Here is a 54,597-nt window from a genome sequence, read left to right on the forward strand (position 1 = left end):
TCTGGCTCGACGGCGGACACAACCCCGGCGCGGGCATGGTCGTCGCCGAGGCGCTGGTCGAGCAGGAGGAAAGGCAGCCCCGGCCACTTTTCCTCATCGCAGGCATGATCAACACCAAGGACCAGGCGGGCTATTTCCGCGCCTTCCACGGCATGGCGCGGCACGTCTACACGGTTCCGGTCAGCATGTCCGAGGCCGGCGTTCCCAATACGGAACTCGCGCTTCGTGCACAGGAGGCGGGTCTTTCAGCCGAACCCGTGGCGTCGGTCGCCAATGCGCTGATGCTGCTGCGCGACACGTGGGATAGCAAGGAAATTGCGCCGCGTATCCTTATTGGCGGCTCGCTCTATTTGGCGGGCGCTGTCCTCGCCGAGAACGGAACGCCGCCAACCTGACCTGCTGAAACAGTTCTGGGTATTATTGATCCACTGTAGATATATCAGTGATATACGCCTACGCGGAAAATGATGTGCACGCGCCGGACGCGCGATTGCGCCTCGCGGGAGACAGTTTCAGATTGTCTCAGATGGAGAAACTGGTCCCGCAGCCGCATGACGCGACTGCATTGGGATTCTTGATCTGGAAGGACTGGCCCATAAGGTCGTCGACGAAGTCGATGACAGAGCCGCCCATATAGACCAACGACAGGTCGTCGATCAGGACGGTTGCGCCGTGCTTCTCGATGGCGACGTCGTCTTCGTTCCTGGAATCGACCAGATCGAACTTGTAGGAAAAGCCGGAGCAGCCGCCGCCTTCGACCGACACGCGCAGCGCAATCTTTCCCGGTTCGCCTGCGACGATCTTTGCCACGCGCTTGGCGGCGGCGTCGGTCACGTCGACTTTCATCGTGGTCTTGGCGTCAGCGCCCATGGTATCGCCCTCGGCGTCACCTTGCGTTTCTGTTTGCATCATAGCTATGAACGAGTGCGGGACAAGTCAACGGGCGGAGCCATGACGACGGAGCTTGGCGACATAGGCTTTGGCTATCGCCCCCGAGCGCCCTATGCATGCGACCCCGCCCAGACGCGCGGCCGTCTGCAGCCGGAGCCGGAAAGCCCGACCCGGACGCCTTTCCAGCGTGACCGCGATCGGATCATCCATTCGACCGCTTTCCGGCGTCTCAAGCACAAGACGCAGGTCTTTATCGCACACGAGGGAGACCATTACCGCACACGCCTGACCCATACGATCGAGGTCGCGCAGATAGCCCGTGCGCTCGCCCGGGCATTCCGTTGTGACGAGGATCTCGCCGAGGCGATCGCGCTGGTGCACGACTTCGGCCACACGCCCTTCGGCCACACGGGCGAGGATGCGCTGAACCTGAAGATGGCGACATGGGGCGGTTTCGACCACAACGCCCAGTCGCTGCGCATCGTGACCCGGCTGGAACGCCGCTACGCCGAGTTCGACGGCCTCAACCTCAGCTGGGAGACGCTGGAGGGGCTGGTCAAGCACAACGGCCCGCTAACGGACTCCTCGAGCAAGGGCCTGAAAGGGCCGGTCCCGCAGGCGATCCGGGATTTTTCGGCGTTATTCGACCTGTGGCTCGACAAATATGCGAGTCTGGAAGCCCAATGCGCCGCGATCGCCGACGACATCGCCTACAATACGCACGATATCGATGACGGCCTGCGCGCCGGCCTGCTCTCGCTGGACATGCTGGAGAGCGTTAGCCTCCCTGTCGGCATCCTGAAGAGCGTTCGCGAACGCTACCCACATCTCGACCCTGTTCGTGTCGGCCACGAACTGATGCGTCGCCAGATTACGGTCATGGTCGAGGATGTCATTACAACCACTACAGCCCGTCTGGCTCGCCTGCAGCCGGAAAGCGCCGATGATGTGCGCAACGCCGGCGAGACGATGGTGACCTTTTCCAAAGCGCTCGGCGAGCAGGAGAAGGAGCTCAAGGCGTTCCTCTACAAGCACCTTTACCGGGCGCCGGATGTCATGCGTGTCCGGGCCGACGCCGAGCGCGTGGTGCTTGACCTCTTCGACGCCTATTTCGCCGAGCCACGACGTATGCCCGAGGGCTGGCGCGAGGGCCTGGACCGCGCTGGGGACCGCATCAAGGCGCGCGATGTCGCGGATTTCCTGGCTGGCATGACCGACACCTACGCGCTCAAGGAGCATCGTCGCTTGTTTGACCATACGCCCGATTTAAGCTAGGGCGCCGCAAGAATGCGGCATTCGCGCCGCCGTGCCAATTTCCAGAGATGACAATGAATATCTTCGCCGATTTCAACGAGCGGGTCGTAAGGGTCGTTCAGGAACTGGGGCTAAAGGACAAGGACGGGGCCGGCCTCGACTTGTCGCGCATTGCCGTCGAGCCGCCGCGAGATGCCAGCCATGGCGACCTGGCGACCAACGCTGCGATGGTCCTTGCCAAGCCCACGGGCCAGAATCCGCGCGCGCTGGCTGAAACGATCGCTGCCGTCCTTCGGCAGGACAAGGATGTCGTCAAGGTCGATGTTGCCGGTCCGGGCTTCGTCAACCTCAAACTTTCCGACGCTTTCTGGCAGGTTCACCTCGCATCGATCATCGCGGACGGTAAGAATTACGGCCGCTCCACCGTCGGCGGCGGCAGGAAGACCAACGTCGAATACGTCTCCGCCAACCCGACCGGCCCCATGCATGTCGGCCATTGCCGCGGCGCGGTCGTGGGTGATGCGCTGGCGAACTTGCTTGCCTTTGCGGGCTACGACGTCACCAAGGAATACCTGATCAACGATGCCGGCTCGCAGATCGACGTGCTCGGCCGTTCCGCCTTCCTGCGCTACCGGCAGGCGCTTGGCGACGACATGGGCGAGATTCCGTCCGGCCTATATCCGGGTGACTACCTCGTACCGGTCGGCCAGGACCTTGCCGCCGATTTCGGGCGCAAGCTGCTGCAGATGCCGGAAGACGAGGCTCTGGCCATCGTCAAGGATCGCACTGTTGCGGCCATGATGGTCATGATCCGCGAGGATCTGGCTCTGCTGAACGTCCACCACGAGGTGTTCTTCTCCGAGCGGACTTTGCACGCCGATAATGCCAAGGCCATCCGCGAGGCCATCAGCGACCTCACCCTCAAGGGGCACATCTACAAAGGCACGCTGCCGCCGCCGAAGGGCGAGAAGCCTGACGACTGGGAGGACCGCGAGCAGACGCTGTTCCGCTCCACCGAGGTCGGCGACGACATGGACCGGCCGCTGGTCAAGTCTGATGGTTCCTACACCTATTTCGCCGCCGACGTTGCCTATCTGAAGGACAAAGTGGATCGCGGCTTCGAGAAGCTGATCTTCGTGCTGGGCGCCGATCACGGCGGCTATGTCAAGCGCATGGAAGCACTCGCCAAGGCGGTCACCGAAGGCCGCGTGGAGCTTACGGTGCTTCTCTGCCAGTTGGTGAAGCTCTTCCGCGACGGCGAGCCTGTCCGCATGTCGAAGCGCTCCGGCGATTTCATCACCCTTCGCGATGTGGTGGACGAGGTCGGGCGCGATCCGATTCGCTTCATGATGCTCTACCGCAAGAACGACGCCCCGCTTGACTTCGACTTCGCCAAGGTGACCGAGCAGTCGAAGGACAACCCGGTCTTCTACGTGCAGTACGCCTCGGCGCGCTGCCATTCGGTTTTCCGGCAGGCGAAGGAGCAACTCCCCGGCCAGGAATTCACCCGCAAAACGCTGCAATCGGCAAGCGGCTTGCTGGCAGACGAGGGCGAGCTCGCGCTGATCCGTAAGCTCGCCGAATACCCCCGGATGATCGAATCGGCAGCAATTGCGCTCGAGCCACACCGCATGGCGTTCTACCTCTATGACCTGGCCAGCGCGTTCCACAGTCAGTGGAATCGTGGCACGGACAACGTGGACTTACGTTTTGTTAAGGTTAACGAACCAGAATTGACCAATGCCAGACTCGGGCTGGTGCAGGCTGTTTCGGATGTGTTGACATCAGGCCTGGCGTTGATCGGAGCGGAAGCGCCAACCGAGATGCGCTAGGCCGAAACCGGACAAAAACCTGTCACCATTTGCCCACATTGCGCTGGTAGGGACCAAAACCTGCGCGACGCCAAGGCGTCCGAATGTGTGCGAGTTCGGGAAGACATGGCAGACAACAACCAGCTGAAAATCGCCAATCAGGTCGACCTTTCGGACGACGATCCCTTTGCGGAGCTGACCCGCATCATGGGCTTCGACCCTCGCCAGCCGGCAAAGCGCCCGGAGCCGGCTTCGGTCCAGCCGTTGTCGAGGCTTGCCCCCGTAGAAGCGCCGGTACCGTTTGAGCAGGCGGCGGACGAGGAGGATTTCAGCCTCGACCTCGAGAAGGAACTGCTCGGCGGGTTTGATGTGGATGAGGAGCGATACGCTCAGCCTGCCCACGACTTGTCCATCGACGACGCTTCGGCGCCTGAGTTTGCAGACGTGGATTTCGACTTCGGCGACGCATTTGAGGCGGCCCCCCTGTCGCACGAGCCGGCCGCTATCGCGGAGCCGGATTTTTCCTTTGATGGCGATCTGGACGCGGCTTTTGCAGCAGTTCCGAATGACAACTCTTCTGGGCGTGAGCAGTGGCAGGAGCCTGCTGAAATCGACCTCGATTTCACCATGACGGACGACCATTTCAGGGCGCTCGACGCGGTGGCGGCTTCTCCTTCGCAGCAGCCTGCCTTGCCGGTCACGCCAGAAGCCGTCGCCATCGACGATTTTGACGCGAATTTCGATGCCGCGCTCGCCGAAATCGACATGAGCTTCCTCGATTTGCCGGCTGAGCCCAGCACCACGACCGCGCCGTCGGCTGCGACGTCGACGGTCGAGACAGAGGCGCACCCAGAGACGGCCGCTGCGGAAGCTGCCGACCTCGACTTCAACATGTTCGACGATGCGGATTTCCGGCTCGCAGAAGAGAATTCCGCTGCAGCAGCCCCGGAAACTGCCCCCGAAATGGAAGATGCATTTCCCGAAATCGCTGCGGAAGCATTCGATTTTGGCATGGATGAACTGCGTCTGGACGATACGCACACTACCGAGACCGTGTCTCTACCGGCAGATGACATGTCATTCGACGATGTCGATTTCGGCATCACACAGGACGAGCCGGTGGCAGTCGCTTCCGCTGAGCCGTTCGACGAGCCTGCCATGGTCCAGCCGGAGCCGGTGGCCGAGAAGCCCGCTCCGGTCACGGCCTCGAACGTCGAGCTATCCATCCCCGCCTATGTGCCACGCAAGCTGCCGACATCGCCCATGGATGTCGCTGCTGAAGCGTTCCGCCAGCGCGAGGCGGTTGCCGCGCCCGCCGAACCGGAGTTCAACCTCGAGGACGAACTCAATGCGCTGCTCGGCAACAAGAAGGCTGCGCCGGTCGAGGCTCCGGTCGTTGTCCAGCCGGAGCCGGCTTTTGAGGTTCCTTCCTTCACGCCGTCCTACTCTGCGCCCTCCTACTCGACCGCCGATATCTTTGGAACGTCCGGCGCTACCGTCTACCAGCCGATCGAAGCTCCCAAGCCAGAGCCTGTCGCCTTTGATGCCCCGGCGCACCCGGCCGACATCGACGACAATCTGAAATGGGAGCTGGACGAGGCTTTTGCGTCGGAAACCGAGGGAACGGCGGCCGATCAGGATATAGCCTACGCCCCTGACTATTCCGACGAGTACTCCAGGGCTTATCCGGATGACACCGGTCGTGACCTCGAGTCGGGCTACGACGCGCGCCATGAGGCTCAGGAGCCGGTCGATCTCGATCTGGCGTTTGACGAACTCGTTGAAGAACCCATTCAGCCGGCACCTGCGTCGTCTTATCGCGAAGCCATCGCCGGTGCAGCCATCGGCGCTGCCGCCGCTCGGCTCGGTTCGCCGCAACCGGCACGTCCGCTCGTCGAGGAAGGCCAGTTCAGCCCGCATCGCGATCCGGTCGTGCGCGGCAATCCGCTGACCGAGGATCCGCTCGACATCATCACCCAGCTTGCGGAGAAATATTCGCGCAAGGAGCCGGTCGCTACATACGGCTCGGCGACCGGTTATGGCCACCAGCCAGAGGACGAGGTCGATGGCGACATCGATATCTCCGACCTGTTCGAGGATCAGCCCGAAGTCGAAACGGTGGAGGTTCATGATCAGGCGATCGCCCTAGCCGACGATCTCGATATTCCGGAACTGCCGGAGGAAGAAGAGCTTCCGCCAGCGGCGGCCTATGACGACCTCGATGCCGAATTCTCGAGCCTGCTCAACGAGATCAATACCGAGCAGCCCGCCGCCCAGGCCTTCGCAGGCTATCAGGATCCACTTGCTGGCGGATTCAGCACCCGCGCCTATCAGGCCCGTCCGTTTGAGAACGCCGGCGTGATAGCAACGCCTTCGGGCGCTCGTCAGGCTCCTTCCCGCCCTGTCGAGGACGACTTCGGCCAAGGAGCATTCTCGCTGGATCCGGACGATCTTTATGGCGGTCGTGCGGCCTCCGGCACGCAATATGCCGACGCCTATGACTACGACCCTGAATTCGAACAGGAGATCGCGCCGCAGCAATTCGCGGAGAAGGCCCCCCGCAAATCGCCGTCGCGCGGCCTGCTGATCGCAGGTATCCTTGGCGGCGTGGTACTTGTTGGCGCCATTGGTGCCTTTGCCCTGTCTTTCGGCGGCGGCGCGGGCAGCGATGTTCCGACCATCGTCAAGGCCGATGAAGGCCCCGTGAAGGTCAGGCCCGAAAATCCGGGCGGCACCACGGTGCCCAACCAGGACAGCAAGGTCTATGACACCGTTGCGGGTGAAACCGGCAACGGCGATGCGCCGCAGGAAAAGCTCGTCACCACCGCCGAGGAGCCGATGGACGTCACGCCTCCGCCGGTTGAGGAGGACCCGGTCACGGCGTCCGGCAAGAGCGAGGACCGCATCGAACAGATCGTCCAGGACGCCGAAGGCCAGACGGACGCCGAATTGACGGCCGTTGCCCCGCGCAAAGTCCGCACGATGGTGGTGAAGCCTGACGGAACGCTGGTGCCGCGCGAGGACGAGGTCGAGATGGCCCCGTCCAACGAGCAGACGGATACGATCGCCGCCGCCGCGCCGTCGACGGTCGCGCCCGAATCGACTGGTGCCCTGCCCGAAGCGGCGCCTGCTCTCGCTCCGGTCCCGGAGGAAACGGCAGCCGTTCCAGCTCCCACGCAGACGGCTGCCATCCCTGACTCCGCGCCGATGCCTGAGACTGCGCCTGTCGCACCGCTGCGGCCTGCGGACCAGCCAGTCGATGTTGTCGGAGAAGTCGCACCTACCCAGGTCGCTGCTGCTACGACAAATGCCGCGACGGCAGGCGCAAGCTGGGCCATGCAGATCGCATCGCAGCCGAGCGAGGCTGCAGCGCAGTCATCCTATCAGGACCTGGTACGCCGCTATGGCAGCGTGCTGCAGGGCCGCGAGGTCAACATCGTCAAGGCCGAGATCGCCGGCAAGGGTACGTTCTGGCGCGTCCGTGTGCCGGCCGGAACCCGCAACGAGGCGATCAATCTCTGCGAGACCTACAAGGCCGCCGGCGGCAACTGTTTCGTCTCGCGATAGCGCTGGAAAACCTTTCGAAACCTGAACGGCGCGATCTCTACCGCGCCGTTTGGTTGTCTGGATATGCCCTTATTTCGGGGATGCGGCAGCTCGTGCTTCCGGGTAAAATCGCCAGATGACCGAATCAAAAGCCATGATCCTCGGCTGTCACGGCAAGTCGCTCAGCCGCGAAGAAGTCCGCTTCTACCGAGGCGAAGTCCCTTGGGGCTTCATCCTCTTCGCCCGCAACATCGGCGAACCCGAACAGATCCGCGATCTGGTCGCCGAGATGCGCGATTGCGTGAACCGTCCCGATGCACCTGTCTTCATCGATCAGGAAGGCGGTCGCGTCCAGCGCATCCGCCCGCCGCTTGCTCCGAACTATCCCGCCGGCGCAGCGCTTGGCGCGATCTGGCAGGACGACCACGAGGCCGGTGAACGCGCAACATGGCTGCTTGCCCGGCTCCATGCCTTCGACCTGCTGCGGTACGGCATCACGGCGGATTGCCTGCCGGTTCTCGACGTGCCTATTGAAGGCGCCAGCGACGTCATCGGCGCGCGCGCCTACGGCAAGAAGCCGGAGGCGGTGACCGCTCTCGGCCGCGCCGCCGCTGAGGGGCTGATGTCCGGTGGGGTGTTGCCCGTGATGAAGCATATCCCCGGACATGGGCGCGCCTTCTCCGATACGCATTTCGAGTTGCCGACTGTCGATACGAAGCTTGGCGACCTGCAGCGCCACGACTTCGTGCCGTTCCGAGAACTTGCCTATCTGCCGATGGCAATGACGGCCCATGTCATTTTCAGTGCGATTGATCCCGACAATCCGGCGACCACCTCCGGCAAGGTCATCGAGGAAGTGGTTCGCGGCGAAATCGGCTTCGACGGCCTGTTGATGAGCGACGACACCTCGATGAAGGCGCTTTCTGGGGATTTCCCGTCGAAAGCCGCCGCGATCCTTGCGGCGGGCTGCGATATCGTCCTTCACTGCAATGGGGAAATGGAGGAAATGGCGGGCATCGCGTCCCGCACCAAGGGCCTCCAGGGACTGTCCCTTGAGAGGGCGAAGCGCGCGCTTTCCTTCATCAAGGACCGAGACAACGCCGACGAAGCGGAAATCCGCGCAGAGTTCGCGACCTACTTCCGCGAGACGGCAGTGGCGTAGCAGAAGGATACGACCTTGGCGGAAGCCACGGAGATCAAGGCGGGCAAGGCCGCACCGATGGACCGCCTCTGGGCCGCGGACAACGACGAATCGCGGGCGACCGACGATCCGTCGCTTGTGGTCGATGTCGCCGGCTTCGAGGGTCCGCTCGACCTGTTGCTGCACTTGGCGCGCAGCCAGAAGGTCGATCTGGCCCGGATTTCGGTGCTTGCGCTTGCGGAGCAATATCTAGTATTCATCGAAACCGCTCGCAAGCTGCGGCTCGAACTCGCCGCCGACTATCTCGTCATGGCTGCCTGGCTGGCCTTCCTCAAGTCCAAGCTGCTCATTCCCAAGCAGCCCGGCGAGGAGGGCGAGAGCGGCGAGGAAATGGCTGCCGTCCTGCAGTTCCGCCTCAAGCGTCTGGAAGCGATGCGCGACGCTGCCGCTCGGCTCGTCAACCGCAACAGGCTTGGACGCGACGTCTTTGCGCGCGGCATGCCTGAACTCGTGATCATCGAAAAGCGCAACGAATGGTCCGCGACGCTCTACGACCTGCTCACCGCTTACGCTTCGCAGCGTCAGCGCCAGGCGGTTGATCATGTGCGCATCGCCAAGCGCGGCGTCTGGTCGCTCAAGGACGCGCGCGACATCCTTACCCGCATGGTGGGCGACCTGAAGGAATGGACGGCGCTCGACAAGTTCCTCATCGACTATCTGGCAAGCCCGGAAGATCGCGCCACCGCGATCGCCAGTTCCTTTGCCGCAAGCCTTGAGCTCATCCGGGAAGGCATGCTTGAGGCGCGCCAGGATGAGGCCTTCGCTCCGCTGTATCTTCGCGGGCGGCAGCAAGAGGCCAGAAAAACCATCGAGGTGGTAGCATGACCGAAGGCGGCTCTATCGTCCCGTTTCCGCTCTCCGACACCGCTGTCGAGGCTGATGAGGCGGATGAAACCATGGTTCGCAACCCGGCCGAGCGGCTGCACATGGCCGAGGCCGTGCGCATGGCCGAGGCCATCATCTTTGCCAGCGCGGAACCTGTGAGCGAAAAGCAGATCGGCCAGCGTTTGCCCGACGGCATCGACGTTCCGGCTGTCATGGCCGAGCTTCAGCAGACTTACGAGCGTCGCGGCGTCAACCTCGTGCATGTCGGTGACGGCTGGGCATTTCGCACAGCAGGCGACCTCGCCTTCCTGATGAGCCGTGACAGCGTCCAGCAGAAAAAGCTGTCGCGCGCAGCGCTCGAAGTCTTGGCCATCATCGCCTACCACCAGCCGGTCACCCGAGCCGAGATCGAGGACATTCGCGGCGTCGAGACGTCCAAGGGCACACTCGACACGCTCATGGAAACCGGTTGGATCCGCATGCGCGGCCGCCGCCGCACTCCGGGCCGCCCCGTCACCTATGGCACCACCGACAGCTTCCTCGATCACTTCGCGCTTGAGGAACTTCGCGACCTGCCAGGTATCGACGAGCTGAAGGGGGCCGGCCTGCTCTCGACCCGCATGCCGGCGAACTTCTCTATACCGGTACCGCCAAGTGATCCGGATCTCTTGACCGAGGACGAGGATCCGATGACCGACGTCGACCTCGAGGAACTCGGTCTGTTGACACCCAAGGTCACAGATGATTGACCCACGATCGGGGACGGCTGTGTTGCCTGAGGTCCCCCGGAGCGTGGTTTGAAGGTCCAGCGCAGTGATTTTGAGGTAGCGTCCGCGCCTTCACGAGTGACCGCGGGCGTTACGTTTGCCGCGCGGCTGGCGTTCGAGCACATCAGCCACGCCTTCAGCGCGGGACGCGATACCTTATCGGATGTCTCGTTCTCCGCCGAGCCCGGCGAAGTCCTTTGCCTTCTCGGACCCTCCGGCTCGGGCAAGACGACGCTCCTACGCATTGCTGCGGGCATCGAGCCGCAGACATCCGGCCGCGTGCTGCTCAACGACCGCGAGATCGCCGGCCCCTCGACCTTCCTGCCGCCGGAACAGCGTTCAATCGGCCTTGTCTTCCAGGACTATGCGCTGTTTCCGCACCTCACCATCCTCGACAATGTCCGCTTCGGCCTGACGGCCATGGCGCGCGAGGACGCACGTCGCGAGGCGCTGATCGCGTTGGCGCGCGTTGGACTGGAGCATCGCGCCGGCTCACTTCCGCACCTGCTGTCCGGTGGTGAACAGCAGCGCGTGGCGCTGGCCCGCGCCCTTGCGCCTCGCCCCGCCGTTCTTCTGATGGACGAACCCTTCTCAGGGCTCGATTCACGGCTGAAGGATAGCGTCAGGGCCGAAACGCTTGCGATCCTGCGCGAAAGCCGCGCCACGGCCATCGTCGTCACACATGACGCAGAGGAAGCGATGCGCCTGGGCGACCGGATCGCACTTCTGAAGGCCGGCCGTCTGGTCCAGGCCGGCCGCGCCGAGGATCTGTACCTCAACCCAGCCAACCTGTTTGTCGCGGGCTTCTTCTCCGAACTGAACCTGTTCGATGCCCGGGTTTCCGGAGGTTTTGCAGACACGCCGGTCGGAATGATCGAGGTTCCCGGCATCCCGGACGGCGTAAAAGTGACGGTAGCCGTCAGGCTTTCCGGCTTCGAGATCGGCGACGAAGGCCACGATTTCCAGGCGCGAATCCTGTCCAGGCGCTATCTGGGCGTCGTCGAACTGCTTGAGTTTGCGGTTTCCGGCGCGGAAAAACCGGTCAGGGCGCGCATCCGCTGCGGCGCTTTGTCCTCCGGTGCACGAGATATCTGGCTTTCATTGCGCAAGTCTGACGTACTTGTGTTTGAAACTGGCGACGAAAACGCATAGATCGTAGCCAGGGAAAAACAGGAAGAATGTAACAATGGGTTCCTTTTCAATCTGGCACTGGCTGATCGTGCTGGTCGTCGTGCTCCTGGTCTTCGGCCGTGGCAAGATTCCTGAGCTGATGGGTGACATGGCCAAGGGCATCAAGAGCTTCAAAAAGGGCATGGCCGACGACGATACGGCCGACGAGCCCAAGACGGTCGAACATCGCGTGGACGAATCGGTGACCGCTGGCAAGGAAAAGGCCTCGAAGAGCTGAATTCCGTTCGCGGAATGATCGGCCTGCCTGGAAGCCGGAACGAAAGCCATGTTTGAGATCGGCTGGACCGAGATGCTGGTGATTGCGGTCATCATGATCGTGGTCGTTGGCCCGAAGGATTTGCCGAAAATGCTGCGCACCTTCGGCCGCACTACGGCCAAGCTGCGCTCCATGGCCGGCGACTTCCAGCGTCAGTTCAACGACGCGCTCAAGGAGGCCGAACTTGACGACGTCAAGAAGTCGGTGGATTCGCTCAAGAGCCTCAATCCGGCCAACGAGATCAAGAAGCAGCTGAATCCATTCGAGAAGGCCGCGGCCGACGTGCGGTCCGGGCTCGACACGCTGAAGCCAAAACCTCCCGAGTCAGCCTCGCCGGTTACCCATGCGGCCGAGCCGCTGAAGGCAGGGCCGACAAACGAGGAACCGTCTTCTGCCATTCCGGCAGCGTCGGGGGTGGTTGCAGCGGCTGTCGGCGTGCCCGACCCTTCCGCACCGCCTTCACCCGCTGCGCCGCAGGAAGCCGCGGTCAAGCCCGCTGCCAAAAAGGCAAAACCAAAGGCCGAAAAGGTGGCGAAGGCTCCCGTCGCTGAGACCGTGCCGCTTGAAGAAGCCGTGGCGGAGGCAAAGCCGAAGGCTGCGCCACGCAAGAAAAAAACCGAAAGCAGCGCGCCGTGACCAACACCGATCAGGACGAGGTCGACAAGTCTTCGGCCCCACTCATCGAGCACCTGATCGAGCTGCGCAAACGGCTGATGTGGTCGATCGGTGGCTTCTTTATCGCTTTCCTGGTCTGCTTCTTCTTCGCCAAGCAGCTCTTCAACTTGCTCGTCATTCCCTTCCAGTGGGCGGTTTCCTGGGCTGGTCTGGATGACCAGACGGTCGAACTGATCTACACCGCGCCGCAGGAATTCTTCTTCACCCAGATCAAGCTTGCCATGTTCGGCGGCCTCGTGATCGCCTTTCCGCTGATCGCCACGCAGATCTACAAGTTCATCGCGCCGGGCCTCTACAAGAACGAAAGGAACGCGTTCCTGCCGTTCCTGATCGCCTCGCCCATCCTGTTCCTCATGGGCGCTGCGCTCGTCTACTTCTTCTTCACCCCGATGGTGATGTGGTTCTTCCTCGCCATGCAGCAGAGCGGTGGCGAAGGCGAAGTCCAGATCTCGCTGCTGCCGAAGGTTTCGGAATATCTCAGCCTCATCATGACGCTGATCTTTTCCTTCGGTCTGGTGTTTCAGCTTCCCGTGGTCACGACACTGATGGCGCGCGTCGGGATGCTGTCCTCGCAGGCGCTCGCGGACAAGCGCAAATGGGCGATCGTCATCGCCTTTGTCGTCGCGGCCGTCCTGACCCCGCCCGACCCTGTTAGCCAGATCGGATTGGCAGTGCCGACGATCATTCTTTACGAGGTGTCGATCTGGGCGGCGCGCTGGGTGGAGCGAAAGCGCGAAGCCGAGCGACTCGCACGCGAGCGCAAGGAAGCGGAAGAAGCGGCTGCCGAGAAAGAAGCTCCGGTCACTGCCGAGGCAGGCACGACCTGAATTTTAGCGTTCCGGCCTGCGTTACCAGCGCCGGCGTCGATTCCGGTTCTGTGACTTTCGCCCGGGCCGTCTCCCCCTCAGGGAATGCGAGAAGAGGTTTCGTAGGGCTAGTACCGTTGCCGAAGGCGGTACACTGCGTCTTTCGGCACCCCATTGAAGCCGCGCCTTTACCCTGCCAACCTGCGGACATGAAAAACCGGCTGGCCGCATGACCTCAATCCCCACGCACGGCACAAGCGGCAAAAAGTCCGGCGAGCAGTTGCTGCGTTCGGCACGGCTCATATCGGGCCTGATCCTTATGGTCTTCGTGACCATGCACATCACCAACCTCGCGCTGAACCTTTTCTCCATCGAGACGGCCGATGCCGCGCTCCGGTGGCTGATGAACCCATGGCGCAGCGTTCCCGGAGCCATCCTGCTCTACGGCGCTGCGACGATACATGTCGTGTTGGTCCTGCGCACGCTCTACCTCCGGCGCACGCTGCGCATGCCGTTCAAGGAGGCGGCGCAGACCGTGCTCGGGCTTTTCATCCCGCTGCTGATCGCCGAGCATGTCATCGGAACCCGTGTCTACAGCACGATGACGGGCACCGATATCGACTACGAATTCGTCGTCCGCTCCCTGTGGATCGATGCGCCATTGGTAGGGCTGAAGCAGGTGGTGGCGCTGCTCGTCATCTGGGCGCATGGCTGTCTCGGGCTGCATTTCTGGCTGCGCTACCGCGATTGGTATCCCGCCTTCGCGCCATATCTGCTGATCGGCGCCGTCCTCCTTCCGGTGCTGGGACTTCTGGGTTTCGCCGACGCGGGCAAGGCCTTGGAGGGGCTCGCGCGGCCTCCCTTGCCGGAGGGCCTCACGCTAGAACGGGTTACCGAAGCGTACGCAACGAAAGACGCGCTTCTGCATATGGCCTATGCGATAGCGGCAGCGGCGATCCTGTCGACGCTGTTGCTGCGCGGACTGCGCCAGACGCTGGCTCGCCGCAACAGGATCGAGGTCCGTTACGAAAGCGGGCAGTCCGTCAGGGTCCCCAAGGGCACCAGCGTCCTCGAGGCCAGTCGCATCGGCGGCATCCCGCACTATTCCGTTTGCGGTGGCCGGGGGCGCTGCTCCACCTGCCGTGTCCGGGTCACGGCGGGTAGCGATGAACTTCCCGACGCCGGGCCGGTCGAGAGCGCAACCCTCACGCGAATTCACGCCGGGCCGGACGTGCGGCTGGCCTGCCAGCTGCGGCCCACCGGCAATCTCACCGTGCTTCCCCTTCTCGCGGCAGACCGAGAGCGCGCGCTGCCGGCAGGCGTAAGAACCGCGACCCCAGGCCGCGAACGTGAAATCGCGGTCCTCTTCTGCGACATCAGAAGCTTCACCGCGCTCGCCGACCGGCGGCTGCCCTATGACATCGTGTTCCTGCTTAACCGCTATTTTGCCATCGTCGGCAAGGCGGTCGAGGAAGCGGGCGGGCGGCTAGACAAGTTCATCGGCGATGGGGCGATGGCGTTGTTCGGGCTCGATAGTTCGGCGGCGGACGCCTGTCGTCAGGCTCTCGAGGCCTCCGCTGCTATCATCAACGAACTCGACCGGTTGAGTGAAGAGCTCGCCGGCGAGATTCCCGCGCCGCTCCGGGTCGCGATAGGCATTCATGCCGGGCCTGCGATCGTCGGGGCAATGGGCTATGGCGGCGTCATGAACGTCACGGCGATCGGCGATACCGTCAACGTCGCGAGCCGGCTGGAGACGACGGCCAAGGAATTCAACGCCGCCATCGTAGTATCCGATACGGTAGTCAGGCTTTCCGGCCTCGATCTCTCGCCATACGAGGAGCATGAGGTTGCGATCCGCGGCAGCGCACGACCGCTCCATGTCCGGGTGGTGCCGCAGAGCGAAAGATTGCCGCGGGGTTTCGCAACAGCGCTGGCGGCACAGTCGGCCGCGTGACGCAGGGAAACCACGAACTCCCGGATTTCTGCAGGCAATTGGCACTTCAGCGTCGATTTGCGCCGCGAAATGTGCAGAAGGGGGGGAGGAACAAGGAACGCACGATGACGCCAAAGGCGGTTTACTGGGACATGGACGGCACGCTGATCGACAGCGAGCCGCTTCATGACGAAGCGCTTGTGTCGGCCATGAGGAGCGTTGGCATCGCTCCACCTGCCGATCTGCACGAACGAGTGCTCGGCATTGCCGCATGGCCTGTCTACGAAATGATGCGCGACGAGTTCGGCCTGAAACTCCCTTACGATGATTGGATCAGGCGGAAATACAGCTACTACCTCGAACATGCGCCGAGGCTGAAGCCGCGTCCCGGTGCATTGGAGATTTTCCGCGATCTGCAACGCCTCGGCGTGGCGCAGGCGATCGTGTCGAACTCCGACCGCCTGATCGTCGATGCTAATCTGCGCGCAGTCGGCATCGTCGAGCCGGGCTTCAAGACGGTGTCACGCAACGACGTCGCCGAGGGCAAGCCGCATCCCGAGCCTTTCCTTCGTGCGGCCTGGCTTACCGGTATCGATCCGGCCGATACATTCGTGATGGAAGACAGCTTTACCGGCTCGCGCGCCGGACTTGCCGCCGGCATGCGCACCATCTTCTGGCCGGAACGGCCGATGAAGGGTCCCGAGGGCGCGCTTGTCGCCGCCACAGCCGAAGATGTGAGACGCCTGCTCGGTCTGCTTTAGCCGCTTCTTTCGAGCCAGGATGTCGGAACCGCGCACGGCCATTCGTCCTTGAGGAATAAACCGAAAGGAGAAAGAGCATGGAAAAATCCGTTCTTACGCCCGCCGGCGAACTGGCCCGCCTTCCATATCCCCACTTTCCCGGAGAGAGCGCCGCGTACCAGGAGGCACGTCGCGCACTTCTGGTTGAAGAGATCGAATTCCGCCGTCATATGACCAGACTGGTGGAGCAGCGGCGCTCGCTTCCGCCCGGCCCGGTGATCGAGAAGGACTATCGATTCCGGGATGCCAATGGCGACGAACTGGGTCTGATCGATCTGTTCGGCGACAAGCACACGTTGGTCGCCTATTTCTGGATGTACGGACCGCAGCGCGCGCGTCCATGCTCGATGTGCACCAACTGGCTGGGTGCGGTGAACGGCAACGGCGCGGATATCGCGCAGCGTGTATCGTTGAAGATCCTGGGGCGCAGTCCTGTCGAACGCCAGCTTGCCTTCGCCGCTGAGCGGGGCTGGTCGAACCTCGATTTCGTGCAGACGGTCGGCGACGACTACGCCAACGATCTCGACCTGATCAACGATGACGGCAGCGAAAACCCGGCGCTGGTGGTCTACCGGCGCGACGGCGACAAGGTTAGGCTGTTCTGGGCGTCGGTCATGACCCGGGACATGGCCGATCCCGGACAGGATCCGCGTAACGCGCCCGATATCGCGTCGCTGTGGTCGATTCTCGACCTGACCCCCGAAGGGCGCGACCCGGACTGGTATCCGAAGTTGAGCTACTGAGGTCGCCGCCGCCTATTCCGCAGCGACCTGCGTGACTGGCAGGCCGCCCGTCTCGACGATGAAGTCGATGACCTCGTCCAGCCCCTTGCCGCGCGACAGGTCGGTGAAGCCGAACGGCCGCTTGCCGCGCTGCCGCGCTGCGTCGCTTTCCATGACGTCGAGGTTTACGTTCACATAGGGCGCAAGGTCGCTCTTGTTGATGACGAGGAAGTCGGAGCGCGTGATGCCGGGCCCGCCCTTTCGCGGGATTTCCTCGCCCTGGCAGACCGAGATGACGTAAAGCGTGATGTCGGCGAGATCAGGGGAGAAGGTCGCCGCAAGATTGTCGCCACCCGATTCGATGAAGACGATGTCGAGGTCGGGGAATTTCCTGTTCATCTCGGCGATTGCCTGCAGATTGATCGAGGCATCCTCGCGGATCGCGGTGTGAGGACAGCCGCCGGTCTCCACACCCATGATGCGTTCCTCCGGCAGCGCCTGCAGCCGCGCCAGGATCATCGCGTCTTCCTTGGTGTAGATATCGTTGGTGACGACGGCGATGGAATAGCGGTCGCGCAGCGCCTTGCAGAGCTTTTCCGTCAGCGTCGTCTTGCCGGAACCGACTGGCCCGCCGATACCGATGCGAAGGGGTCCGGTTTTGGAGGTCATGAGCGGAAAAGCCTCGAATGCTGGACTTCATGTTTCATGGCGACGATCTCCGACAGCAGCGCTGCCGAACCGAGGTCGTCGAGCGCCGAGCGTTCGGCGCGGCCGGCTGCCTGTGTGATGGTGGGCTCAAGCGCGGCGAGAGTTGCCATAGCGCCCTGCTGGCCGGTAACACCGAGCCGGATCGCCGCCTGTATGAGGTTCATCGAAAACGCCTGGAGCCATGCGCCGAGCGCTGTCTCCAGCGCGACACCATGCGCCCCGAGGATTGCGCTTGCGGCCACGCAATAGGGACATTCAGCCGGCAAACGATCGATGACCGGATGCGGCCATGCGCGCGCGGCAGCAAGAAAAGCCGCGCCCTGCAACATCGACTCGCGATGACGTTCTTCCGACCCGGCGAGCGCTTCGGCAAGCTCGGCAAGGTCGAACAGGTCGCCGTCCTGTCGCGCCCGGCGATGTGCCTCGGCAAACAGAACGGCATCGTTCCACCCGGAACCGAAGACGAGCAGATCGTGCAGCCATTCCCGCAGCGCCTCGGCATCGGGCAGCAGTTCATCATGCGCCGCTCGCTCCAGCCCGTGGCTGTAGGAGAAGCCGCCGACCGGGAAGGCCGGCGACAGGAATGCCAGCAGCCGAAGCTGCGCGGCAGCGTCAGCCATGGTTGTGGCCATAGTGCGGATCGCCGGGCAGCCGGCCATAGGCGTCGCGCTCGCCATGGTGGTGGTCGTGATGCCCATGACCATGCCCGTGAACATGACCATGGTGATGGTCATGATGGTGTCCGTCATCGTGCGCGTGATGATGGTCATGGTCATCATGGTGGCCATGATCATGGCCATGTGCATGCCCCGAATAGGCCCCGCGCACCGGCGAAAAGGGTTCCACGACATCCGTCACGACGGCGCCCAGCCCCTCCAGCATGTCCTTGATCACATGGTCGCGCAGGATGAGTATGCGTTCTGCCGAAATGGCAGCTGCCAGATGCCTGTTGCCGATATGCCAGGCCAGTTCGGACAGGTGCACCGCGTTACGCGCGCGAATGTCGTACAGCTCTTCCGGCGCGGCGCCGATCTCGATCTGGCGGCCGTCCTCCAGCACCAGCCGATCGCCGTCTGCCAGCGTCACCGGCTCCAGCAGGTCGACCAGCACCTTGCTGCCGTCCGCCAGCTCGATGGCGCGGCGACGCAGATGCCGCTCGTCATGCGCCAGAACCGCCCGCCCGGCGATCTGGCCCGGGACCCCGGCGGACGCCACCGATACGGCGCGCGGAAATTTGGTGAAGTCGGTGTTGAGCGAGAGTTTCATGATGCGATCATTTCGTTGGTTGCTGCCGACATCATGCGCCAGAACGACCAGTTCGGGCAAATGCCTTTGAGGTCGCACCAACGGACTGGGCTGAGAAACCGCGGCTCAGAACAGGAAATACCGCTGCGCCATCGGCAGCACTGTCGCCGGCTGGCATGTTAGCAACTCGCCGTCTGCCCGCACCTCGTAGGTTTCCGGATCGACATCGATGTGCGGCGTCGCCGTGTTGAGCTTCATGGCAGCCTTGCCGATGCCGCCGCGCGTATTCTTCACGGCCACCAGCTTCTTTGCCACGCCGAGGCGCTGCGACAGGCCTGCGTCCAGAGACGCCTGGCTGACGAAGGTGACGGACGAGCTGGTGCGCAGCTTGCCATAGGCGGCGAACATCGGCCGGTAGTGCATTGGTTGGGGCGTCGGGATCGAGGCGTTGGGGTCGCCCATCGGCGCGGCGGCGATCGAGCCGCCCAGCAAAACCATGTCGGGCTTCACGCCGAAGAAGGCAGGATTCCACAACACGAGGTCGGCGCGCTTGCCGACCTCGACTGAGCCGATCTCGTGGCTCAGCCCGTGCGCGATTGCCGGGTTGATCGTGTACTTCGCGATGTAGCGGCGGACGCGGAAATTATCGTTGTCGCCTGTCTCGTCCGCCAGTCGGCCGCGCTGGCGCTTCATCTTGTCAGCGGTCTGCCATGTACGGATCGCAACCTCCCCGACGCGGCCCATAGCCTGGCTGTCGGACGAAATGATCGAGAACGCGCCGATGTCGTGCAGGATGTCCTCAGCTGCGATGGTTTCCTTGCGAATGCGGCTTTCGGCAAAGGCGATGTCCTCGGGGATCGACGGCGAAAGATGGTGGCAGACCATGAGCATATCGAGATGCTCGGCCAGCGTGTTGACCGTGTAGGGCCGCGTCGGATTGGTCGAGGACGGGATAACGTTCGGGAAGGCCGCGACCTTGATGATATCGGGCGCGTGGCCGCCCCCCGCCCCCTCCGTGTGGAAGGCGTGGATCGTTCGGCCCTTGATCGCCGCAACGGTATTCTCGACGAATCCGCTTTCGTTCAGCGTGTCGGTGTGGATCATCACCTGCACGTCGTACCCGTCGGCAACAGTTAGGCAGTTGTCGATGGCGGCGGGCGTTGTGCCCCAGTCTTCGTGCAGCTTGAGCGCGGAAGCGCCCGACAGGATCATCTCCTCCAGCGGCGCGGGCAGCGAAGCGTTGCCCTTGCCGGCCAGCGCGAGGTTCATCGGGAAGGCGTCGAAACTTTCGATCATGCGCTCGATGTGCCATGCGCCGGTGCAGGTGGTGGCCAGCGTACCGTGCGCCGGTCCCGTGCCGCCGCCGAGCATGCAGGTTAGGCCGGACATCAGCGCTTCCTCGATCTGCTGGGGGCAGATGAAGTGGATATGCGCGTCCATGCCGCCGGCCGTCAGGATTTTCCCCTCGCCGGCGATCGCCTCTGTGGAAGGACCGACGATGATTGTCACGCCCGGCTGGGTGTCCGGGTTGCCGGCCTTGCCGATCGCGTGGATGCGACCTTCCTTCAGCCCCACGTCAGCCTTGTAGATGCCGGTGTGGTCGACGATCAGCGCATTGGTGATGACGGTATCGACGGCGCCCTCGGCCCGTGTCGCCTGGCTCTGGCCCATGCCGTCGCGGATCACCTTGCCGCCGCCGAACTTCACCTCCTCGCCATAGACGGTGAAGTCCTTCTCAACCTCGATGAAAAGTTCCGTGTCCGCCAGCCGCACCTTGTCGCCGACGGTCGGGCCGAACATCTGTGCATAGGCGGCGCGGGAGATTTTAGCGGGCATGAGCAGTCAGGCTCCCTGAAGCGTCGGAAGAGGGTGGGGCGAAAATTCCGGAACCGGTCGCGCGGTAACGCCATTGCCACATTCAGCATGCAGTGTGGCTGGACGACGAAACGGAGACCGGACGAAACGATGATGAACGGAAGACGTGCAGTGATCGCGCCGCTCGCGGCGACGATGATTTTTGCGGTTGCCCCGGGATATGCCCAACAGTCGCCTGCGACTCAGGAGGCGCTGGACACGATCATCGGCACCGAAGTGCAGGAAGAGGAAGTCGAAGCCGCGGCGGATCCTGGAAGGGTCATCTCGGCGATCGAGAAGACGGGCGAATCCATTTCCCTCGTCCGCAAGGCTTCCAACCTCGACCGGGTGGACATCGTCTTTCTTGCCGACGCGGTGCAGGCCGAAGGTGGCCCGCCGCCCGAGATCACCGCGAAGCTGAAGGAGCACGAGGCGGAGATCACGGAACTGCGCAAGGAGATCGAAGGCAACGCGATGCTTTACCACGCGGTGGACTCGCGGCAGATCCTGATGCGCGACGTGCTGGCGGTTGAATTCGACGACGCCAACGGCGTTGTCATCTTCGCCGCGGCGAAACCGGCCGGATAGCTCAGGCGCTGCCGCGAGCTTTGCCGCCATCGATCAGAGCTTCCCCATGATCTTCTGCTGGAAACCGTAGACGGTACGACCGCCCGAAAGAGGAACCAGTGTCACGTCGCGCTCCTGCCCCGGCTCGAACCGCACTGCGGTTCCGGCGGCGATGTCGAGCCGCATGCCGCGCGCCTTGTCCCGCTCGAAGACAAGCCCTTCGTTCGTTTCGTAGAAGTGATAGTGGCTGCCGACCTGGATGGGCCGGTCGCCTGTGTTAGAGACCTTCAGCGTGACGGTCGGGGCACCTGCATTGAGCTCGATCTCGCCGGGAGCGGTGATGATTTCGCCGGGAACGAGGCCTCCGAGGATCATGATGCTCTCCCTTAACCAGCGAGGACGAGCCAGATGCCGGCAAGCGCGGTCGCTCCGCCGGCGATGCGGGTTGCCGTGCGACCAGTACCCCGACCGACAACGCGTCCGAGCCCGAGGCCGATGGCGATACCGACGATATGCAGGAGCGCGGTCGAGATCGCAAAACCCATTCCGTAGGAAAGCGCTGTCGCCCTTCCGAGCTCGCCGCCATGCGCGTGGCCGTGGAAAAAGGCGAAGAAGCCGACCAACGCCATCGCCATTCCGGTCGGAACATTGAGCGCAACCGCTGCGAGCAGGCCGATGACGACCACAGAGGCGAGGATAACGGGCTCCACGAAGGGGAGGGGCAGGCCGAGAAGCGCTGCAAGGAACCCGAGGCACATGGTCCCCACGAAAGCTGACGGCACCAGCCACAAGGCGCGGCGATCCTCGCTCTGCGCCAGCAGGGCCGCCCAGAGGCCGACCGCGACCATGGCTAGGATATGGTCCAAGCCGAAGAGTGGGTGGGAAACGCCGGCCATGAAGGAGCCGTGCTCTTCCGGGTTTAGATGCGCAAAAGCTGGAGCGGCTGATAGGGCTAACACTACAGCGGTGGCAGCAAGACGTTTGAACATTGGCGAGTGTCTCTCTTCGGAATTGCCTTCAGGCTGCCTTCGGCGCGCAGCCTTCTGCCTTGAGTATGCGTTTGGTTGAGGCTGGATGTCTTGCCAGCGCGGCGGCCGGCCTTATGGGTCGTGCAACGAGGTTGCCGCCGCAGTTGGGGCAGTATCCGCCTAGCTTGCCGGTGGCGCAGTCTGTGCAGAACGTGCATTCGAAGGTGCAGATCATGGCGTTGCTCGCGTCTGGCGGCAGGTCCCGGTCGCAGCATTCGCAGTTAGGCCGCAGGTCCAGCATGATGCGATTTACCTTATGGGATGGTGGACGGTGACGAGCTTGGTGCCGTCAGGGAAGGTCGCCTCGACCTGCACGTCATGGATCATCTCCGCTATGCCCTCCATTACCTGCGCGCGGGAAACCACATGTGCGCCGGCCTCCATCAGGTCGGCGACGGAACGGCCGTCGCGAGCGCCTTCCACAACGAAATCCGTGATCAGGGCGATGGCTTCCGGGTGATTGAGTTTGACGCCGCGTTCCAGCCGCTTGCGCGCCACGATCGCGGCCATGGCGATCAGCAGCTTGTCTTTTTCCCTCGGCGTGAGATTCATGCAGCTTCCTTAGAGTGTCCAAATCTTGGGCAAGCCTGCCTTACCGTTGAGCAGGCCCACCAAAGGCGCCAGCCTCTTGCGCAGGCTGTAGCCGTCCCCGGCCTGGAGCCTCGCAAGAAGCTTGCCAGTTCCGGCCACTCTCCAGAAGCTGGCGCCGCCTTCGTCTCCGGCGATGGCGAGCGCCTCGGACAGCAGCATCTCGGCGTCGGGTGCGATCAGGAGCAGGGTGGCGACGGCCAGCGAACCGCGCATAGCGGCAGGCCGCGACAGCGTGGCCGCCACATCCGGTCCGACGGCGAATTCTTCCGCATGGACGAGCCGGCCGTTGCAACGAATCCGCCAGCGGTCGCGGAAAAGCGCCCGGGTCACCACCTCGCCCATTGCCTTGCGTCCGAACAGCGTTGACTCGACGATCAGGGCCCGAGCGCCTTCTTCGAGATCGACTTCGAGCCTTCTGCTCATGGAGGACCCGTCATAGACAATGGTTTCCTGAGGCAGCCAGGCGACGCTGCCATGCGAGGCTGCCGACAGGCGGACATCGACGCGGGCACGGCCGGAGCGCGAGCGGTAAAGTTTTTCACACGCCTGCGTTGTAACCGTCACCGACGCCCCCGTAGCCGCCTCGATCTCCCAAGCGATGCGGTCGCCGCCCGTCAGCCCGCCTGCTGTGTTGATCAGGATGGCCTCGAGCGGATCGTCCCTGACTTCCGGCAGGCGGATTTTGGCCGCCCCCTCCTGATAGAGCCTATGCACGCGGCTTCGGCCCTCGGAATGGCGCACGGCAAGCAGCGCCTGTGCATTCACCCGCTGGGCGGAAAGCTCCATGACCTCGTTTATCGGCATCAACATGCATGCGATCCTTTGCCGGCATCGTCCGTTACGCCAGCCGGTTTGTCGAGAACTTCCCTTATTGCTTCCCGCCGCCCGGCTTTCTATAGAGTTCCATACGCCCTTGGCTATGAGGGGTGGCGCGGAGGGGCGCGTCGGAAGGGAAGCCGGTCGATACAACGCCTTCGATGTTGGATCGATACGAATATCTGGAAGGACGCAATGGCCGACAAGCTAGCCGAAGACATCATTGAGAAGGTCAAGGCCCATGCCGACCCCTCGGTCGGGGACATCGGGCCGGACACCGAGCTTACCGCGCTCGGTATTCATTCGCTTGAACTGACCGAAATCATCTTCGACCTGGAAGAAGCCTATGGCATCGAGATCCAGATGAACACCGTCGAAGCGTGGAGCAACTTGAAGACCGTGCAGGACATGGTCGAGGCTGTCCGCGCCCTGATCGACAAGAAAGCCTGACTGCGAAAAGCCCCCCAATGCGCAAGCGCATCGTCGTCACCGGAATGGGCGGGCTCTGCGGGCTCGGCAATGACGTTCCATCGATCTGGAAGGCAATGCGAGACGGCCGCTCGGCGATCGGACCGCTGGACGGCGAGGCGCTCAGCGATAACAAGATCAAGACCGGCAGCCAGATCAAGCAGTTGCCGGAACATGGGATTGATCGGCGACGGACGGTCTCCATGGACCGCTTCAGCCTGCTGGCGGTGATCGCGGCGAACGAGGCGATGGCGCAGTCCGGGCTGCGGATCGACGAGAAGAACGGCCATCGCGTCGGCGCCATGGTCGGCGTCGGGGTCATGGGTGCCGCAACGGCCGACGAGAATTATCGCAAACTGCTCGTCGATCATAAATCGCGGGCCGAAATCTTCGCGGTGCCCAAGATCATGCCAGGTGCGGCGGCCGGGCAGATCAGCATGAATCTCGGCCTGCGCGGGCCAACCTTCGGCGTGACCTCCGCCTGCTCGTCTTCCAATCATGCCTTCGCCACCGCGATGGACCAGCTCCTGCTCGGCCGCGCCGATGTCATGATCGCCGGAGGCACGGAGGCGCCGCTTGTCTGGGGCGTGCTGAAAGGCTGGGAGGCGCTTCGCATCGTCTCTCCCGATACCTGCCGGCCGTTTTCGGCCGATCGCCAGGGCGTCGTCATGGGCGAGGGCGCGGGGATAGCCGTCCTGGAAACCTACGAGCACGCCAAGGCGCGGGGCGCGACCATTCTGGCCGAGCTTGCCGGAATTGGCATGTCGGCCGACGCTTCCGACATCGTGGCGCCGACGGTCGAAGGGCCTGCCGCTGCGATGAGCGCGTGTCTGGCCGATGCCGGGCTCAATCCGGAAGATATCGACTATCTGAACGCGCATGGCACCGGCACCAAGGCAAACGACCAGATCGAAACCACCGCGATCAAGCAGGTGTTCGGCGACCACGCACGCAAGCTCTCTGTGTCCTCGACAAAATCCATGCACGCGCATTGCCTCGGCGCGTCAGGCGCGATCGAAATGATCGCTTGCGTCATGGCGATCCGCGAAGGCCTGATTCCGCCTACCGCCAACTATCGCGAGCCCGACCCGGACTGCGATCTTGACGTAACGCCGAATGTGGCCCGCGAACGCAAGGTGCGTGCGGCCATCAGCAACGGCTTTGCCTTCGGTGGCACCAACGCCGTGGTCGCGTTCAAGGCTGCGTCCTGACGCGCCTCTATTGAACGCCACGGATACTCGCCTACTTCCAGCTAGCCTTCACGCTGTATCCGGAGCCGACATGACCGATCTTTCCGCATTTCCGATCGCAAACCGCTGGAAGCCCGCTCATCCGGACCGCATCCAGCTCTATTCATTGCCGACGCCGAACGGCGTGAAGGTCTCGATCGCGCTGGAGGAACTCGGGCTCGACTACGAGCCCCATCTCGTCGATATCATGAAGAACGAAAGCTGGACGCCGGAGTTCCTCTCGCTCAACCCCAACGGCAAGATTCCGGCGATCATCGATCCGGATGGTCCGGGAGGCAAGCCGATCGGGTTGTTCGAATCCGGCGCGATCCTGATCTATCTGGCGGAGAAGACAGGTCGTCTCCTGCCCACCGATCCTGCGGGTCGCTATGAAGCGATTCAGTGGGTGTTCTTCCAGATGGCAAGCATCGGTCCGATGTTCGGTCAGTTGGGTTTTTTCTACAAGTTCGCCGGTAAGGACATCACCGACAAGCGTCCTCTGAATCGCTATGCCGATGAATCGAAGCGCCTGCTGGGCGTGATGGAAACCCGCCTGACCGGCCGCAAGTGGTTAATGGGCGATGAGTATACGATCGCCGACATCGCCCACGTCGGATGGGTGCGCAATCTCATTGGCTTCTACGGCGCGCGCGAGATCGTTGGCTATGACAGTTTTCCGAATGTGGACGCGTGGCTCAATCGGGTATTGGAACGTCCGGCCGTGCAGCGAGGCCTGAATATACCCGCACGGCCGTAAGCTCTAAACTCGAAGGCCTATTTGCCTTTTGGCTTGGCGGTCGAGCCGCGCTTTCCGACGACGGAGGTGGCGGCTGCCACCACTCCGGCCGCAGCGCCGGTCGCGGTGCTGGCAACCTTGCTTATAACGCGCTTCGCAATAGATGGCTTTTCAGCCTTAGGTTTCGCGGCGGCGGGCTTGGCAGCTTTCGAAGGCGCAGCGGCGGACGTCTTCGCCGCCGGCTTGACCGTCTTCGGCGCTGCCTTGCCGAACGTTTTGCTGTCCTTGGCTGCGGCTGGCTTGGCGGAAGTTGGCTTGGATGCCATTTTCGCCGCAGCAGATTTCGATGGAGCTTTCACGGTCTTCGCTTTTGTAGCCATTGCCCTCTTCCTTTGGCCAATACGGCATGATTGCCGCCTCTTATCCGGATAAGCTCGCAAATGTCGGCGTGCCCGGATAGCAACGCCTACAACGGCAGATGCTGCGCTTTTGTTCCCCGCGCCGCTTGCGCTCATCCACCAATGACCAGATCGGCCGGCCGGCGACAGGAGAGCACGCGTTCGATGTTGGGCATGTCGTTGGACGCGATCCAAGCGCGTGCATCCTCGTCGGACTTGCCGTGTCCGCGCCACCGTTCCATCAGGCGGCGCTCGAGTTCAGCGCGAGGCACATCCACGAAGATGGTGAAGTCGAAAAGCGAGCCCAGGCTCGACCACGGCTCCTCGTCGAGCAGCAGGTAATTGCCTTCGACAAGGATGAATTTCAGCTCGGGACCGACAATGGCCGCGCCGGCACGCGACAGTTCCATGGAACGGTCGAACACGGGTATGGCGACGTCAGGCTCACCGGCCCGGATGCGTTTCAGGAGCGTGGCGAAGCCGGCATAGTCGAAGGTCTCCGGCGCGCCCTTGCGCTGCCGCAGCCCCCGCTGGTTGAGCACCACATCGTCGAAATGAAACCCGTCCATCGGAACGACCGCCGAAGCATGTTCGGGCAGCACTTCGTGCAGTCGCTCGGCGAGCGTGGACTTTCCCGAACCGGGTGGGCCTGCAATCCCAACAACGAAGCGTTGCGACTTTCCCGCGCGCTTGAAGATAGCGGCGGCAATCGAGGCGATCTCGGACATGACCTACCCGCGACGTTTCCTGGAGCCTGCGACCGTTGACCGGCCTTTGCCTTATTCTGTCCCCACCGCGCGAAAAACTCAATCGCAACCGCGTGCCGCCGCGAAGTCAGTCGCCCTGGCTGCGCTGCGGGTAGGAAATGATCGACAGATATTTCATCGGCAGCTTCGTCAGTTCCTCCGGCCCGTGCGGCGCGTCGGCGTCGAAGAACAGGCTGTCGCCCGGCTGCATGTGGAAAAGGTGCGAGCCGTGGCGGTAGACCACCTCGCCCTCCAGCATGTAAATGAACTCCATGCCCTCGTGCTGGAAAGTCGGGAAGACGTCCGACTGTTCCGTCAGCGAAATCAGATAGGGCTCGACGACCACGCCGCTGGTGTTGGCATCGACATGACCAAGCAGGCTGTACTGGTGCCCCGCCCGCGTGCCGCGACGTTCGATCTCGACGCCTTCTCCAGCCTTGACGAAGACGGCGCCGCGCTCTTCCTCGAAACGGCGAAAGAAGGCTGTCACCGGCACTCCGAGCGCGCGTGACAGCGCCTGCAGCGTGGTCAGCGAGGGCGAGGTTATGCCATTCTCGATCTTGGACAACATTCCGAGCGAGAGGTTCGTCGCCTGGGCGAGGTCGGCCACCGTAATGCCGAGCTTCTTGCGGAAGGCGCGCACTTCACGGCCGATCGCGACTTCCAGCACCTTCTCCTTGGGATCGCGCACCGCATGTGGATTCTGGGTCAGCGGCGGACGGATCGCATGGATTTCGGCGACGGCCTGTTTGAACGGCTTTACCTCCTCTGCTCCTGGTTTTCCTGCCTTGATGGTGCTGCCCTTGCCGGTCATCGTCCCCCTCATCAGTTCGCTGGCGCTACTTCACTCCGAGGAATTTTTTATACCCTTCATATGCACTGGCAGTGATCGCCCCGCAACTGCAGCGGGATGCCTGCCATCTCGCGCGCGGCGGTGATTGACAGGCTTACAGGAGAATTTATTGTCCTCACAGTGAAAATTCTTTCCAATAAAGACAATGGGGAATTCTGGGATGGGAATTGCGAAAAAGCGTGTAGCTGTCATCGGCGCGGGTCCTTCGGGCCTAGCGCAGCTTCGCGCCTTCAAGTCGGCCGCTGACAAGGGCGCCGACATTCCCGAGGTCGTCTGCTTCGAGAAGCAGTCGGATTGGGGCGGGCTCTGGAACTACACCTGGCGCACCGGCCTCGACGAGCACGGCGACCCGGTGCATGGCTCGATGTATCGCTACCTCTGGTCCAACGGGCCGAAGGAGTGCCTGGAGTTCGCCGACTACACGTTCGAGGAACATTTCGGCCGGCCGATCGGCTCCTATCCGCCGCGCGCGGTGCTGTGGGACTACATCAAGGGACGCGTCGAGAAGTCGGGCGTGCGTCCGTGGGTGCGCTTCAATTCGCCGGTCCGCATGGTCACCTGGTCGGACGAGACGAAGACGTTCACCGTCACCGCGCATGACCGCACCAACGACCGCACCTATTCGGAGGAATTCGACTATGTGGTCGTGGCGAGCGGCCACTTCTCGACGCCGAACGTTCCCTATTTCGAAGGCTTCGAAACCTTCCAGGGCCGCGTGCTGCACAGCCACGACTTCCGTGACGCCACCGAGTTCAAGGGCAAGGACGTCATGGTGGTCGGGCGCTCCTATTCGGCCGAGGACATCGGCTCGCAGTGTTACAAATACGGCGCGAAGTCGATCACCGTCACCTATCGCTCCGCACCCATGGGCTTCAACTTCCCGGAAGGCTGGGAGCAGAAGCCGCTGATGACGAAGGTCGTCGGCAAGACGGCGCATTTCAAGGACGGCACGACCAAGGAGATCGATGCGATCATCCTGTGCACCGGCTATCTGCACCACTTCCCGTTCCTGACCGACGATCTGAGGCTGAAGACCAACAACCGCATGTGGCCGCTTGGGCTCTACAAGGGCGTGGTGTGGGAGAAGAATCCGGCGCTGTTCTACATCGGCATGCAGGACCAGTTCTACACCTTCAACATGTTCGACGCGCAGGCCTGGTACGCACGCGACGTCATGCTCGGCCGGATCGAACTGCCCTCGCCCGCCGCGATGGCCGCCGACAGCCAGAAATGGCGAGACCGCGAGGAGACGCTGGCCGACGCCGAACAGATGATCTGGTTCCAGGGCGACTACACGCAGGAACTGGTCGACGCCACCGACTATCCAAGCTTCGACATTGAGGCGACCAACCAGACCTTCATGGAGTGGGAGCACCACAAGATGGAGGACATCATGGGCTTCCGCGATAACGCCTACAAATCGCTGATGACCGGCACCATGGCGCCCAAGCACCATACCAAATGGATGGAGGCGATGGACGACTCGCTAGAGAGCTATCTGCAGACGAAGTGAGGGCGCTTTTTCCTCGCCCCTGCGAAGCGGGAGCGGAGCGAAGGGGAGTGGAGGTCTTTGACTGATCAACCGTCTCGCCCTTCTTGATACGTTGCTCCCCCACCCCGTCTCGGTCCTGCGGACCGATCCACCTCTCCCTCACATTCGTGGGGTTGAGGATGGGCTAGTCGCGAAGGTCGAGCGCTGCCTCTGGCTACCCCACCCGTCCGACCACCTGCGGCGGTCGTCCACCCTCCCGCGAGGGGGAGGGGTATCCGCGTTTCACCGTTGCCACGCCCTGCTTTCGCAGTCTGGCTTCTGTCAAAGAACGCCCCCTGCCACGGAGGGAGAAGTCGGGAAGCGGGGCACGGGGCCGAGCCTCTCAATTAGCAATACGTGGCGCGACTTCCGCGCCCCGCCGATGTTTTCACCGCGACGATGGTGGGACGGTCGGGGCTAAAAGCTCGCCGCCGGCCAGACACATCGCCGGGCCCGGGTCTTGGGGATCGTCTCCCTAAACCGCGCTACCGATGGAGCATGATCGCAAAGAGCGGTTTCCCGCCCTTTCGCGATCAGCCCCGGCGCGGCCAACCCGGACACCGCCGCCCTCCCTGATACCCGGTGCGCACCAGGGCGATGGGGTGGAGTATGCGGGAGGACGAAAGGGCGTGGAGAAATGGGGTAGATTTTCTTCCCGGTGCAATGGGTTGGGCGAACCCACATCGAAATCCATCAACGTCTTTGCGGCGATGGGGCGAACGGACGTCCGGTGGACAAGGTGTGCGGTCAACGGGTGGATATATGTGGCGAAGTGCCGGCCCGCGGAACTTCTCGCAGCCTTGACCTATTCGATGATTTCGACTTCGTATTTCGGAAGCGCTACGCCGATCATGCTGCCGCCATGAAGTTCTCCGCACAGTTTTCCACGTTCGGAAAACAGGTTCTCAGGGAATTGCGCCACGAGACGGATCAAGCCGTTCCATGGAAGAACTTCCTTTAATCTCTTGCTTGTCTCCGGCGACGTCCCGTTTACATGCAAGCCGTCGTAATAGAGAAGAATGAAATCCCTTTTCACGCGCCCTCGGCAGTCGGTGACCTTGAGGTGTAGCGTGGTATGACGCGCCAGGGCAGTCCGCACGTAGGAACTGCGTACGGCGATCTCGACTTCTCTATGGTCTTTCTGAAGCGCCTCCTGTGTTACGGAAGCCGCCGGAAACCATGCGAAGCAGCCGATGAGGCAGAGCAGAAGACGAAGCACCCCGATCCAGCCTACTCGAACTGGATCGCCTGCAGGGCATTGCCGTTGCGCTTCAGCCAGTCCTTGCAGCGCTCGGTGTCAGGGCAGAGCTCTTCGCAGAGCTTCCAGAATTTCGGCCCGTGGTTCATCTGCTTGAGATGCGCGACCTCGTGGGCGACGAGGTAGTTGATGACGGGTTTTGGCGCCATCATGATGCGCCAGGAGAAGGAGAGCTTGCCGTCGGACGTGCAGGAGCCCCAGCGGCTCGACGTGTCGCGGAAACGGACGGCCTTGGCGCGCTTGTTTATGGCGGTCGTGTGCTTCAGCACCAGCGCCTCAATGTCCTTCTTGGCCTGCTTTTTCAGGAAGTCGGAAATGCGGCGTGGCAGGTGCTCGCGGTCGCCATGGACGAAGAGCGCAGGCGTGCCGTCTTCCTTCTTGCCGACGGTGACAGTGCCGCGCCGGCCGGGCTCATGCACGATAACGTGTGGGATGCCACGCAGCGGTATCCTGATACCGGGGCGCACCAGCGGGCGCTTCGGCAGGCGCGAAATCTTCTCTTCCAGCCAGTCGTGATGCCGCTTGAGGAAACGGTTGACCTCTCCCGAGGCCAGGCCCGGGGGGATGGTGACCCTGAGGGAGCGGCCGCCGGCGTCGATCCTGAGCGTCAACTGCCTTGCGCGGTCGTTTTCGACGATGCGAAGGGGCAACGTTCGCCCGGCGACTTCGTGCAGACATTCCTTGACCAACGAAACGCTGGTCTTCTTCTTTCTGGCGAAGGTCCGTCTCAACAGCGCGATGGGCATGTGGAGGACGATACAAGATTCTTTCTAGTTGAATAGGGGTCCGAAACCGCCTGCGAAAAAAAGAAATAAAAACGGCGCCACTGGATCAGCGACGCCGTTTTCTTGCATCAATTTCCGGCTGGTTTCGCCGGAAGACAGATTAGTCGTCGAGCAGGTTGTCCGACTCGCCGTCGCTCTTGCGAACGGTGGGCGCCGTGGACCTGTTGCGGTTCGCCATGAAGCGGTCGAACTCTTCCTGGTCCTTGGCGCGGCGCAGCTCGCGCGCGTATTCGTCGAACTCCGCAAGTGCGTCGTCCAGCTTGCGGCGCTCTTCGGCGAGGCGCTCCAGTTCCTTGTCGCGCCAGTCGTCGAAGGCGACGTTGCCGGTCCGGCTCATCCCGCGAGGGCCGTTGCCCCAGCGCTGCGCCTTGTCGGCGCCGCGGCGGCAGCCGGCGAAGATGCCGTCGGTGGCCCGGTTCACGTCGCGCTTGAAGCCGTCAAGCCGGTCGCCCCAGATGATGTAGGCAAGCATGGCGAGGCCGAGCGGCCAAAACACCACGAAGCCAAGCACCATGAGAGCAATGGTCGCCGGCGTCCAGGCCGGACGGATCAATGCAGTCGTGTTCATCGTCTCCCGTTCCTTCGGTTCGAGGCAGCACAATTTGCTGCTCGTTCCGACATGGGAAGCGGAAAATGGCGATTCAAGGGACCGCGGCCGACAACCGGATAAAGTATTGAATTTGCTATCGTTTTTTAAGACTTTCGAGACCGAGAACGGCAAGGCCGGCGAGAAGACCCCAGAAGGCGGAGCCGATGCCGAGCAGCGCGACGCCCGAGGCGGTGACGGCGAAGGTGACGGTGGCGGCGATGCGCTGGTGATCGTCCTTGAGCGCGATGGCCAGCGCGTTGGCGAGAGGGGCCAGCAGGCCGAGGCCGGCCACCAGCACGATCAGGCTTTGCGGCAGCACGGCAAAGATGGCGACCAGCGACGCGCCGAAGATCGCGAAAATCAGGTAGAACAGCGCATAGAACGGCCCGGTTTTCCAGCGCTCGGCCGGGTCGGGGTGCGCGTCCGGGCCGGTGCAGATGGCGGCAGAGATCGCCGCGAGGTTGCTAGACAGCGCGCCGAAAGGGGCGGTGATTAGCGAGACGAGCCCGGTGACGGTGATCAGCGGGCCGGGCTCGGGGTGATAGCCCGCCGCCCGCAGGACGGCGAGGCCGGACAGGTTCTGCGAGGCCATGGTAACGAGATAGAGCGGCAGCGCCAGGCTGATGGCGGCGGCGAGCGAGAACTCGGGCGTGATCAGCGTCAGCGTCGACAGCTCGGGGGTTGGCAGCGCGCCGACGCGTCCGGTGAGCGCCGCCGCCGCGCCGCCTCCGACCAGCACCGCCAGCACCGACAGCGCGGGATTGACCAGCCGGAAGACGAAGAACGCCGCGATCAGCGGCAGGATGAACCATGGGTCGCCGGGAACCGCCTTCACCGCGTTGATGGCGAAGGTGACGACGATGCCGGCAAGCATGCCGGAGGCGACCGAGGCCGGAATTTTCGCGATCAGGCGCGTCAGCGGTCCCAACAGGCCGGTGGCGACAAGCAGGACGGCGGCGATGATGAAGGCACCGACGGCCTCGTTGACGTTGTAGCCACTGGACGCCGCGACGAGGGCAGCGCCGGGCGTCGACCACGCGCTGATGACCGGCATCTTGGTGCGCCAGGAGAGCCACAGGCTTTCCACCGCCATGGCGAGGCAGAGCGCGGTGACGGCGCTGGCGGTCTGCGACTGCGTGGCGCTGACGGCGTCGGACGCGGCGATGATGATCGCCAGCGTGCCGCCGAAGCCGACGATCGCCGCCACGAAGGCCGATGCAGGAATTGATGCGCGCATGGGTGCCGGTCAGACGGGTTTGCGGGACTGCGACGCCTGTTTGCGCGATGGCGCGGCGATCCGCAAGCGAAGCGGCTTGGTCCAGAGAGCAGCCGCGTTCCGGAGTGACGGTCCGCACAATTTAAAAGGGCCCGACGCTGGATCGGACCCTGACAGACTGTCCCGGGACGCTAGGGTCGAGCGGAGCGAGCGGCTCAGTGCGAAGTCGCGGGCGTGCCGAAGGATCCGGACTGGCGGCGCGCGCAGGCAGGGCCGGGGCCGCGCATGTAATGGCGCTCGGGTCGATAGGTCGGCGCAACGAATTCGCGAACCGCGAAGGCGAAATGCGTGATGTGCCTCAAGATGGTCATGCTACCCGGTCCCTGTCGCTCGGATGTCCCTTCCGAATGCAGACATGTTTAAGCGTCAGTCGTGAATCTTCGGTGAACGCGATGTTAATCTTCGGTCTGGATCGCCCCCGAGCGTGGCCGAATCAGGACCGGTTTGGGACCTTTCGTCGGCAGCGCGAAAACTTCCTTCCGCCTGTGTCTTTTGCGACACGGTTGTTTCGCATGCATGTCGCCGCGCGGCGCGCGGTGTTTCGATGCGTTTCAAAAGAACAGGAGATCGCATCTTACTATAGCCTAATCTCCACCTATATAGGCGAAAAGCTGCTATAGGAGATCGGTTGTGACGAAGCACAAAAACGGAAAGCAGGAGCCGCAGGCGGAGCAGTTCGACCCAAAAGCGCTGCTCGAGCTGATCGCCGGCATACAGGCCGACCTCGATCGCCTGAAGGGGATGGTCGAGAGCGCGGTGCCAAGATTCGATCCGGCGAACCCACACAACAAGACCGTGGACGGCAAGCTTTCGGAAGAGGGCGTCGAGTGCTGCTATCGCATGTTCGACGAGGGTGCGAGCCGCTACTCGGTGGCGCGGCAGATGAAGATCTCCTTCGCCGCCGCCACGCACCGTTTCAACGCATGGCGCAAGGCCGGCGGCGACAAGCGGACGCGCGAACTGCTGGGCTGATCGGATGGCTGACTGGAGCCCGGCTCGTAGGCCGGGCTCACTCGTTTCGCGGTCCGGTTCGCTTGGGAACGGATTAACTCAGGACCGGGCAGCTCGGCTGGCGGCCGAAGGTGATGAAGACGCGCTCGCCGTAGCGGTCGCGCCCGCGCACCTCGATTGTTCGACGACCGGCGGCCTCGACCCTGACGCGGCGCAGGCCCATGCGCTCGGCCTTGTTCAAGGCACGCTCCTCGGTACAGCGGCGGCGCGGTTCCTCGCTGTACCGATAGCCGTCGCGATAGCACTCCTCGTAGCGAGGGTTGCAATCGCGATCGATGCGCAGGCCGTCCGGACCCACGCGGAATTCGAGATCCTGCGCATTCGCCGGCACGGCGGCTCCGAGCCCGACGGCCAGCGCCGCGCCAATCAAAACCCTACGCATCTTTGCAAACTCCAGTTGGTTGCGGTCGCCAGCAACGGCGACGCCGCGCTTGCAGTTGCATCAACAAAGCTTTCAGGGCGCAAAATTCAGTCGAGCGTGCGGCGGAACCGGAAGAGCGCCAGCCCGGCGAACAGCGCCACGAACAAGCAGAGCGCGAAGACTTCTCCGCTGATGGCGGCGAAGTCGGCTCCCTTCAGCATGACGCCGCGCGTGATGCGCAGGAAATGCGTGAGCGGGAAGATTTCGCCGAACACCTGCGCCCAGCCCGGCATGCCGCGATAGGGGAACATAAAACCTGAAAGCAGGATCGACGGCAGGAAGAAGAAGAAGGTGAGCTGCAGCGCCTGCATCTGCGTGCGGGCGATCGTCGAAATGGTGTAGCCGAGCAGGACGAGCGCGAGCACGAAGATCAGGATCGCCGATAAAAGCAGAAAGAGCGAGCCCTGGAACGGGATGGCGAACAGCAGCTTCGATGCGACGAGCACGACGGCGACCTGCACGGCGCCGACAACCAAATAGGGGAGCACCTTGCCAAGCATGATCTCTACCGGCGAGGCCGGCATGGCGAGCAGGTTTTCCATCGTGCCGCGCTCCGTCTCGCGGGTCAGCGCGATGGACGTCATCATCACCATCGTCATCTGCAGGATGACGCCGAGCAGGCCGGGCACGATGTTGTATTGCGAGATGGCTTCCGGATTGTAGCGCTTGTGCACGACGACATCGAGCTGGCTCTGTTCCTGTACGGCGAACTCGGCCTGCTTGCCCTGCTCGCGCAGGAGCGCGCGCTGGGCCACCGTACCGAGCGTGGAGATGGCGCCGCTGGCCACGGCCGGATCGGTCGCGTCGGCCTCGATCAGGATCTGCGGATTGTTGCCGCTGTCGACGCGGCGCGCGAAGTCGGCTGGGATGGTCACGACGAACGACACCGTTCCGTTGGCCATCAGCGCCTCGGCTTCGGCCTCGCTCTGCGCGACATGGTCGAAGCGATAGTAGCCGGTCATCTGCAACGCGGAGACGATGGCGCGGGTGTAGTTGTCGTTGCTGGTGGCGACCAGCGCGGCCGGCAGGCTTTTGGGATCGTTGTTGATCGCGTAGCCGAACAGCACGAGCTGGACCAGCGGTACGCCAAGCATCATGGCGAAGGTGATGCGGTCGCGCCGCATCTGGATGAACTCCTTGATCAGCAGCGCGCCGAGCCGGGCGAAGGAGAAGATGGTGTTCATGACATGTTGTCCTTCGACTTCGCCATGAACTGGATAAAGACGTCTTCGAGGCTGGTCTCGCCCGGTTTGACGGTCACGCCCTCGCGTTCGCGGATGTCGGCCAGCGAATGGTCGAGAAGCGCCTTGTCGGAACCGACCACGTGCAGGGTTGCGCCGAAGGGGGCCACCTGTTCCACGCCGGGCCGGCCGTCGAGCAGCGCCGACACCTGGTCGAGCCGTGGGCCAGAGACGACGAAGGTGCTCAGGCCGGCATTCTTCACCACGTCGGCGACGCTGCCCGACGCCAGCATCTTGCCGTAGGAGATGTAGCTGATGCGGTGGCAGCGCTCGGCCTCGTCCATGTAGTGGGTCGAGACGAGCACGGTCAGCCCGCCACGCGCCAGATGGTGGATCTCGTCCCAGAACTCGCGCCGCGCCTTGGGGTCGACGCCGGCCGTCGGCTCGTCGAGCAGAAGCAGGCGCGGCTTGTGCATGATGCAGGCGGCGAGCGCGAGACGCTGCTTCCAGCCGCCCGACAGCGTGCCGGCAAGCTGGTTGCGGCGGGTCGTCAGGCCGAGTTCGCCGAGCGTGCGGTCGACGTGCTCCGACACGGGTTTCAGGTTATAGAGCCGCGCCACGAATTCGAGGTTTTCAGCGATCGTCAGGTCCTCGTAGAACGAGAACTTCTGCGTCATGTAGCCGACTTCGCGCTTGATCTTCAGGCTCTCGGTCCTGAGGTCGTAGCCGAGAACTTCGCCTTCGCCCTCGTCGGGTGTCAGCAGGCCGCACATGATGCGGATGGTGGTTGTCTTGCCGGAGCCGTTCGGGCCGAGGAAGCCGACGATCTCGCCCTCCGCCACGCGCATCGTGACGTGGTCGACGACTGTCTTGTCGCCGAAACGCTTGACGAGGTTGGTGACGTTGATGGCGTCCATCAGCGCATGCCTCCGGCATGCGAGTGAATCGGGCATAGTGAGTAGGGATTAGTGAATTTGTGCCAAGCCATCGTGGTCATTTCCTGATGCACCTACTCACTACTCACTACTCACTATTCGCTATTCCCGACTCACTAAGTTCCACATCGACGATCTGCCCCGGCTGCAGCGGCGAGGCGTCGCCGATCGGGCGCGCCTCGACGAGGTAGACGAGCTTCTGGCGTGTCTCGAGCGAGTAGATCACCGGCGGCGTGAATTCGGGATCGGGCGAGACATAGCTGATGCGGGCCTGCAGGCCGTCCGGGCAGCCGTCGCAGCGGACGTTCAGGATCTTGCCGACCTCGACCTTCGAGAAGGACGGCTCGGGCACGAACAGCGAGAGCTTGACCGCGCCATCCGGCAGCATGGAGATGACGGGCGCGGACGGGCTGGCGACGTCGCCGGGATTGCGGATCACGTCATCGACGCGCCCGGGCGCCGGTGCGGTCAGCGAGCGTTTCGACAGACGCCAGCGCGCCTGGTCGAGAGCCGTCTGGTTCATTTTCACCTGGCTTTCGGCCGCCTTGATTTCTTCCGGCCGCGCCGGCAGCTTGCCGACCGCGAGATTGGCATCGGTCTGGTTGATCTGCGCCTCCGCGACCTCGACGGCGGTCTGTGCGCTATCGAAGGCGGCTTGCGTGGCGGTGCCGCGCTTGAGCAGGTCGGCGATGCGCGCCAACGTGCGGTGTTTCTCCTCGGCCTCTGCCTTCGCCGAAATGACCATCGCCTCCAGCACCGCGATCTCTTCCGGCCGCTTGCCGATCAAAAGGTTTGCAAGCTGCGCCTGTGCCTGCGCCAGCGCGGCTTCGGCCTGGCTGACAGCGATGCGCGCATCGTCGGTTTCCATTTCGGCGACGGTTGCACCCGCCTCGACGCGATCACCGCGCTTGACCGACAGCGACTCCACCTGCGCCACCTCGATCGGCGAGAGCAGCACGAAATCGCCTTCGACATAACCGACGGCGAGTGGCGACGGGCCGGCGCAGGCCGTGAAAAGAGACGCGGCGAAGGGGAGAGAACACAGGATGCTCATGGCTTTTTGCCCTTGCGGCTGGCGAGGATCGCCGAGAGGTTGCCGGACGCGACCGAGGCGATCAGCGCCGCCTGATCGGGGCCGACATCCGTCCAGTCCATGCGGCGGAACACGGCCTCCCGGGCAATACGGAAATAGACGACCTGCCCGATCAGCATGAACATGCGGATCCGTGTTGCCTCGTCTTCCGCCGGTTCGCCGGTCGCCTGCTCCCAGATAGCGCAGAGCTGCCTGTGGGTCGGCTCGAAGACGCCGGTGTAGAGACGGTCGAGCGCCGGGCTCGGGACGGACAGTTCGCGCAGCACGAACTGGGCGAAATCGCCGACCTCGGGGCTGGCGACGAAAAAGCCGACGATCCGCTCCATCGACTGTTCGAGCTGCCCGGCCGCAGCTTCTGGAGTTGTTGCCGTCGACGCCTGTTCAAGCGCCGGGCCGGTGATCCCCCGGATCGTCTCGACGATGAAATCGGCGCAGGCGAGATGCAACCCTTCCTTGCCGCCGAAGTGATAGGCGATCGAGCCTATGTTGGCCTTGGCGAGGGCTGCGATCTCGCGCGTCGAGGTGCCCTCGAAGCCCTTGCGCCCGAACAGCCTGAGGCCAGCGCGCAGCAGCGCCGCCCTTGTCTGGTCGGCGGGAGAGGGAAATTTTTCGACGGGAGGATTCATGGCTCAATGGTTTAATCAATCGAATGATTAAAGTCAACTGGACTTGTCTTTGTCCCAGCGGGCGGGTGTATGAAAGGCATGGCGAAGGAAATCGAACGCAAGTTCCTGGTGGCAGACACGGCGTGGCGCGACAATGTCGAAGCCGCAATCGAGATAAGACAGTTCTATCTCGCGACGGGTCCGGGGCGTACGGTCCGTATCCGCATCAGCAACGGCGTCGAGGCCTTGCTCACATTGAAGTTTTCCGGCCCCGGGAGGGGCCGCGACGAATACGAATATGGCGTGCCGCTATCCGAAGCACTGGAAATGCAGGCCTTCGCGCTCGGACGTGTCATAGAGAAGACACGTCACCATGTTCGATATGGCGGATATCTCTATGAAGTCGATGTGTTCGCAGGGAGCCTGGAAGGCCTCGTGATCGCGGAACTGGAGACGCCTGACATCGTCGCGGCCGAGAACCTGCCGTCCTGGCTCGGCCGCGATGTCACGGATGACGGACGCTACTACAACGCCTCTCTGGCGCTGGGTGGGGAATCGGGCGGCGACCTGGTGCTTGCCGGATGAGCTACCGCATCCGCTCAGGGTTTCCTTTAACCGCCGAGGTCAGGCGCATCGCCGCCGAGGAACTGAACGCGGCGCTGGAATGGCTGTCGCGCGTAAATGACAAACCGGACAAGGCTCTCCACGAAACCCGCAAGCTGCTGAAAAACGTTCGTGCCTTGCTGAGGCTGGTCCGCTCTGGCGCAAAGGATTTCGTTCGCAAGGAAAATGCACGCTACCGGGAAGCGGCGGCGCTGCTGGCGGGTCCGCGACAGGCAGGCGCCCTGATCGAGACGGTGGATCGGCTCGCCAAAGGGTTGCACGACAGCCGGCACCGGAAAGTCGTTACCTCTGCGCGCGAAAACCTGCTCGCGCATCGCGCCGGTGTGCTTTCGGCTGAGGCGAATGACGCGGCCACCCAGGCAGCAAAGGCCTGTCGTGCCGGCATCAAGCGGCTAGGCCGGCTCAAGCTGCCTGACCAACCGGAAGAAGCGGCCGACATTCTCGCCGAAGGTGCGGCGCGAACGCTTCGACGCGCGCGGCGCGCCTTGAAGGCCGCGAGGAAGGCGGGCGAGGAAGAGGCGTTCCACGACCTGCGCAAAGCCACCAAGGCGCATCTGGCGCATCTCGCCTTGCTCAGGGAATTCTGGCCGTCGCCAGTGAAAACGCGTCGCGCAACCGTCGGGGCGCTGGCCGAAAAACTCGGCGAACTGCAGGATATCTTGGTGCTGCGCGGCTTGCTGCGGGACGGCGGTCCGGCTGTCGGAAGCTTCGCCGAGACGGGCAAGTTCGACGGGCTTTGTGCCCGTTCCGAACGTCGCCTGCGAAAGGCCTGCCTCAACGAGGCGGCCGAACTGTTCCGGGACAGCCCCAAGCGCCCTGCACGCAGGGTCGCGCGGAAGGCTCGCCGCGATCTGGCAGAGGCCGTGCCTGTAGACACAGTGGACGCCTGAACCACTCCGACCTATCCGATTTCTGGCCTATCCGATTTCTGGCCGCTCCGCTTTCTGGCAATCGCCGTCCAAGGCTGCTACGCGTTCGCCATGAGCGCGTCCGGCGATACTCTCCTCGACAGGCTCGGCCGGTTCCTCGCGGGACGGCTGGAGGTCGAGTCGTCCGGCTACGAGCCCTACACGCCGTCCGACCCGGACACGTTGCGGCGCGTGCTGGAACCCGGCGACATCCTGCTGATCGAAGGCAACCAGCGTATTTCCGCGACGATCAAGTACCTGACCCAGTCGACCTGGTCGCATTCCGCGCTCTATGTCGGCGACGCGCTGCCTGAGCCGGCGGACGGCACCGAGCGGCCGCGCCTGATCGAGGTCAATCTCGGCGAGGGATGTGTGGCCGTGCCGCTGTCGAAATACCAAACCTACAACACGCGCATCTGCCGCGCGAATGGCCTGTCGCCGGAGGATCGCCAGCATGTCGTCGGCTTCATGCTGAAGCGTCTTGGCCTGAAATACGACCTCAAGAACATCTTCGACATGCTGCGCTATTTCTTCCCGATGCCGATGCCGGTGCGGTGGCGGCGGCGCGCGATCGCCTTCGGCTCGGGCGATCCGACGCGCGCCATCTGCTCGTCGCTGATCGCACAGGCCTATGAGGAAATCCGCTATCCGATCCTGCCGGAAATCACCCGCGCGCCGGGCCGCGCCTCAGCGCAGTCATCCTATTCGCGCAGCGAAATCCTGCACATAAGGCACCACTCGCTCTACACGCCGCGCGACTTCGACCTGTCGCCCTATTTCCGCATCGTCAAGCCGACGCTGGAATATGGCTTCGACTATCGCGCGCTGACATGGGCCCAGGAGGAACAGGTCACCAAGAATGAACAGGGAGCCAGGGAACGGCGAGCCGAGGCGACAAAGTAAGCCGGCTCAATTTTCCGGCGCGAGGTGCCGCTCCTCGGCGATTTGTTTCAGCGCGTGGTCGACATCCGTCTTGTAGCGGACATGCGGTGGGCGGACGCCGTGGGCGAACAGCATGCGCCGGACCTGTGGCGCCGCGCCCGAGATAAAGAAATGGACGCCGGCCTTGTGCGCCTTTCGAACCGCGCCCTCGATGACATTTGCGGCTGACGAGTCGAGGAACTGGACGTTCGAGCAGTCGAGCACGAAGTTGCGGCGCTGGTCGGCGATGCGGTCGAGCACGCTGGCGACAGTCGCGGCCGAGCCGAAAAAGAACGCGCCGCTGATGCGATAGACGACCGTGTCCGGGTCGGACGCCTCCGAGGCGTCGTAGGCGACGCGGTCGCCGTCCGCGCTGTCGGCCCTGTCCGCCACCTCGACGGCAACGAGCTTCGACATGCGGTGGATGAAGATCAGCGAGCCGAGCGCGAAGCCGACGACGATGCCCTCGGTGAGGTCGCGGAAGATCACCAGCCCGAAGGTGACAAGTAGCACCAGCGCGTCGCCCCATGACGAGCGGATGAGCGCGGCGAAGGCTGTCTTCTCCACCATGTTCCAGGCGACGACGGCCAGCACGCCGGCAAGTGCTGCGAGCGGGATATAGCTTGCAAGCGGCGCGGCGACCAGGATGAAGGCGAGCAGGAACAGCGCATGCAGCATGCCCGAGACCGGGCCGATCGCGCCGGAGCGGACGTTGGTCGCCGTGCGGGCGATGGTGCCGGTCACGCAGATGCCGCCGAAGAGCGCCGAGCCGATATTGGCAAAACCCTGCGCGACGAGTTCGCAGTTGGAGCGGTGTCGCCGGCCCGTCATGCCGTCTGCGACGACGGCCGAAAGCAGGGATTCGATCGCGCCAAGCAGGGTAAACGCGATGGCATCGGGCAGGACGGCCTGCATCAGCGCGAAGTCGAAGGCGGGCAGCGACGGAAACGGCAGCGTGCGCGGGATGCCGCCGAAGCGCGTGCCGATCGTCTCCACCGGCAGCGCAAAAAGGGTAACGGCGACCGAGGCAAGTGCGACGCCGACCAGCATGCCCGGCCATGACGGCCGCCACCGCTTCAGGCCGACGATGGCCGCGATGGTGAGCAGGGCGACCGTGATCGCTGCGGGATTGAAGGTACCCCAAGCGGCGGCAAGCGCCTGCAGCTTGGGCAGCAGTTCGCCGGGCTCCTTGCCCTGCAGCGTCAGTCCGAACAACTCGCTGAGCTGGCTGGCGAAGATGATGACGGCGATGCCGGCCGTGAAGCCGACAGTCACCGGATAGGGGATGAACTTGATGTAGGTGCCGAGCCTGAGATAACCGACGGCGAGCAGGAAGACGCCCGACATCATGGTGGCGAGGATCAGTCCGTCGATGCCGTGCCGCGCCACCGTTGACGCGACCAGCACGATGAAGGCTCCGGCCGGGCCGCCGATCTGGAAGCGGCTGCCACCGAGCAGCGAGACGAGAAAGCCGCCAACGATGGCCGTGTACAAGCCCCGGTCGGGCGAGACGCCGGATGCGATGGCGATGGCCATAGACAGCGGCAGAGCGACGATGGCGACCGTCAGCCCGGCGATTGCGTCGGCCTGCAACTGCTTCGCGCCGTAGCCCTCGCGCAGCACGGTGACGAGCTTGGGTGTGAAGAGGTAGCGGAATGTCGGCTGTGCTTCCAGCCCGGCCGATGCGGTGCCCGATCTTGTGGTAGTGCCCATGTCTGCCTTCCGCGTGCGCAGGACGACTGTGCGGCAGGATCGTCGGCATGGCTGTCGGCGGTCGCGTCGCGACTCGATTCTCCACACGAAGCCGCCTCCGGCGTCTTCGCGGCAGATCAGGTCGGCTGGCCCTGCCCGTCCGGGCGATCGATCAGCGGTCGCCGGACACCTTGAGACGAACGCCCCGCCCGCCGCCGTTGCTCGCCTGATCAACGCCGATCAACTCGACACCGGATTCGTCGAGCGCGCGGATGACCTTCATCAGCGTGTCGACGACGCCGCGGACCACCCCGTCGCTCGCCTCCATCCGCTGGATGGTCGGCAACGACACGCCGGCGCGTTCGGCAAGGGTCTTCTGGTCTATGCCGGCGAGCGCCCGGGCGGCGCGCATCTGCTGGGCGGTGATCACGCAAGGTGCTCCTACCTGAGTCTGCAAGATAGACGTATAATGCATTCATTATGATGTTTCAACCATCACTCCTTGGGGTTGAGCCTGTCGGTCGACGCATAAAACGTCGGGCAACGAGCCAGCACAGCATCGCCCAGGCAAAACCCGCGCACCAGCCCGCCAACACGTCCGACGGCCAGTGTACGCCGAGATAGATGCGCGAAACGCCGACCATCAGGGTGATCAGCACCGCGATGAAAAGCACATAGGCCTTGGTGATCCTGCCGGGGGTAATGCCGGCGATCATGACGCCGAGCGTCAGGTAGGTCACCGCCGACATCATCGCGTGACCCGAGGGGAACGACAGAGTCTGCACATGCACCAGATGCGATACGAGTTCGGGACGGGGACGGTCGATGCCGAGCTTGAGCAGACTGGAGAGAACCTGGCCGCCGCCGACAGCGATGAGGACCATCAGCGCCTCGCGCCCCCGGCGGACAAGCAGCAGATAGAAGATCGCGGCCGCGGTCACCATGACGAGCACGACCATCGAGCCGAGCCCGGTAATGTCGCGCACGGCCTCCTCGAGCCATGGCGGACCGAGCGGATCGTCAGGCCGGCCGGGCTCTCGGAAAGCGAGGAGAATTTCGGTGTCGAGACCATGCGCCGACGTCTGGCGCGCCACCTCGGCCATCTCGATAAAGCCCCAGAGGCCGCCGGCGATGACGACCCCGGCCGCAAGGACGGAAAGTTCGATCTTTTCCCAGAAACGCAAGCTCATGGCCAAACCGGTCGCCCTATTGTGCGTTCGCTGCAGGCCCCATTGTGATCATGGCGACAGCCACGACGGCAAGCACCACCCCGGCCCCCTGAACATATCCCAGCCGCTCGCCGAAGTAGACAATGGCGATGAGGTTGACTGCAACAAGCTGGATGATCGCTGACAGGCTGAAGGCGGTCGCCATGCCGAAATCGCGCACCAGCCTCAGCATGATGAGATTACCGAGCGAATAGAGCGCGAGCGCCAGAACGACCTTGCCGATGTTAGGCGCCACCGCCCAATGCTTCGCGACGGTCGCTGCGAGCAGGAAGATAACGGTCGCGATGCCGAGCCAGATCATGCCCCACAGGTTCATCGCCACATCTCCACTTACAGCGTCTGCCAGGACAACGCGGCGGACTGCGCTCGGCGAGTTCCCGAATCGCGCGGGCACCCTTGTCGACGGACTTGTCGGTGGAAGTTGGGCGTGTCGTCAAGCGTCAGTGGCGATCGGCGTCAGACCGCCCGTGCACGCTGGGCGCCGCGAAAGCTGTCGCGCAGGTAACCCAGGGTCGCGTCCGCGTCGACCGGGCGGCCGAACAGGAACCCCTGCCCGCCAGCACATCCGAATTGGATGAGCCGCTCGGCCTGCGCCTCCTCCTCGATGCCCTCGGCGACGACATCCATGCCGAGGCCCTCGCACATGGCGAGGATGGCGCGAATGATGTGCTGGGCCGGGCGGTCATCGAGAAGCGAAGCGACGAAGGTGCGGTCGATCTTGAGCTTGTCGAAGTGGAACTCGCGCAGGCGGCCTAGCGACGACTGGCCCGTGCCGAAATCGTCGAGCGAGACGCGGATGCCGCAGCGGCGCAGGTCCTGTACGATCTTTTCGGCAGAGGCCGGGTCGGACATCAGGCCGGTTTCGGTGATCTCGATCTCAAGCCGGCGTGGATCGAAGCCGGTGCGGTCGAGGATGGCGAGGATGTGCAGGCCGGTATTCTGGTCGACAAGCTGGGAGGGCGACAGGTTGAAGGAGAGGAACAGGTCCTTGGGCCAGTCGCGGGCGGCTTCCGTCGCCTTGCGCAACAGAAGCTGCGACATCTGGCCGATGATGCCGCGCTCCTCCGCGATCGGGATGAACACCGCAGGCGAAACCGGCCCGAGGTCGCGGTCAGTCCAGCGTGCAAGCGTCTCGAAGCCGACAGTGCGGCGGGTCTTGAGGTCGACGATGGGCTGGAAATGCGGCTCCACTTCGCCGGCAGAGACAGCGCGCCGAAGCGCCTGCTCAATGCGGGTGACGCGCTTGGCCGCCTCCTCCATTTCGCTGGTGTAGACGACGACCTTGCCGCGTCCCGAACGCTTGGCCTGGTAAAGCGCGGTCTCGGCCTTGCTGATCAGGACTTCCGTGGTCTCGTCGCCAAGATGGAACAGCGAGCAGCCGACCGAGGCCGACAGGCGCGCCGTGCGCTCGCCCACGTCATAGGGCGCGGACAGGATTTCGATCAGCATGCGGGCACGGTCCGCGATGGCCTCTTCGCTGAAGACGAGCGGGTAGAGGAAGGCGAATTCGTCCGGGCCGATGCGGGTGACGGTGGAGAAATCGTCCATGGAGGCGCGCAGCCGCATCGCGACCTGCATAAGGATGTCGTCACCGGCCTTCGAGCCGAAAAGGTCGTTGATCGGCTTGAAGCCGTCGAGGTCGAGAATGCCGATGGCGAAGGGCGCGGGGTCTTCGGCGCGATCCACGATCAACCGGTCGACTTTGTCGTAGAAACGGCGATGGTTGCCGAGCCCGGTCAGCAGGTCCGTGAAGGCGAGCTCTGGGCTCTCCCTGCCGGCATAGCCGTTCGCAAACACGGTCTGCATTGAATTTCCGGACGCCACTCTGCCAATAGATTGCCCGCAATCTGCCAGCAAAGCGTTTAGGAAACGTATCGATGCACCCTAAACTCTTGAAAGATATTCGCTAAACCGCCCGAAATCCGATCGGCGATTCAGGGCTTCGGCGGCAGGACACGGTAGAGTTCCAGAGGCTCCCCTGCGCTCTCCGGCACTATCTCCAGCCAGTCCGGAACCTTGCCCGCAGCAAGCGCGGCCAGCAGCCCGTCGGGCGCGCGCTTCGACAGGAAGCCCGTCTCCGCATTGCCGCGACAGAGAGTGACCAGCCCGACACCGGACTCTCGTGCTTTCAAGAGACCTGTCTCAGAAGGCCCCATAAGCGTCTCGAGCACCAGCACGTTACCGGCAATGTTGCGATGGTAAGGGCCCGCCAGCACGCGATGTTGCGTGAAGCGAAGCACCGGCGCGCCGAGATTGGAGATGGTTAGGACAGTGTCGGCAGGCAACCCGGCGAGACGGTCGAAGTCGACATCCTTGTCGCAGATTTCCTTTGTGACCTGTTCGCCGGCGGTTTCGGATGGCTTGAAAAGCGGCATGGCCTGCGCCGTCTGCGCCCAGACCATGTTGAGGGAAACCAGCCAGGCGCCGACAAGCTTCAGCGACGCAGCGGTGCCTGGAAACGCCATGGCCTGCTGCCGCAATCCTGCGACCCATATCGCCAGCGGCACACAGGCAAGCGGCGCGGAAAAGCGCGTTCCCCGCACCTGCCAGACGCTGACCAGCAGCGCCACGAGCAGCACGAAGGCGATCAGAATGTCCTCGCGGCGTAGCCCGGTCCGGCGCATGCGCAGTCCGAGAACCAGAAGCCCGATCAGGGTGGTGGCGTAGTAGCCGGCGAGGTCTCCAGGGCTGTGTTCGACAACCTTCCAGAGCGGCTGCGCCTCGGCCACCGCCGAGAGCCAGTAGGTTTGCAGCATCGGCGCAAGGTCGGCGTAGGGGTCCCTCAGGCATTGCGGGAAGTAGACGAGCAAAAGCGCTGCCGTGACCGCGCCGAGCGCGGCCAGCGACAGGGCGCGGCGCGCCAACGTCTCGCTCAGCATCCGCGACAGGGCGATCGCCGCCAGCCCGGCCCCGCCGACCGCGCCGACCGCGAACTGGGCGACGGAAAAGGCGTCGCAATAGGCGGCCCCCCAGGTTGATGGCGGCACGGTGGCGATGAAGACCGCGCCGGAAGTCAGCGCGAAAGCAGCCCCGAAGCCTGCCGCGATGCCGCGCGCGGCCCGGCCGCCAACCAGATACCAGCCGACGACGAAGAGCCCGCCCGCGGCAACATAGGGCGCCGTCTCCATGCCGACGGCCAGCATCAGGACTGCCGTTGCGCCCGCCGGCCATGCAGAAAGATTGTCCGGAGCGGCTCGAAGCAGGAAGAACACCATGGCCAGCATCAGTACGAGCTGGACGTTGTGATGGTCGAGCGCGCCGGGCACGAAAATGCCGATCTGGTAGAGCGTAACCGCACCAATGACGGCAAGCGGGAAGATCGCCTCTTCGCCAGCCATGAGGCGGCCGATGCGCAGCAGGAGGTAGAGCGCGACGGCATAGAGCATGAACGGCCATGCGATCATGGCCACGATCTCGCCGGTGCTCTGCGAGCCGGTCAGCGCGGTCACCGACAGGATGATCGCGGCGATGGGCGCATCGACCAGTCGCGACCAGTGCATCGGCAGCGCGCCTTCGAGGCCCATGCGATACTGGTGGAGATCGAACCAGCCCTGGCCTGCGATAAGATCGCGAACCTGGACCAGCCGGAGCAGGCTGTCGTTGTCGCTGGTGCCTGTCATACGGCCGAAGCCGCCCACCGACGATATGGCGGCAACGATCAGCATGGCGGCGACGGCCTTGGCCGCATCGCTGCGCCAGAAAGGCTCCCGGCCGATGTCAGGCCCCGCCATCGTCGTTTCGCTCGCCATCTCGATGTCCCGGAAAGAGATCCGCAGTTTCGGACGAACCTAAACCTAGCCTTAACGGCTTCAATAAATAGTAAAGCGCGCGGTTCGTCGGCGACTGACAGAACAAGAGCGGCCAGGAGAAAGGTTGCCGGATAAAGCTGGCGCCAACGAGGCGACGGGGAGAAACAGATGCGAGAGGGCAATCTCGAGGATTTCGCGATCGCGATCCTCATCCCTTGCTACAACGAGGAGAAGACGATCGGCGACGTCGTCTCGCGCTTCCGCGCGACGCTGCCGGCAGCCTCCGTCTATGTCTACGACAACAACTCCAGCGACCTGACCGCGCTGAAGGCGCGCGCCAGCGGCGCGATCGTCATCCGTGAGCCCCGGCAGGGCAAGGGCAACGTGGTCAGGCGCATGTTCGCCGACATCGAGGCCGACATCTATGTCATGGTTGATGGCGACGGCACCTATGCGCCGGAAGACGCGCCGCAACTGATCAACACGTTGCTGACCGGCCATTGCGACATGGTGGTGGGAACCCGCCGCGGCGTTACCGACGACGCCGGGCGCGCCGGCCATGCCTTCGGCAACCGGCTTTTCAACGGGCTCTACAAGCGCCTGTTCGGCCGCGATTTCACAGACATCTTCTCCGGCTACCGCGCGTTCACGCGCCGCTTCGTCAAGAGCTTCCCAGCCGTTTCCGGCGGCTTCGAGATCGAGACGGAAATGTCGGTCCACGCCTCGCAGCTCAAGCTGCCGGTCAGCGAGATCGCGCTGGACTACGGCCGCCGGCCCGAGGGATCGTCATCGAAGCTTTCCACATACAAGGACGGCGCGAAAATCCTCTGGATGTTCGCGATGCTGGCCAAGGAAACGCAGCCCATGCGTTTCTTCGGCATGATTGCCACGGTGTTCGCCGTCGCCGGCCTGGTGCTGATGACGCCGATCCTGGTGGAATATGCCGCGACCGGCCTCGTGCCGCGCATGCCGACCTGGGTGCTTTCGCTCGGCCTTTTGATGTTCGCGGCGATGATGCTTGTCACCGGCGTGATCCTCGATTCGGTTTCGCGCGGCCGCGCCGAGCAGAAACGCATCTTCTACCTCAGCATTCCGGCGCGTCGCGCCAAGCGCGAGGTGGCTGAAATGCCGAAACCGGCGACCAAGCGCGGTTCGTCGCGCGCGGCATGAGCCGCATCCTTCGCTTCTCGCTTGTCGGCGGCCTCGGCTTCCTCACCGACGCCGCCGTCCTGGCTCTGCTGCTTGCCGTGACGCCGATCGGGCCGTTCGGCGCAAGAATCGTCTCCGTCGGCGCCGCTATGACGGTCACATGGCTGTGCAACCGTACGCTCACCTTCCAGTCCTCGTCGCGCGGGGTGCTGCAGGAAGGGACGCGCTACGGCGGCGTCGCCATCGCCGTCAGCCTGTTCAACTATTTCCTCTATAGCGGGCTGCTGCTCGCCATGCCCGCGATGCCGCCGCTTGTCGCGCTCGTTATCGCATCGGGCGCGGCGATGGCGCTGTCCTATCTTGGCTATTCCCGGCTCGTCTTCGACCGCTGACACGCAATCCTGCGCCAACCCTTGCCTGATCTGCCCGATTGGCAGCGGCGACGCGCTTGCTTATATCGCCTGAGACACCGTCTCCCGGAGAACCCCATGACGCTGAACGTCGCCGTCCAGATGGACCACATATCGACCGTGTCGATCGCCGGGGACACCAGCTTCGCGCTGTCGCTGGAAGCGCAGCGGCGCGGGCACAGGCTCTTCCACTACACGCCCGACAGGCTCTCGATGCTCGGCGGCAAGGTTTTCGCGCGGATCGAGGAAATGCAATTGCGAGACGTGAAGGGCGACCACTTCACCCTGGGCGAACCGGTGCGCACGGACCTTTCCGAAATGGATGTCGTCCTGCTGCGGCAGGATCCGCCCTTCGACATGAACTACATCACGACGACGCATCTTTTGGAGCGCATTCATCCGAAGACGCTGGTGGTCAACGACCCGGCTTGGGTTCGCAACAGTCCGGAGAAGATATTCGTCACCGAATTTCCCGACCTGATGCCGGACACGCTGATCACCAAGGACAGCCGCGAGGTCGATGCATTCCGCAGGGAGCACGGCGATATCATCGTCAAGCCGCTCTACGGCAATGGCGGCGCGGGCGTCTTCCACCTGCAGGATGCCGACCGCAACCTCGCTTCGCTGCTTGAGATGTTCGGCCAGATGTTCCGCGAACCCTACATCGTTCAGCGCTACCTTAAGGACGTGCGCAAGGGCGACAAGCGTATCATCCTGATCGACGGCAAGCCGGTCGGCGCCATCAACCGCGTGCCGGCCGAGCACGATTCGCGCTCAAATATGCATGTCGGCGGGCGCGCCGAAGCGACCGAACTGACCGAGCGCGAAAGCGAGATCTGCGCGCGCATCGGCCCCTCCCTGAAGGAGCGCGGCTTCATCCTCGTCGGCATCGACGTGATCGGCGACTATCTCACCGAGATCAACGTGACCTCGCCGACCGGCGTGCGCGAGGTCAAGCGGTTCGGCGGGGCTGACATCGCGGCCTTGTTCTGGGATGCCGTAGAGGCCAAGCGAAGCGCATCCTGAGGCACTCCGACGGGCGTTCTCCAAGCGGTGCGCCTTTGTTCACGCGATGCAACCTGCCTCAATCGGCGGTGATATTTTTCGCGCGTTTGTTCCCTTCTTGTTCTTGCTTTATCCTGAAAACCGTGCTGTCCTGACGTAAAGGGAAATCTGACGCGGTTGTGCTGCCGGGTGTAAGGCAGCCGGCCGTTCCGGAGGGGCGGGGCATGGTATCGCGCGTGCGCACGGTTGCGTTCCAGGGCATCGAGGCCGTGCCGGTCGATGTCCAGGTCATGATTGCGCCCGGCAAGACAGGGATGCACATCGTCGGCCTGCCGGACAAGGCAGTGGCCGAAAGTCGCGAGAGGGTTCAGGCCGCGCTGCACGCTTCGGGCCTGTCCATGCCGGCGAAGAAGGTGACTGTCAATCTGGCGCCTGCCGACCTGCCCAAGGAGGGCAGCCACTATGATCTGCCGATCGCGCTGGGACTGATGGCGGCGCTGGGCGCTGTTCCTGGCGATGCGCTTGGCGGCTACGTCGTGCTGGGTGAATTGTCGCTTGACGGCACGATCGCCGCGGTGGCCGGCGCGCTTCCTGCGGCGATCGGCGCCAACGCCGAAGGCAAGGGGCTGATCTGCCCGCATGGCTGTGGTTCGGAAGCCGCCTGGGCCGGTGCTGAGATGGACATCCTCGCGCCGCGCAGCCTGATCGCCGTCGCCAACCATTTCCGCGGCACTCAGGTGCTGTCGCGACCCGAGGCGAGCGTCCATGCGCCGGCCGGCGACCTGCCTGACCTCGCCGACATCAAGGGACAGGAAAGCGCGCGCCGGGCGCTCGAAGTGGCAGCCGCTGGCGGTCACAACCTCCTGATGATCGGGCCTCCCGGTTCAGGCAAGTCGATGCTGGCGCAACGGCTGCCGTCTATACTGCCGCGCCTGCAGCCGAAGGAACTGCTTGAGGTCTCGATGATCGCGTCGATGGCGGGCGAACTTGCGGGCGGCAAACTGACCGACCGCCGTCCGTTCCGCGCGCCGCACCACTCGGCCTCGATGGCGGCTATGGTCGGCGGTGGCCTGCGCGTGCGGCCGGGCGAGATGTCGCTGGCGCACAATGGCGTCCTCTTCCTCGACGAATTTCCCGAATTCTCGCCGCAGACGCTCGACGCGCTTCGGCAGCCGCTGGAATTGGGCGAATGCGTCATCGCGCGTGCCAACCACCGCGTCGCCTATCCGGCCCGCATCCAGCTTGTTGCCGCGATGAACCCCTGCAAGTGCGGGATGGCGGGGGAGCCGGGTTACCGCTGCGCGCGTGGGCCGCGCTGCCAGTCCGACTATCAGGCGCGGGTCTCAGGCCCGCTGCTCGACCGTATTGACCTGCGAATCGAGGTTCCGGCGGTTTCGGCTGGCGACCTGATCAGGCCGGGCCGCTCGGAATCGAGCGCGGCAGTCGCTGCCCGGGTTCTGGCCGCGCGACAGGTGCAGCACGAGAGGTTCGCCGCACTCGGCGTGGCGGCGTCGACCAATGCGCATTGCCCGACCTCACTGATCGAGGAGATCGCGGCTCCCGATGCGGCGGGGCTGGCGCTGCTGCACGACGCCAGCGAGAAGCTGGGCTTCTCCGCGCGCGCCTATCACCGGGTGCTGCGCGTCGCCCGCACACTGGCCGACCTCGACGGCAGCGATGGTGTCGGACGGATTCATCTGGCCGAGGCTATCTCTTACCGCATGAGCGCGGAGCGCATGGCGCAGGCGGCGTAGGTCGAGGTGGCACGAAAATCGCGCTGCCGGTCCGGCAAGGCGAATAGCCAAGACAGGAATGAGCGCCAGAGGAGAAGCCAGTCTGGATCGACCCGACGTGCTTTGCGCGACGGTCGCGCGATGTGACGGGTTCGTCCTGGAGAATAAGTTACTGGCTGACCGAGCCGACCAGCGGCGCTGCGGGCTGGGCTTCGCGGATGCTGACCCAGCGGCCGGTATGGTTGCTGGCCTGACGCTTCAGGAAGCGATAGCCGGTCTGGTCCCACTGCAGGACCGCGTCAGTCAGGTTGTCCAGAACGAAGTCGCCGTTCCCGGTGCGTACTGTCAGGACCGCATGGCCTTCGCCGTCTGGCTTGCGCACGACCGTGATCAGCAGGTTCGACAGCGAAAGGCCCTGTCTCGCGAGTTCGCGGCGCTTCTCGAGGACATAGTCCTCACAGTCGCCGACGCCGTTGTCCGGGTAGGCCCAGACCTCGTCCTTGCCGTAGATGTCGATGTCGTTCATCGGCTTGACGGCGGCATTGACCGTCGCGTTGACCGCGGCCAGCAGCTTCCACAGCTTGCCGCTCATCTGCTCCGGCCCGTTATCGCGCAGGCGGATCGAGCATTCGGCGGGATTGGCCTTGCAGAATTCGTAGTGACCGATCGGCTGCGAGGTCAGGCCACCGGTCATCATGGGCTGGGCGGCGGACTGGGAGAGCGTTGCAGCGCCGGCGACAATCGCGCAGCCTGCCGCGATCAGCACACGAATCCCTGTAACTCTCCTCAAGGACGCCATTGAACCCCGGCCCCGCCCCTTCCCTTTGCTTAACGAAAGGTTAAGGGCGGTGGTCGCGATGTGTCAATTCAAGCCGCCATAAGATTGCCGTGATGGTTACCAGCGCAGACTGGATTGCGGCGGATTTGCAACAAAAGGGGCGCACGCCCTTTAAATGCGGGCGGTCTTGCGAGGTTTGCCTGCCGGAGTGGGCTGCTTGCGGCCGTAGCTCGAGATGAAATCGACGATGCGCGGCGCGATCTCGGCACGGAACCGTGAACCGTTGAAGACGCCGTAGTGGCCCACCGCCGGCTGCATGTAGTGGACGCGCATGTCGTCGGGGATGTTGGCGCAGAGATCGTGAGCGGCCTGCGTCTGGCCCAAGCCGGAAATGTCGTCGTTCTCGCCCTCGATCGTCAGCAGCGCGACGTTGCGGATCGCCTTCGGATCCAACGGTGTGCCACGATGCGTCATCTCACCCTTGGGGAGCGCATGGCGGATGAAGACGGTCTCGACCGTCTGCAGGTAGAATTCGGCGGTCAGGTCCATGACGGCGAGATATTCGTCGTAGAAGTCCCGGTGCTTTTCCGCGCTGTCGCCGTCATTCTTGATCAGGTGCAGGAAGAAATCCTTGTGCGCCGTTATGTGGCGATCGAGGTTCATGCCCATGAAGCCCGAAAGCTGCAGGAAGCCCGGATAGACATCCCGGCCGAAACCCGGCTCCGGCCACGGCACCTGCATGATGACGTTGTCGCGGAACCAGCCCAGCCCCTTCTGCTTGGCGAGGATATTGACCGCGGTGGGATTGCGCCTGGTGTCGACCGGGCCGCCCATCAGCGTCATTGTTGCGGGCGCGAACGGATCGTTGCGCGCCTCCATCAGGGCGACCGCGGCCAGCACCGGCACCGAGGGCTGGCATACGCCCATCACATGGGTATCAGGCCCCAGTTCGTGGAACATGTCGATGACGTAGTCGATGTAGTCATCGAGGTCGAAGCGTCCCGCGCCGACCGGTACCATGCGCGCGTCGACCCAGTCGGTGATATAGACCTCCGCATGCGGAAGCATCGCCTCCACAGTGCCGCGCAGCAGCGTGGCGTAGTGGCCGGACATCGGCGCGACGATCAGAAGCTTGGGGTCCGGCTTGCGGCCGGCGGGCAGGTCGCGCTCGAAATGGATCAGCGGGCAGAAGGGCCGAGACCAGACGATCTTTTCGGTGACCGCGACCTTCTTCCAGTCGACGGTCGTTTCCTTCAGGCCGAAATCGGGCTTGGCGTACCGGCGGGTCGTTCGCTCGAACAGCTCGGCCGTGGCCGCGATCGAACGCCCGAAAGGCGTGTGCGAAGCCGGATTGAGCGGATTGGAGTAGAAGAGCTTAACCACATCGGCATACGCCCTCAGCGGCTGCATGGCGGCGTGGTTCAACTCATAGAGCTGGTAAAACAATGTGCTGTCCCGTCTGTCCGGGTCAAGTCCCGGCCCTCCCGACTATATGACGAAAGTAGTCGTCTTTTGTTGCGATGCAATACGTCAAGCCGGCAAAGCTCGCGCCGACGTTGGTCCAGAGGCCCCTATTATCACTTGAAAACAAGCGGTTGCGCCAGCGGATGGGGCTCCCCGAGGGGGCGTCAATCGGGCACGCCTTCGACCAGCACCATCTCTGCATCTGCAACCTTCTGGCGAATCGCCCGCGCCGCTGTGTACTCCGGTGAATGGTAGCAATCCTGCGCGGCTTTCAACGACGGGAACTCGATCACCACGTTGCGGGCGCGGTCGCGCCCTTCGGTCGTCTCA

Annotated in this window: 59 protein-coding genes (2 of these 59 only partly in view); 27 read left to right on the plus strand and 32 right to left on the minus strand. The window is 63.6% G+C overall.

The genetic code is table 11. The annotated features are described in order from the left end of the window. Window positions 1-395, plus strand: partial view of a bifunctional folylpolyglutamate synthase/dihydrofolate synthase gene (locus ABMA32_RS01135; RefSeq protein ID WP_349011894.1) — the 3' portion only. Its footprint begins 937 nt before the window's first position; 395 of the gene's 1,332 nt are visible here — the last part of the coding sequence; its start codon lies off the left edge, out of view; its stop codon occupies window positions 393-395. A gap of 127 nt (window positions 396-522) precedes the next feature. Here ABMA32_RS01135 and erpA read toward each other — a convergent pair whose 3' ends face one another. Then, window positions 523-870, minus strand: a complete 348-nt coding sequence (gene erpA / locus ABMA32_RS01140) for an iron-sulfur cluster insertion protein ErpA (RefSeq protein WP_349011895.1) — start codon at window positions 868-870, stop codon at window positions 523-525. Window positions 871-951: 81 nt separating this feature from the next. Here erpA and ABMA32_RS01145 point away from each other — a divergent pair, with 81 nt between their 5' ends. The 13 genes from ABMA32_RS01145 (at window position 952) to ABMA32_RS01205 (ending at window position 16,702) form a co-directional block, all read left to right on the plus strand. Beyond that, entirely contained in the window at window positions 952-2,166 is a 1,215-nt protein-coding gene (locus tag ABMA32_RS01145; protein ID WP_349011896.1) for a deoxyguanosinetriphosphate triphosphohydrolase, read from the plus strand. Window positions 2,167-2,219: 53 nt separating this feature from the next. Next, window positions 2,220-3,977 carry an arginine--tRNA ligase gene (argS, locus tag ABMA32_RS01150; protein WP_349011897.1) on the plus strand — a complete coding sequence of 586 codons (1,758 nt, stop codon included), beginning with the start codon at window positions 2,220-2,222 and terminating at the stop codon, window positions 3,975-3,977. A 105-nt stretch (window positions 3,978-4,082) separates the two neighbouring features. After that, window positions 4,083-7,523 (plus strand): SPOR domain-containing protein, encoded by a 3,441-nt coding sequence (locus tag ABMA32_RS01155; protein WP_349011898.1) that lies wholly within the window; start codon window positions 4,083-4,085, stop codon window positions 7,521-7,523. 115 nt (window positions 7,524-7,638) lie between these two features. Beyond that, window positions 7,639-8,664, plus strand: coding sequence for a beta-N-acetylhexosaminidase (gene nagZ / locus ABMA32_RS01160; RefSeq protein WP_349011899.1), 1,026 nt, complete (start codon window positions 7,639-7,641; stop codon window positions 8,662-8,664). Window positions 8,665-8,721: 57 nt separating this feature from the next. Next, complete coding sequence (locus ABMA32_RS01165) at window positions 8,722-9,528, plus strand: segregation and condensation protein A (RefSeq protein WP_349013294.1); 807 nt, start codon at window positions 8,722-8,724, stop codon at window positions 9,526-9,528. Beyond that, window positions 9,525-10,277, plus strand: coding sequence for an SMC-Scp complex subunit ScpB (scpB, locus tag ABMA32_RS01170; protein WP_349011900.1), 753 nt, complete (start codon window positions 9,525-9,527; stop codon window positions 10,275-10,277). Before ABMA32_RS01165 ends, scpB begins: the two co-directional genes overlap by 4 nt. A gap of 96 nt (window positions 10,278-10,373) precedes the next feature. Next, on the plus strand, window positions 10,374-11,447 hold the full coding sequence (locus tag ABMA32_RS01175; protein ID WP_349011901.1) for an ABC transporter ATP-binding protein: 1,074 nt from the start codon (window positions 10,374-10,376) through the stop codon (window positions 11,445-11,447). 34 nt (window positions 11,448-11,481) lie between these two features. Further along, window positions 11,482-11,703: a twin-arginine translocase TatA/TatE family subunit gene (locus tag ABMA32_RS01180; RefSeq protein ID WP_349011902.1), complete on the plus strand. Its 222-nt coding sequence runs from the start codon at window positions 11,482-11,484 to the stop codon at window positions 11,701-11,703. A gap of 48 nt (window positions 11,704-11,751) precedes the next feature. Next, entirely contained in the window at window positions 11,752-12,378 is a 627-nt protein-coding gene (gene tatB / locus ABMA32_RS01185) for a Sec-independent protein translocase protein TatB (protein ID WP_349011903.1), read from the plus strand. After that, complete coding sequence (gene tatC, locus ABMA32_RS01190) at window positions 12,375-13,244, plus strand: twin-arginine translocase subunit TatC (protein ID WP_349011904.1); 870 nt, start codon at window positions 12,375-12,377, stop codon at window positions 13,242-13,244. The genes tatB and tatC overlap by 4 nt, the downstream gene beginning before the upstream one ends. Before the next feature lie 208 nt (window positions 13,245-13,452). Then, window positions 13,453-15,180 carry an adenylate/guanylate cyclase domain-containing protein gene (locus tag ABMA32_RS01195; RefSeq protein ID WP_349011905.1) on the plus strand — a complete coding sequence of 576 codons (1,728 nt, stop codon included), beginning with the start codon at window positions 13,453-13,455 and terminating at the stop codon, window positions 15,178-15,180. A gap of 104 nt (window positions 15,181-15,284) precedes the next feature. After that, window positions 15,285-15,920: an HAD family hydrolase gene (locus ABMA32_RS01200; RefSeq protein ID WP_349011906.1), complete on the plus strand. Its 636-nt coding sequence runs from the start codon at window positions 15,285-15,287 to the stop codon at window positions 15,918-15,920. A gap of 77 nt (window positions 15,921-15,997) precedes the next feature. Continuing rightward, window positions 15,998-16,702, plus strand: a complete 705-nt coding sequence (locus ABMA32_RS01205; RefSeq protein ID WP_349011907.1) for a DUF899 family protein — start codon at window positions 15,998-16,000, stop codon at window positions 16,700-16,702. Window positions 16,703-16,714: 12 nt separating this feature from the next. Here the strand turns inward: ABMA32_RS01205 and ureG are convergent, their stop codons facing one another. From ureG to ureC, 4 genes are all read right to left on the minus strand, one after another. Continuing rightward, a complete protein-coding gene (gene ureG / locus ABMA32_RS01210) occupies window positions 16,715-17,350 on the minus strand; it encodes an urease accessory protein UreG (protein ID WP_349011908.1) in 636 nt (211 codons plus the stop codon). Then, window positions 17,347-18,093, minus strand: coding sequence for an urease accessory protein UreF (locus ABMA32_RS01215; RefSeq protein WP_425475489.1), 747 nt, complete (start codon window positions 18,091-18,093; stop codon window positions 17,347-17,349). The genes ureG and ABMA32_RS01215 overlap by 4 nt, the downstream gene beginning before the upstream one ends. Continuing rightward, on the minus strand, window positions 18,002-18,655 hold the full coding sequence (locus ABMA32_RS01220) for an urease accessory protein UreE (RefSeq protein WP_349013296.1): 654 nt from the start codon (window positions 18,653-18,655) through the stop codon (window positions 18,002-18,004). The genes ABMA32_RS01215 and ABMA32_RS01220 overlap by 92 nt, the downstream gene beginning before the upstream one ends. 105 nt (window positions 18,656-18,760) lie before the next feature. Next, window positions 18,761-20,470, minus strand: coding sequence for an urease subunit alpha (ureC, locus tag ABMA32_RS01225; protein ID WP_349011909.1), 1,710 nt, complete (start codon window positions 20,468-20,470; stop codon window positions 18,761-18,763). A gap of 129 nt (window positions 20,471-20,599) precedes the next feature. On the opposite strand from ureC, the gene ABMA32_RS01230 reads away from it, so the two are divergent. Continuing rightward, window positions 20,600-21,076, plus strand: coding sequence for a hypothetical protein (locus ABMA32_RS01230; protein ID WP_349011910.1), 477 nt, complete (start codon window positions 20,600-20,602; stop codon window positions 21,074-21,076). Window positions 21,077-21,109: 33 nt separating this feature from the next. Here ABMA32_RS01230 and ABMA32_RS01235 read toward each other — a convergent pair whose 3' ends face one another. From ABMA32_RS01235 to ABMA32_RS01255, 5 genes are read right to left on the minus strand one after another with little or no spacing between them, the layout of a single operon-like run. Further along, a complete protein-coding gene (locus ABMA32_RS01235; RefSeq protein ID WP_349011911.1) occupies window positions 21,110-21,430 on the minus strand; it encodes an urease subunit beta in 321 nt (106 codons plus the stop codon). Window positions 21,431-21,441: 11 nt separating this feature from the next. Continuing rightward, window positions 21,442-22,044, minus strand: a complete 603-nt coding sequence (locus ABMA32_RS01240; protein ID WP_349011912.1) for a HupE/UreJ family protein — start codon at window positions 22,042-22,044, stop codon at window positions 21,442-21,444. Window positions 22,045-22,072: 28 nt separating this feature from the next. Continuing rightward, the gene (locus tag ABMA32_RS01245; protein WP_349011913.1) at window positions 22,073-22,324 is read right to left on the minus strand and encodes a DUF1272 domain-containing protein; all 252 of its coding nucleotides are present in this window, start codon (window positions 22,322-22,324) and stop codon (window positions 22,073-22,075) included. 8 nt (window positions 22,325-22,332) lie between these two features. Continuing rightward, entirely contained in the window at window positions 22,333-22,635 is a 303-nt protein-coding gene (locus tag ABMA32_RS01250; RefSeq protein WP_349011914.1) for an urease subunit gamma, read from the minus strand. Between the two features lie 9 nt (window positions 22,636-22,644). After that, entirely contained in the window at window positions 22,645-23,484 is an 840-nt protein-coding gene (locus tag ABMA32_RS01255; protein ID WP_349011915.1) for an urease accessory protein UreD, read from the minus strand. A gap of 201 nt (window positions 23,485-23,685) precedes the next feature. On the opposite strand from ABMA32_RS01255, the gene ABMA32_RS01260 reads away from it, so the two are divergent. From ABMA32_RS01260 to ABMA32_RS01270, 3 genes are all read left to right on the plus strand, one after another. Continuing rightward, window positions 23,686-23,940: an acyl carrier protein gene (locus tag ABMA32_RS01260; RefSeq protein ID WP_349011916.1), complete on the plus strand. Its 255-nt coding sequence runs from the start codon at window positions 23,686-23,688 to the stop codon at window positions 23,938-23,940. Window positions 23,941-23,957: 17 nt separating this feature from the next. Beyond that, window positions 23,958-25,169: a beta-ketoacyl-[acyl-carrier-protein] synthase family protein gene (locus ABMA32_RS01265; protein WP_349011917.1), complete on the plus strand. Its 1,212-nt coding sequence runs from the start codon at window positions 23,958-23,960 to the stop codon at window positions 25,167-25,169. A 70-nt stretch (window positions 25,170-25,239) separates the two neighbouring features. Next, window positions 25,240-25,944, plus strand: coding sequence for a glutathione binding-like protein (locus ABMA32_RS01270; protein WP_349011918.1), 705 nt, complete (start codon window positions 25,240-25,242; stop codon window positions 25,942-25,944). 17 nt (window positions 25,945-25,961) lie between these two features. Here ABMA32_RS01270 and ABMA32_RS01275 read toward each other — a convergent pair whose 3' ends face one another. The 3 genes from ABMA32_RS01275 to ABMA32_RS01285 all read right to left on the minus strand — a co-directional run bounded on the left by ABMA32_RS01275 (window position 25,962) and on the right by ABMA32_RS01285 (window position 27,881). Beyond that, window positions 25,962-26,303, minus strand: coding sequence for a hypothetical protein (locus ABMA32_RS01275; RefSeq protein ID WP_349011919.1), 342 nt, complete (start codon window positions 26,301-26,303; stop codon window positions 25,962-25,964). Between the two features lie 131 nt (window positions 26,304-26,434). Beyond that, window positions 26,435-27,049: a nucleoside triphosphate hydrolase gene (locus ABMA32_RS01280; protein ID WP_349011920.1), complete on the minus strand. Its 615-nt coding sequence runs from the start codon at window positions 27,047-27,049 to the stop codon at window positions 26,435-26,437. Window positions 27,050-27,155: 106 nt separating this feature from the next. Next, window positions 27,156-27,881, minus strand: a complete 726-nt coding sequence (locus ABMA32_RS01285) for a helix-turn-helix domain-containing protein (protein WP_349011921.1) — start codon at window positions 27,879-27,881, stop codon at window positions 27,156-27,158. A gap of 199 nt (window positions 27,882-28,080) precedes the next feature. Between ABMA32_RS01285 and ABMA32_RS01290 the strand changes: the two genes are divergently transcribed. Further along, entirely contained in the window at window positions 28,081-29,433 is a 1,353-nt protein-coding gene (locus tag ABMA32_RS01290) for an NAD(P)-binding domain-containing protein (RefSeq protein ID WP_349011922.1), read from the plus strand. Between the two features lie 823 nt (window positions 29,434-30,256). Here ABMA32_RS01290 and ABMA32_RS01295 read toward each other — a convergent pair. The 5 genes from ABMA32_RS01295 to ABMA32_RS01315 all read right to left on the minus strand — a co-directional run bounded on the left by ABMA32_RS01295 (window position 30,257) and on the right by ABMA32_RS01315 (window position 33,670). Then, window positions 30,257-30,670 carry a hypothetical protein gene (locus ABMA32_RS01295; protein ID WP_349011923.1) on the minus strand — a complete coding sequence of 138 codons (414 nt, stop codon included), beginning with the start codon at window positions 30,668-30,670 and terminating at the stop codon, window positions 30,257-30,259. A gap of 11 nt (window positions 30,671-30,681) precedes the next feature. Next, the gene (locus tag ABMA32_RS01300; RefSeq protein ID WP_349011924.1) at window positions 30,682-31,455 is read right to left on the minus strand and encodes a M48 family metallopeptidase; all 774 of its coding nucleotides are present in this window, start codon (window positions 31,453-31,455) and stop codon (window positions 30,682-30,684) included. Between the two features lie 139 nt (window positions 31,456-31,594). After that, the gene (locus ABMA32_RS01305; RefSeq protein WP_349011925.1) at window positions 31,595-32,062 is read right to left on the minus strand and encodes a DUF2852 domain-containing protein; all 468 of its coding nucleotides are present in this window, start codon (window positions 32,060-32,062) and stop codon (window positions 31,595-31,597) included. 115 nt (window positions 32,063-32,177) lie between these two features. After that, on the minus strand, window positions 32,178-33,320 hold the full coding sequence (locus ABMA32_RS01310) for a benzoate/H(+) symporter BenE family transporter (protein ID WP_349011926.1): 1,143 nt from the start codon (window positions 33,318-33,320) through the stop codon (window positions 32,178-32,180). Window positions 33,321-33,514: 194 nt separating this feature from the next. After that, window positions 33,515-33,670, minus strand: a complete 156-nt coding sequence (locus ABMA32_RS01315; protein ID WP_292766943.1) for a hypothetical protein — start codon at window positions 33,668-33,670, stop codon at window positions 33,515-33,517. Window positions 33,671-33,989: 319 nt separating this feature from the next. Here ABMA32_RS01315 and ABMA32_RS01320 point away from each other — a divergent pair, with 319 nt between their 5' ends. Next, a complete protein-coding gene (locus ABMA32_RS01320) occupies window positions 33,990-34,331 on the plus strand; it encodes a hypothetical protein (RefSeq protein ID WP_349011927.1) in 342 nt (113 codons plus the stop codon). A gap of 73 nt (window positions 34,332-34,404) precedes the next feature. Here the strand turns inward: ABMA32_RS01320 and ABMA32_RS01325 are convergent, their stop codons facing one another. The 5 genes from ABMA32_RS01325 to ABMA32_RS01345 form a co-directional block, all read right to left on the minus strand. Continuing rightward, entirely contained in the window at window positions 34,405-34,752 is a 348-nt protein-coding gene (locus ABMA32_RS01325) for a hypothetical protein (RefSeq protein ID WP_349011928.1), read from the minus strand. 86 nt (window positions 34,753-34,838) lie between these two features. Then, the gene (locus ABMA32_RS01330) at window positions 34,839-35,975 is read right to left on the minus strand and encodes an ABC transporter permease (protein ID WP_349011929.1); all 1,137 of its coding nucleotides are present in this window, start codon (window positions 35,973-35,975) and stop codon (window positions 34,839-34,841) included. After that, entirely contained in the window at window positions 35,972-36,889 is a 918-nt protein-coding gene (locus ABMA32_RS01335) for an ABC transporter ATP-binding protein (protein ID WP_349011930.1), read from the minus strand. The genes ABMA32_RS01330 and ABMA32_RS01335 overlap by 4 nt, the downstream gene beginning before the upstream one ends. 106 nt (window positions 36,890-36,995) lie before the next feature. Then, window positions 36,996-37,961 carry an HlyD family secretion protein gene (locus ABMA32_RS01340; protein ID WP_349011931.1) on the minus strand — a complete coding sequence of 322 codons (966 nt, stop codon included), beginning with the start codon at window positions 37,959-37,961 and terminating at the stop codon, window positions 36,996-36,998. Further along, window positions 37,958-38,626 (minus strand): CerR family C-terminal domain-containing protein, encoded by a 669-nt coding sequence (locus ABMA32_RS01345; protein ID WP_349011932.1) that lies wholly within the window; start codon window positions 38,624-38,626, stop codon window positions 37,958-37,960. Before ABMA32_RS01345 ends, ABMA32_RS01340 begins: the two co-directional genes overlap by 4 nt. Before the next feature lie 78 nt (window positions 38,627-38,704). On the opposite strand from ABMA32_RS01345, the gene ABMA32_RS01350 reads away from it, so the two are divergent. The 3 genes from ABMA32_RS01350 to ABMA32_RS01360 all read left to right on the plus strand — a co-directional run bounded on the left by ABMA32_RS01350 (window position 38,705) and on the right by ABMA32_RS01360 (window position 41,040). Then, window positions 38,705-39,190 (plus strand): CYTH domain-containing protein, encoded by a 486-nt coding sequence (locus tag ABMA32_RS01350; RefSeq protein WP_349011933.1) that lies wholly within the window; start codon window positions 38,705-38,707, stop codon window positions 39,188-39,190. Beyond that, window positions 39,187-40,119: a CHAD domain-containing protein gene (locus tag ABMA32_RS01355; RefSeq protein ID WP_349011934.1), complete on the plus strand. Its 933-nt coding sequence runs from the start codon at window positions 39,187-39,189 to the stop codon at window positions 40,117-40,119. Before ABMA32_RS01350 ends, ABMA32_RS01355 begins: the two co-directional genes overlap by 4 nt. Window positions 40,120-40,209: 90 nt before the next feature. Next, window positions 40,210-41,040, plus strand: a complete 831-nt coding sequence (locus ABMA32_RS01360; protein WP_349011935.1) for a YiiX/YebB-like N1pC/P60 family cysteine hydrolase — start codon at window positions 40,210-40,212, stop codon at window positions 41,038-41,040. Window positions 41,041-41,046: 6 nt separating this feature from the next. Here the strand turns inward: ABMA32_RS01360 and ABMA32_RS01365 are convergent, their stop codons facing one another. From ABMA32_RS01365 to ABMA32_RS01390, 6 genes are all read right to left on the minus strand, one after another. Further along, window positions 41,047-42,771, minus strand: coding sequence for a SulP family inorganic anion transporter (locus ABMA32_RS01365; protein ID WP_349011936.1), 1,725 nt, complete (start codon window positions 42,769-42,771; stop codon window positions 41,047-41,049). A 151-nt stretch (window positions 42,772-42,922) separates the two neighbouring features. Further along, window positions 42,923-43,180: a helix-turn-helix domain-containing protein gene (locus ABMA32_RS01370; RefSeq protein ID WP_349011937.1), complete on the minus strand. Its 258-nt coding sequence runs from the start codon at window positions 43,178-43,180 to the stop codon at window positions 42,923-42,925. 58 nt (window positions 43,181-43,238) lie between these two features. Beyond that, entirely contained in the window at window positions 43,239-43,940 is a 702-nt protein-coding gene (locus ABMA32_RS01375; RefSeq protein WP_349011938.1) for a phosphatase PAP2 family protein, read from the minus strand. Window positions 43,941-43,956: 16 nt separating this feature from the next. After that, window positions 43,957-44,295, minus strand: coding sequence for a hypothetical protein (locus tag ABMA32_RS01380; protein WP_349011939.1), 339 nt, complete (start codon window positions 44,293-44,295; stop codon window positions 43,957-43,959). 140 nt (window positions 44,296-44,435) lie between these two features. Next, on the minus strand, window positions 44,436-45,785 hold the full coding sequence (locus tag ABMA32_RS01385) for a putative bifunctional diguanylate cyclase/phosphodiesterase (protein WP_349011940.1): 1,350 nt from the start codon (window positions 45,783-45,785) through the stop codon (window positions 44,436-44,438). Between the two features lie 128 nt (window positions 45,786-45,913). Continuing rightward, on the minus strand, window positions 45,914-47,728 hold the full coding sequence (locus ABMA32_RS01390) for a GtrA family protein (protein WP_349011941.1): 1,815 nt from the start codon (window positions 47,726-47,728) through the stop codon (window positions 45,914-45,916). Window positions 47,729-47,896: 168 nt separating this feature from the next. On the opposite strand from ABMA32_RS01390, the gene ABMA32_RS01395 reads away from it, so the two are divergent. The 4 genes from ABMA32_RS01395 (at window position 47,897) to ABMA32_RS01410 (ending at window position 52,046) form a co-directional block, all read left to right on the plus strand. After that, complete coding sequence (locus ABMA32_RS01395) at window positions 47,897-48,898, plus strand: glycosyltransferase (RefSeq protein WP_349011942.1); 1,002 nt, start codon at window positions 47,897-47,899, stop codon at window positions 48,896-48,898. Then, window positions 48,895-49,269 carry a GtrA family protein gene (locus ABMA32_RS01400; RefSeq protein ID WP_349011943.1) on the plus strand — a complete coding sequence of 125 codons (375 nt, stop codon included), beginning with the start codon at window positions 48,895-48,897 and terminating at the stop codon, window positions 49,267-49,269. The genes ABMA32_RS01395 and ABMA32_RS01400 overlap by 4 nt, the downstream gene beginning before the upstream one ends. 96 nt (window positions 49,270-49,365) lie before the next feature. Continuing rightward, the gene (gene gshB, locus ABMA32_RS01405) at window positions 49,366-50,313 is read left to right on the plus strand and encodes a glutathione synthase (protein WP_349011944.1); all 948 of its coding nucleotides are present in this window, start codon (window positions 49,366-49,368) and stop codon (window positions 50,311-50,313) included. A gap of 203 nt (window positions 50,314-50,516) precedes the next feature. Further along, window positions 50,517-52,046 (plus strand): YifB family Mg chelatase-like AAA ATPase, encoded by a 1,530-nt coding sequence (locus ABMA32_RS01410; protein ID WP_349011945.1) that lies wholly within the window; start codon window positions 50,517-50,519, stop codon window positions 52,044-52,046. A 148-nt stretch (window positions 52,047-52,194) separates the two neighbouring features. Here the strand turns inward: ABMA32_RS01410 and ABMA32_RS01415 are convergent, their stop codons facing one another. From ABMA32_RS01415 to ABMA32_RS01425, 3 genes are all read right to left on the minus strand, one after another. After that, window positions 52,195-52,824, minus strand: coding sequence for a transglutaminase-like cysteine peptidase (locus ABMA32_RS01415; RefSeq protein ID WP_349011946.1), 630 nt, complete (start codon window positions 52,822-52,824; stop codon window positions 52,195-52,197). Between the two features lie 150 nt (window positions 52,825-52,974). Beyond that, window positions 52,975-54,249 (minus strand): polyhydroxyalkanoate depolymerase, encoded by a 1,275-nt coding sequence (locus ABMA32_RS01420; protein ID WP_349011947.1) that lies wholly within the window; start codon window positions 54,247-54,249, stop codon window positions 52,975-52,977. Window positions 54,250-54,431: 182 nt separating this feature from the next. Next, a protein-coding gene (locus ABMA32_RS01425; protein ID WP_349011948.1) for a DUF1330 domain-containing protein crosses the window boundary here: on the minus strand, window positions 54,432-54,597 show its 3' portion. 128 nt of this gene lie beyond the right edge of the window; 166 of the gene's 294 nt are visible here — the last part of the coding sequence; its start codon lies off the right edge, out of view; its stop codon occupies window positions 54,432-54,434.

Source organism: Mesorhizobium quangtriensis, from assembly GCF_040081925.1.
GTDB lineage: Bacteria > Pseudomonadota > Alphaproteobacteria > Rhizobiales > Rhizobiaceae > Mesorhizobium_K > Mesorhizobium_K quangtriensis.

Coding starts and splice junctions, on each gene's coding strand:
- ABMA32_RS01155 (WP_349011898.1), top strand. CDS start 4,083: ATGGCAGACAACAACCAGCTGAAAATCGCCAATCAGGTCGACCTTTCG.
- ABMA32_RS01240 (WP_349011912.1), bottom strand. CDS start 22,044: ATGTTCAAACGTCTTGCTGCCACCGCTGTAGTGTTAGCCCTATCAGCC.
- ABMA32_RS01290 (WP_349011922.1), top strand. CDS start 28,081: ATGGGAATTGCGAAAAAGCGTGTAGCTGTCATCGGCGCGGGTCCTTCG.
- ABMA32_RS01250 (WP_349011914.1), bottom strand. CDS start 22,635: ATGAATCTCACGCCGAGGGAAAAAGACAAGCTGCTGATCGCCATGGCC.
- ABMA32_RS01310 (WP_349011926.1), bottom strand. CDS start 33,320: ATGCGCGCATCAATTCCTGCATCGGCCTTCGTGGCGGCGATCGTCGGC.
- scpB (WP_349011900.1), top strand. CDS start 9,525: ATGACCGAAGGCGGCTCTATCGTCCCGTTTCCGCTCTCCGACACCGCT.
- ureC (WP_349011909.1), bottom strand. CDS start 20,470: ATGCCCGCTAAAATCTCCCGCGCCGCCTATGCACAGATGTTCGGCCCG.
- ABMA32_RS01345 (WP_349011932.1), bottom strand. CDS start 38,626: ATGAATCCTCCCGTCGAAAAATTTCCCTCTCCCGCCGACCAGACAAGG.
- tatB (WP_349011903.1), top strand. CDS start 11,752: ATGTTTGAGATCGGCTGGACCGAGATGCTGGTGATTGCGGTCATCATG.
- erpA (WP_349011895.1), bottom strand. CDS start 870: ATGGGCGCTGACGCCAAGACCACGATGAAAGTCGACGTGACCGACGCC.
- ABMA32_RS01375 (WP_349011938.1), bottom strand. CDS start 43,940: ATGAGCTTGCGTTTCTGGGAAAAGATCGAACTTTCCGTCCTTGCGGCC.
- ABMA32_RS01235 (WP_349011911.1), bottom strand. CDS start 21,430: ATGATCCTCGGAGGCCTCGTTCCCGGCGAAATCATCACCGCTCCCGGC.
- ABMA32_RS01200 (WP_349011906.1), top strand. CDS start 15,285: ATGACGCCAAAGGCGGTTTACTGGGACATGGACGGCACGCTGATCGAC.
- ABMA32_RS01245 (WP_349011913.1), bottom strand. CDS start 22,324: ATGCTGGACCTGCGGCCTAACTGCGAATGCTGCGACCGGGACCTGCCG.
- ABMA32_RS01265 (WP_349011917.1), top strand. CDS start 23,958: ATGCGCAAGCGCATCGTCGTCACCGGAATGGGCGGGCTCTGCGGGCTC.
- ABMA32_RS01385 (WP_349011940.1), bottom strand. CDS start 45,785: ATGCAGACCGTGTTTGCGAACGGCTATGCCGGCAGGGAGAGCCCAGAG.
- ABMA32_RS01220 (WP_349013296.1), bottom strand. CDS start 18,655: ATGAAACTCTCGCTCAACACCGACTTCACCAAATTTCCGCGCGCCGTA.
- gshB (WP_349011944.1), top strand. CDS start 49,366: ATGACGCTGAACGTCGCCGTCCAGATGGACCACATATCGACCGTGTCG.
- argS (WP_349011897.1), top strand. CDS start 2,220: ATGAATATCTTCGCCGATTTCAACGAGCGGGTCGTAAGGGTCGTTCAG.
- ABMA32_RS01390 (WP_349011941.1), bottom strand. CDS start 47,728: ATGGCGAGCGAAACGACGATGGCGGGGCCTGACATCGGCCGGGAGCCT.
- ABMA32_RS01410 (WP_349011945.1), top strand. CDS start 50,517: ATGGTATCGCGCGTGCGCACGGTTGCGTTCCAGGGCATCGAGGCCGTG.
- ABMA32_RS01255 (WP_349011915.1), bottom strand. CDS start 23,484: ATGTTGATGCCGATAAACGAGGTCATGGAGCTTTCCGCCCAGCGGGTG.
- ABMA32_RS01180 (WP_349011902.1), top strand. CDS start 11,482: ATGGGTTCCTTTTCAATCTGGCACTGGCTGATCGTGCTGGTCGTCGTG.
- ABMA32_RS01305 (WP_349011925.1), bottom strand. CDS start 32,062: ATGAACACGACTGCATTGATCCGTCCGGCCTGGACGCCGGCGACCATT.
- ABMA32_RS01315 (WP_292766943.1), bottom strand. CDS start 33,670: ATGACCATCTTGAGGCACATCACGCATTTCGCCTTCGCGGTTCGCGAA.
- ABMA32_RS01165 (WP_349013294.1), top strand. CDS start 8,722: ATGGACCGCCTCTGGGCCGCGGACAACGACGAATCGCGGGCGACCGAC.
- ABMA32_RS01275 (WP_349011919.1), bottom strand. CDS start 26,303: ATGGCTACAAAAGCGAAGACCGTGAAAGCTCCATCGAAATCTGCTGCG.
- ABMA32_RS01285 (WP_349011921.1), bottom strand. CDS start 27,881: ATGACCGGCAAGGGCAGCACCATCAAGGCAGGAAAACCAGGAGCAGAG.
- ABMA32_RS01230 (WP_349011910.1), top strand. CDS start 20,600: ATGATGAACGGAAGACGTGCAGTGATCGCGCCGCTCGCGGCGACGATG.
- ABMA32_RS01195 (WP_349011905.1), top strand. CDS start 13,453: ATGACCTCAATCCCCACGCACGGCACAAGCGGCAAAAAGTCCGGCGAG.
- ABMA32_RS01300 (WP_349011924.1), bottom strand. CDS start 31,455: ATGCCCATCGCGCTGTTGAGACGGACCTTCGCCAGAAAGAAGAAGACC.
- ABMA32_RS01335 (WP_349011930.1), bottom strand. CDS start 36,889: ATGGACGCCATCAACGTCACCAACCTCGTCAAGCGTTTCGGCGACAAG.
- ABMA32_RS01415 (WP_349011946.1), bottom strand. CDS start 52,824: ATGGCGTCCTTGAGGAGAGTTACAGGGATTCGTGTGCTGATCGCGGCA.
- ureG (WP_349011908.1), bottom strand. CDS start 17,350: ATGACCTCCAAAACCGGACCCCTTCGCATCGGTATCGGCGGGCCAGTC.
- ABMA32_RS01365 (WP_349011936.1), bottom strand. CDS start 42,771: ATGGGCACTACCACAAGATCGGGCACCGCATCGGCCGGGCTGGAAGCA.
- ABMA32_RS01270 (WP_349011918.1), top strand. CDS start 25,240: ATGACCGATCTTTCCGCATTTCCGATCGCAAACCGCTGGAAGCCCGCT.
- ABMA32_RS01350 (WP_349011933.1), top strand. CDS start 38,705: ATGGCGAAGGAAATCGAACGCAAGTTCCTGGTGGCAGACACGGCGTGG.
- ABMA32_RS01145 (WP_349011896.1), top strand. CDS start 952: ATGACGACGGAGCTTGGCGACATAGGCTTTGGCTATCGCCCCCGAGCG.
- ABMA32_RS01360 (WP_349011935.1), top strand. CDS start 40,210: ATGAGCGCGTCCGGCGATACTCTCCTCGACAGGCTCGGCCGGTTCCTC.
- ABMA32_RS01325 (WP_349011928.1), bottom strand. CDS start 34,752: ATGCGTAGGGTTTTGATTGGCGCGGCGCTGGCCGTCGGGCTCGGAGCC.
- ABMA32_RS01380 (WP_349011939.1), bottom strand. CDS start 44,295: ATGAACCTGTGGGGCATGATCTGGCTCGGCATCGCGACCGTTATCTTC.
- ABMA32_RS01400 (WP_349011943.1), top strand. CDS start 48,895: ATGAGCCGCATCCTTCGCTTCTCGCTTGTCGGCGGCCTCGGCTTCCTC.
- nagZ (WP_349011899.1), top strand. CDS start 7,639: ATGACCGAATCAAAAGCCATGATCCTCGGCTGTCACGGCAAGTCGCTC.
- ABMA32_RS01215 (WP_425475489.1), bottom strand. CDS start 18,093: ATGGTCATGGGCATCACGACCACCACCATGGCGAGCGCGACGCCTATG.
- ABMA32_RS01355 (WP_349011934.1), top strand. CDS start 39,187: ATGAGCTACCGCATCCGCTCAGGGTTTCCTTTAACCGCCGAGGTCAGG.
- ABMA32_RS01260 (WP_349011916.1), top strand. CDS start 23,686: ATGGCCGACAAGCTAGCCGAAGACATCATTGAGAAGGTCAAGGCCCAT.
- ABMA32_RS01340 (WP_349011931.1), bottom strand. CDS start 37,961: ATGAGCATCCTGTGTTCTCTCCCCTTCGCCGCGTCTCTTTTCACGGCC.
- ABMA32_RS01205 (WP_349011907.1), top strand. CDS start 15,998: ATGGAAAAATCCGTTCTTACGCCCGCCGGCGAACTGGCCCGCCTTCCA.
- ABMA32_RS01280 (WP_349011920.1), bottom strand. CDS start 27,049: ATGTCCGAGATCGCCTCGATTGCCGCCGCTATCTTCAAGCGCGCGGGA.
- ABMA32_RS01395 (WP_349011942.1), top strand. CDS start 47,897: ATGCGAGAGGGCAATCTCGAGGATTTCGCGATCGCGATCCTCATCCCT.
- ABMA32_RS01330 (WP_349011929.1), bottom strand. CDS start 35,975: ATGAACACCATCTTCTCCTTCGCCCGGCTCGGCGCGCTGCTGATCAAG.